Raw genomic sequence first — 57,671 nt, 5'->3', positions numbered from 1 at the left:
GGTATAGGCGATCGGCCACAGCCCACCCTGTGCGTATTTGTCGAACGGAATGCCGAGGATCTCGGCGGCTTGCTTCTCCCCCTCGCCGATTAGGTGCAGCGTGGTGTACGCCGATCCCAGACCGCGAGAGCGCAGAGCGAGCATGAAACTCCACACTGCGGGCAGCAGCGATCCCCAGTAGGAGGCCTGCAGACCGCCGGGGGCGCCATCCGGGCGGCCCTCCAAGACCGGGATGAGGAACACCGGGGCTTTCTCGAGGTTCTCGTTGAGGTACTTGGCCGAGCTCATCACGGCATCGATCTGCTGGTCGCGCATGTCGCCACGCACGGGCGCAGGCAGATCCAGGTACGGGGTGGCATTGGCCCGGTAGATGTCGGCCAGCGCCTTCTTCTTGGCGGCGTCCTCCACGAAGACCCACTGCCAGCCCTGGGCATTGGATCCGGTGGGCGCCTGCAGGGCAAGGTCCAGACACTCCATGAGCACATCGCGCGGCACCGGTCGGTCGAAGTCGAGCCGCTTGCGCACCGATCGGGTCGAGGTCAGGAGTTCATCAACGCTCAGAGGCAGTGTCATGAGCTGAGACTACATTCGGGCCTATGGCAATTGAACTGAGTCAAGAGGTGCTCGATCGGCTCACCGGTGACCACTACGGCTGGCTGACCACGGTCGCCAAATCCGGCCAGCCGGTACCCAAGTTGGTGTGGTTCTTCTTCGACGGAAGCGACGTCGTGGTCTACACCGAACCGAACTCGGCCAAGGTGCGTCACATCCGGTCGCATCCGCGTGTCAGCCTGAATCTCGATTCTGATGGCAACGGCGGCGGCATCATCGTCGTCGGCGGTCCCGCGACAGTCGACAGTGAGGCTGCCGATCCGCGCGATGACGCTCCCTACTGGGCGAAATATGCGGATGCCGCCGCACAATTCGGCCTGACCGAGGCGATGGCCGGCTACAACCTGCGGCTGCGGATCAGCCTCGACAAGGTGTGGACGACGCCGACGGAGTAGGACTTTTTTCACCGGCTCAGACCCAATTTTCCGCTTCGCTTCGCTCACCTGAAGTCGCGCGAGCGGGAACCCACCTTCAAGGTGATGCGGCCCATCCGCTCGGCCACCACCGTCACCGCCCCGGTGGCGTTTTGCACCTGCCCGCGGATCAGCAACGCCGAGGCGGTCTGGGCCAGCTTGCGATGCCGGGCCCACACTCCGGGGGTGCACAGCACGTTGACCATGCCGGTCTCGTCCTCGATGTTCATGAACGTCACACCCTGCGCGGTGGCGGGACGCTGCCGATGCGTCACCGCGCCGGCGATCAGCACCCGGCTCCCGTCGGGCACATCCAACAGACGGTCGGCTGGCAGCACCCCCATCGTGTCGAGGTCTTCCCGAAGGAACTGGGTCGGATAGCTGTCCGGCGAGACGCCGGTGGCCCACACGTCGGCAGCAGCCAATTCCACCTCGGTCATACCGGGCAAGGACGGCACCTGCGACGACGAGCCGACGCCGGGTAACCGGTCCGGGCGCTGGGTCGCCGCCGCGCCGGCCGCCCACAGCCCCTCGCGGCGGGTCACCGAAAAGCAGCCCAGCGCACCGGCGGTGGCCAACGCTTCGGTCTGCGGTACCGAAAGCTGCACCCGCCCAGTCAAATCCATAAGTGAGGTATACGGGCCGCCGGCGTCACGCGCATCGACGATGCGCTGGGCGAGCTCGCCACCGATATGGCGCACGGCCCCCAGCCCCAGCCGCACATCCAGACCGGAGTTCTCCAGCGTGGGATGCGCCAGGCTGGCGTTGACATCGGGCCCGTGCACCACGACCCCATGCCTTCGTGCGTCAGCGACCAGCGACTGCGGCGAGTAGAAACCCATCGGCTGGGCGCGTAGCAGTGCGGCGCAGAACGCTGCCGGATGGTGCAGCTTGAACCATGAGGAGTAGTACACAAGCGAAGCGAAACTCAGCGAATGACTCTCCGGGAAACCGAAATTAGCAAAGGCCTCCAACTTTTCATAGATCCGTTCGGCGATCTCGCCGGTGATGCCGTGTCGCTGGGCCATCCCTGCATAGAACCGATCCCGCAGCCGCCGCATCTTCTCGGTGGAGCGCTTGGACCCCATAGCCCGGCGCAGCTGGTCGGCTTCGGCAGCCGAGAAGCCCGCGCAGTCCACCGCCAGCTGCATGAGCTGTTCCTGGAACAGCGGCACCCCCAACGTCTTTCGCAGCGCGGGCTCCATCGACGGATGGTCGTAGGTAACGGGCTCCAGGCCGTTGCGGCGCTTGATATAGGGATGCACCGAGCCGCCCTGGATCGGTCCGGGGCGGATCAGCGCCACCTCGACCACCAAGTCGTAGAACACCCGCGGCTTGAGCCGCGGCAGGGTGGCCATCTGGGCGCGCGACTCCACCTGGAACACCCCGACGGAGTCGGCCTTCTGCAACATTTCGTAGACCGCCGGTTCGGCGAGGTCCAGGCGGGCCAGGTCGACCTCGATGCCCTTGTGCTCGGCGACCAGATCGATGACATAGTGCAGCGCCGAGAGCATGCCGAGGCCGAGCATATCGAATTTCACCAAACCGATTGCCGCACAGTCATCTTTGTCCCACTGCAGGACGCTGCGGTTCTCCATACGGGCCCACTCCACCGGGCACACGTCGGCGATCGGGCGGTCGCAGATCACCATGCCCCCGGAGTGGATGCCCATGTGCCGCGGCAGATTCTTGATCTGCGTCGCCAACTCGACGACCGGTCCCGGGATGCCCTCGACGTCCGGTGAATCGGCCCCGGAGTGCCAGTGGCTGATCTGCTTGCTCCAGGCATCCTGCTGCCCTTGGGAGAAGCCGAGTGCGCGAGCCATATCGCGTACCGCGCTTTTGCCCCGATAGGTGATGACATTCGCGACCTGCGCGGCGTAGTCGCGCCCATAGCGGTCGTAGACATACTGGATGGCCTTCTCCCGAAGGTCCGATTCGATGTCGATATCGATATCCGGCGGCCCGTCGCGGGCCGGGGACAGGAAGCGCTCGAAGAGCAATTCGTTGGCGATCGGGTCGACGGCGGTGACTCCCAATGCGTAGCAGACCGCGGAGTTGGCCGCCGATCCCCTTCCCTGACAGAGGATGTCGTTCTCTCGGCAGAACCGGGTGATGTCGTGGACCACCAGGAAATACCCCGGGAACTTCAACGCGGCGATGATGTCGAGCTCGCGCTCGATCTGGGCGTAGGCCTCCGGCGCCCCGGCCCGCGGCCCATAGCGCCGGGCGGCGCCGACCATCACCAGCTCCCGCAGCCAGCTGTCCTCGGTTTCACCGGAGGGGACATCTGGGTACGGTGGCAGCTGCGGCGCGATCAGCGCCAGTCCGAAGGCGCACTGCTCACCGAGATCGGCCGCGGCACTGACAGCTTCGGGATAGCGGGCGAACAGCCGGGCCATCTCGTCACCCGAGCGCAGATGCGAGCCGCCCAGCGGTGCCAGCCAGCCCGCCGCTTCGTCCAGTGACTGGCGTGCCCGGATCGCCCCCATGGCCATGGCCAGCCGGCCGCGACTGGGCTCGGCGAAATGAGCTGCGGTGGTGGCCACGACACCCACTCCGAACCGGGGAGCCAGCGCGGCAAGCGCGGCATTGCGTTCGTCGTCGAGCGGATCACCATGGCAACTGAGTTCGATGCTGACCCGATCGCGGCCGAAGCGGTCCACCAGGTCAGCCAGGGCCGCAGCGGCCGCCTGCGGGCCGCCCTCCGAAAGAGCTTGCCGGACATGACCTTTTCGGCACCCGGTCAGGATGTGCCAATGTCCGCCGGCGGCCTCGGTAAGCGAGTTGTAGTCGTAGCGGGGCTTGCCCTTCTCGCCACCAGCCAGGTGCGCGGCGGACAGCTGGCGAGACAGCCGACGGTAACCCTCCGGCCCGCGGGCCAGCACCAGCAGGTGCGGACCGGGCGGGTCGGGCAGCTCGGTGCGAGCGGTGTTACTCAGGGACAGTTCGGCACCGAACACAGTGCGCATGTCGAGTTCCTTGGCCGCCTCGGCGAATCGCACCACGCCGTAGAGGCCGTCGTGGTCGGTCAGCGCGATGGCCCGTAAGTCCAGCCGCGCCGCCTCCTCGACGAGCTCCTCCGGTGTGCTGGCGCCGTCGAGAAAGCTGTAGGCCGAATGCGCATGTAGTTCGGCGTAGGGCACGGCCGAACGCACCGGACGTTCACCGGGCGGCTCGTAAGGTTCCCGATGGCGCGACCAGGCCGGGCTGTCTCCGCCGTCAGTGTGCGACTCCCCCAGCGACAGGCCTGGCCGGCGAGGCTTGCCGTTGAGCACCCGCTCCATCTCCGACCAGCTCGGCGGCCCGTTGAACCAGCTCACCCCGATCAGGGTAATCGAACATATGTGCGAATGCGAGCCTCAATCTGGTCACGGCCACCTGTGTGTCCGGTATGTAAACGCCGCGTCGCGTGTAGCCGCGTGGTCGTTGGGGTAGCGAACAACGGGGCGGACGCGCACCCGCGTCCCGAAGAGAGGAGTTCCGGTGCACCTCAACATGCGCCACCAGGCCAGTGGGCTTTTTGTCGCTGGCTCAGTAGTGGCTCTGGCCATTGCTGGTTGTTCGAGCGGCACATCCGGTAGCAACTCGTCGGCGTCATCGACGTCCACGACCGGTGCCGCCGCCGTCAACACCGCCACCGCGGTCGTCGTCGACGGGCAAAATCAAAGCGTCAACGGTGCGGTCAGCTGCACCACATCCGGCGACAACATCACCATCGCCGTCGGCGATGCCACAACTGGCGTCGGTGCGATCGTCACCACCGCCAATCCACCAATCGTGCATTCCGTCGGACTGGGCAACGTCAACGGCGTGATGTTCGGCTACTCGGATGCCGCGACCGGTCAAGGCAACGTCCAAGCGACTCTCAACGGCAAGACGTACGACATCACGGGTACTGCAACCGGTGTGGACACCGCCAATCCGCAACAGCCCGTCAGTAAGTCATTCGAACTCCGCGTCACCTGCCCTTAGAGGAAGAAGCCAAACATGTACCTGAAACGAACGACCGGAGCGACGGCGGTTGCCGTCGGTATCGGCATAGCAACAGCGTTGACCGGAGTGGGATCAGCGGCCGCGGCGCCGTGCGACCAACCCAACCAGGCCAGCTGCCAACCTGGCCCTGGCGGCGGCCAGCAGGGCGGCCCCGGGCAGGGTCCGCAGAACAGTGGCCCGCAGAACAGTGGCCCGCAGAACGGCGGACAGCAGGCACCGCAGTCGAGCGCTCCTGCGCCGCAACAGAACAACCCCCACCAGCCTGACCAGAACAATTCGCCGCAGCCTCAGCAGGGCAACCCGCCCCAGAACGACCAGGACAATTCACACCAAGGTCCGCAAGGGAATCCGCCGCAGAACCCACAGGGCGGTCCCAACAACCAGCAGGGCAACCAGCCAGGCGGTCCCAATAACCAGCAGGGCAATGGACCTGGGGGACAGAACAATCAACCCGGCGGCCCCAACGACCAACACGTCAACCAGCCAGGCGGCCCCAACGACCAACACGGCAACCAGCCAGGCGGTCCCAACGACCAACACGGCAACCCGCCAGGCGGTCCCAACGATCAACACGGCAACCCGCCGGGCGGTCCTGACGACCAACACGGTGGTCCCAACGGAGGCCCGCCCCCGCAACCACCCCACCAGCCCTGGGCTCCGAGTGGACACTTCGACCGGGGCAATGCCCAAGTCGGCGGCCCCATTGACGCGCCGCACGGCTTCAGCACTCCCGACAACGGGGCCCCGCCGCCGCCGCCCGAGCACGCGCTGGGCTGGAATGACGGCCCGGCTCCCGGCGGGCCGCCGCCGAACTGGGACGGTCCGCCGCCGGCCGGCGGATGGAACGGCCCGCCGCCCCCTGGCGGCTGGAACCGTCACTATGACGCTCCGCAGCAGCGCGATATCGCCGCGGCTCGAGCAGATTTCGGTCCGTTCAACTACAACGGCTACGTCGCCACTCCGATCTTCAACCCCGTAGCCGGCGGTTGGGGCTTCTGGTTCTTCGGCGTCTGGATTCCGTTGTTCTGACGGGTACCGCATGACAACATTCCGGCGCCGGGGATTTCCCGGCGCCGGAATTGTGCGGTAGGGGCCACGGAAGCATGTCCAGAAGTGGCAAAACTCGCCAACAGCTCGGCGCAGCCTGTAAAGCTGCCCTGAGGAACACGCCCGTCGTCCGCTGCTCGCCGCAGCCACACTGACCACCGCCGCCGCGCTGGCTCTGTCGCCTGTTTCGATCGCACCTCCTCAGCTGCACGCGCCTGCCGGTCTGTGACCAGGCGGTTCACCTCGCCGACTCCTGGCCCGACTGGCTCACCGACACGGTCACGAGCGTGGTCCAACTCGGCGGATTGTTCCTCGGTGCCGATAGCACCTTCCCGCTCACCGATCCGACCATTCCGCTCGCGCCGATCGGCACGCAGCCGTGTCGAACCAATTCGTCTACCTGGCGCAACTGTTCGGCGGCCAGGGGAACCAGATTCCCGGCGAAATCGCGGCCCATCTGACGGCCGTAGTGACAATCGCTGCCAATCTCGGCAGCTAGCGCGACTCGATAGCACGACACTGGCCCTGCGCTGCCAATTGATTGTCATTTATGGCAAATATCTAGGAGATGGCTGGATGCTCCGGTATAGCTAGTATTCGATGGATTCCGAGCATGGAATTGAAGCCGACAAAGCCCGCGTCGACCCCGACCCGATGAGTGGAGAAAGTCCTTATGGAACACGCTGCCCGCCGCCCTCTATCGACCCTGGCCGCACTGACCACAGCCAGCGCACTGGCCCTGACACCTCTCGCGGTCGCACCACCCGAATTGCATTCGCCGAGTATCTCGGCAGCGCACATCTCTGATCAGACAGTTCAGCTCACTGGTGCCTGGTCTTCCTTGATTACCGGCACCGTCACGGCGGTCATCGACCTCGGCAGTACGTACATCGGGGACGACAGCACCTACCCCTTGCCCTTCCCGACCATTCCGTTCGCTCCAATTGCCACGCAGCTCGTCCTCAACCAGCTGATTTACCTCGGCCAGCTGTTAACCGGCAAAGGCGCCGAGATCCCTGGCGAAATCACTAATCACGTGGACAACGTGGTGGACACTGTTTCTCTGATATCCGGAGTGCTGCCAGGGATCATCCTCAGCCAACTGGAGACACCAGCTCGTGCCGTCAACCTGGCAGTCGAGTCGATCAGCTCCGCGTCCAACCCGCTGATCGGGCTACTCGACGCACCTGCGGTGTTCTTGGACGAAGTGCTCAACAGCCAATACGGGCTGTTCGGCAACAACGGTCCGATCGCGGTTCCGATCATCATCCGCAACCTGCTGGCCAAGGCCATCGATCCGCCATTGCCCGGCTGGCTGTCCAACGTTCTTCAGCCCGGCAAGACACAGAGCGCAGCGGTACTGACTCCGAAGGCGTCGTCAACGACGGTCACGTTGAAGGTGCCCGCGGCGTCCTCCGCTCGGTCCGGATCCACATCGTCGAGCACCGCCGGAAGTTCTCGAAAAGCCTCCGCCAAGGCGAGTACCAGCGGAACAGGAACCGGGCACAGCAAGCGCAGTTAGGCCGCCACACAGCCGATGAGGTACTGACGCGCACACGGGCCTTCCCGCGTGCGCGTCAGTCATTTCACGGGCCAGCAATTTTGACTCTGCTGACAGTGGGGCAGAACGGTAAATACGGCGCGGTTGGCTGGATGAGCGTTCGCAGCGGAGTCCCAGCTTGGGGGAATGGGCGACGAGCCTCGTCGACCCCGCCGCCCGATGACTAACGGGGGCGCGCCGAGTCAACCCTTGTGACGGAACCCGACGACAAGGAGCCTCGTATGTCCGCCCTGCCCCCGGTAGTCGACCAACAGACCTGGCGCGCCGCGCTCGACGACCTGCGCGCGCGAGAAAAGGCCGCCACCCGTGAACTCGACGCCATCGCCGCGCAACGCCGGCGACTGCCGATGGTCCGAATGCCCGACTACACCCTGATCGGCGCCGACGGGGCCGTCTCGCTGGCCGACGTGTTCGACGGGCGTTCGCAACTGATCGTCTACAACCACATGTGGACCGATGGCGAGGAGTGGCAGTGCCCGGGATGCACCGGGTTCACCTCGCAGTTCACCCGGCTGGAATTCCTGGACAGCTACGACGCCCGATTCGTCATCGTCACCAACGGACCGATCTCAGAAGCTTTGGCGTACAAGGCCAGAGTCGGCAACGCGATGGACTGGTACTCGTCATCGGACAGCACGTTCGGCGCCGACGTCGAAGCCGGGCCGGGTGAGGGATTCGGGGTGAACGTGTTCCTGCGTGACGGCGACGGCTACGTGTACAGAACCTGGCACACCAACGGCCGTGGTACCGAACAACTTAGCCACTCATTCGCCCTCATCGACGTGCTGCCGTGGGGTCGTCAGGAGGAGTGGCAAGACTCCCCCGACGGATGGCCGCAACGGCCGACATATTCGGGGTGGGCAGGCTCTGCCGACATTGCGCGCGCATACGGCGAAAGCCCTACGCTGCACACGTGACATCGACTCCAGACCCGTCCGTACATGCCGCCGAACCGCACGTCGGGGCGATCGGTAGCAAACTCAACTGGCTGCGCGCCGGGGTACTCGGCGCCAACGACGGTATCGTCTCCGTCGCCGGAATCGTCGTCGGTGTGGCCGCCGCCACCCTGGACCGCGCGCCGATCTTCACCGCGGGCACGGCGGGGCTGGCCGCCGGGGCGCTGTCGATGGCGCTCGGCGAGTACGTGTCGGTCAGCGCGCAGCGCGACACTGAGAAGGCGCTCCTGAAAAAGGAGCGCACCGAGCTGGACACCCAGCCCGCGGCCGAACTCGACGAACTCGCCGCGCTCTATGAAGCCAAAGGGCTGTCGCCGGCAACGGCGCGCACCGTCGCCGAGGAACTCACCGACCACGACGCGTTCGCCGCGCACATCGACATCGAACTGGGCATCGACCCCCAGGAACTGACCAACCCGTGGCAGGCCGCCATCTCCTCGGCGATCGCGTTTACCGTGGGTGCGTTGCTGCCGCTGCTGGCGATCCTGTTGCCGCCGCCGGCGCTGCGCATTCCGATCACCGTCGCCGCAGTTCTCATCGCCCTGGCGGTCACCGGCTTGATCAGCGCCCGCCTCGGTGGCGCCGACGCCAAACGCGCAACGGTGCGGGTGCTCATCGGCGGCGCACTGGCCATGGCGATCACGTTCGCCATCGGCCACCTAGTCGGCGGCGCCGTGGGTTAGCTGTATTCGGCTGTGCCGTCGTCGAGCACGATCCGCGTGTTTGCGCCGTCGGGGCCACTGGCCTCGGTGCGGTAGACCGCTCTTCCGGGCTCGGTGCGCCAGATCGAGGTCGTGAGGGTTTCACCGGGGAATACCGGCGCCGAGAACCGCGCACTGACGGCGGTGAGTTTCGCAGAGTCATTGCCGGCAAGCTCGGAAAGCAGTGCCCGCCCGGCGAATCCGTAGGTGCACAGCCCGTGCAGGATCGGCCTGTCGAAACCGGCCAACTCGCGGGCGAACCACGGATCGCTGTGCAGCGGGTTGCGGTCACCGGAGAGCCGGTAGATCAACGCCTGGTCGTCCCGGGTCGGCATCGAGATGCGGGCGTCGGGCTCGCGGTCAGGGAACTCCGGAGCGGCGGGTCGCTGACCGGGCTGTCCGCCGAAGCCGCCCTCGCCGCGGATGACGGCGGTCGACAGTGTCTCGGCGATCAACTTGCCGGTCGCCGGATCGGTGCCCTTGCCGCGCATCACGATGATCGCGTTTTTGCCCTCACCCTTGTCCTGGATGTCGGCGACTTCGGAGACCACCGACAGCTCACCGGAGGCGGGCAGCGGCGCATGCAAGCGGATCTCCTGTGAACCGTGCAGCAGCATGCCCCAGTTGAACGAGCCCACCTTGGTGGCGGCCCCGAATGCCGGGCAGCAGATGACGGCGAAGGTCGGCAGCACCTGCTGGGCGATGTCGTGGCTGTTGTCGGTGGTGAATGGCAGGTCGTCGGTGCCCGCGCCCACCCCGAGGGCGTAGAGCATGGTGTCGCGGTCGGTCCACTGATAGGGCTGAGCGTCGGTGACAGCTCCGATTGCCGTGGGGTCGATGGGCATTGCCGCACTCCTGGGGTCGTGGATGGAGAAACTCCATCGTCGCACTGCGCCAATTGCACCCAACACAGCGGTCGAAAGGGCAGGCTAGAACCATGCATGCTTCCCGCGCCCGGGCCGTCGTCGCGACCGTCGCCGCTTTGTTGGCAGCCGTGCTCGTCGCCTCCTGCAGTTCGTCCACGCCGAGCGAGCGCACGATCACGCTGACGTTCATCCGTCACGCGGAGTCGGAGGCCAACGCGAACGGCATCATCGACACCTCGGTGCCAGGGCCGGCGCTGACACCGACCGGGCAGCAGCAGGCCGCAGCCGCGGCCGGCCGGTTGGAAAGCAACAAGTACGACGGCATCTACGCCTCGGAGATGGTCCGCACCCAGCAGACCGCGGCACCGATGTCCACCGCGCTCAACGAACAGGTCACCGTGCTGCCCGGCCTCAATGAGATCTCCGCCGGCTGGTTCAACGGCGGCAAGGCCGACAAGGCCGCCATCACCTACATGGTGGCCCCGGCCGACTGGCTGCGCGGCGACACCAGCTTCCGCATCCCGGGATCGGTCAGCGGCACCGACTTCAACGCGAAGTTCACCGGGGCGGTGCAACGCATCTACGAGAGCGGCAACAACAAGCCGGTCGCATTCTCCAGCGCCGCCTCGATCACGTTGTGGACACTGATGAACGCGCGCAACGCCAAGGACAGCCTGGCGACCGATCACCCGTTGCCCAACACCGGCCGGGTGGTGCTGACCGGCAACCCCGCGATCGGGTGGACGCTGGTGGACTGGGACGGCATCACCCAGTTCTGAAATCGCCGCTGACGTGGGCGCATGTAGCTGCATCGGAGTGGTTTAGGGAGCGACTTGCGTCGACCCATTGACCTCGGCGCGATCGGCGATCGAAGATGACCCATGCGTTATGTCGTTACCGGCGGTACCGGGTTTCTTGGCAGCCGGATCGTGGCCGGCCTGCTCGACCACTCCGTCGACGCCGAGGTGTGGGTGACCGTCGACGATCCGCCGGCGCAGGCCCGGTTCGCACAGCAGGCCGCGGACTGGGGTGATCGGGTACATGCGCTATCGGGCGACAGCACGCCGGTGCGCCCCGACCACGTCGTGAACTGCCGATCCGCCGACACTGAGGCAGCACTCGAGCTCAGCCGCCAAGCGGCAGCCATACTGCACCAGCTGTCCTCGGTCGCGGTGGCAGGCGATTTCGCCGGGGAGTACACCGAGGACGATTTCGATGTCGGCCAGCAACTGCCCAGCCGCAGCCATCAGGCGGCGTTCGACGCCGAGCAGCTGGTCCGTTCGACGTCCGATGTGCGGTTCCGGATCTATCGCACCGGGGTGATCGTCGGCGACTCATGCACTGGCGAGACCGAGCGCATCACCGGGCCGTACCACGTCTTCGGACTGCTGGCCCGTCTTTCCGGGCTCCCGTCGGTGACGCCGGTCTTGATGCCCGACGTCGGCCGGATCAACGTCGTCCCGGTTGACTACGTCGTCGCTGCACTGATCGAGCTGATGCACTCCGAGGACCGCGACGGGCAGACCTTCCACCTGACCGCGCTCGAATCGGTCGGGCTGCGCCAGATCTACCGGGCCGTTGCCCGCTGCGCCGAATTGCCGCCCCTGCGGGGCGGGTTGCCCCGCAGGGTGATCAATCCTCTACTCGTGGCGCGCGGGCGGACAAAGGTGTTGCGGGACATGGCAGTAACACAGCTCGGCGTGCCACCTGAGGCCATCGACAGCCTCGAGACCGCTGCGGTATTTCGTTCCGAGTACACCCGAGAAGCGTTGAGCGCCGGGAGAATCGAACCTCCATCGTTCGAGTCCTACGCTCCCGCGTTGTGGCGCTACTGGGCCGAGCATCTCGATCCCGGGCTCAATCGGTCGGATGATCCGGACGGCCCGCTCGTGGGCAGGCACGTGATCATCACCGGCGCATCCAGCGGCATCGGCCGGGCCTCGGCGGTGGCGGTGGCCGCGCGGGGCGCCACGGTATTCGCCTTGGCGCGCAACGGCGCAGCGCTGGAGGAGCTCGTCGCGGAGATCACCGCTGACGGCGGCCGGGCATTCGCCTTCAGCTGCGATGTCACCGATACCGAGTCCGTCGACGCAACGATCGCCGAAATCCTCGGCCGCTTCGGCCATGTCGACTATCTGGTCAACAACGCCGGCCGCTCGATTCGGCGCTCGGTGAGTGCCTCCACCGACCGGTTGCACGACTACGAGCGAGTAATGGCCGTCAACTACTTCGGCGCGGTGCGCATGGTGCTGGCACTGCTGCCGCACTGGCAGGCGCGCCGATTCGGTCACGTGGTCAACGTGTCCAGCGCCGGGGTGCAGGCCCGCAATCCCAAGTACAGCGCGTATCTGCCGACCAAGGCCGCACTTGATGCGTTCACCGATGTGGTCGCCTCGGAGACCCTGTCGGACAACATCACGTTCACCACGATCCATATGCCGTTGGTGAAGACACCGATGATCGCGCCGTCTGGGCGCCTCAACCCGGTGCCTCCGATCAGTGCCGAACATGCGGCGGCGATGGTGGTGCGCGGGCTGGTGGACAAACCAGTGCGGATCGATACGCCGCTGGGGACCTTGGCCGACGCCGGCCAGTACTTCACGCCGAAGTTGGCTCGCCGGGTGCTGCACCAGCTCTACCTGGGCTACCCGGACTCGGCGGCCGCACGCGGTGAGGTCCCGCGGGCTTCGGCTCCGGGCCCGCGCCGGCCGGCGGTGCGGCTTCGCACACCGCGCCCGGTCAAACGAGTCGTGCGGCTGGTGCCCGGCGTGAACTGGTGAGCTGAGCTAAATTCCGCGCGAGACTCAGCGGCAGGCGGGGCAGCCACTTATCCTGACCGCATGACGACGGGTTGGCAGCTACTATGGCGGCCCGCCAAGCACGAGGTCATCGCATCCGCGCTGTCCGACAGCGAAACCTCTGGCGTGGTGATCACCGGCGCTGCCGGAGTCGGCAAGACCACCCTGGCCCGCTCAGTCACCGCGTCGCTACCGGGCCGCACCCGCTGGGCCGCGTGCACCACCTCGTCGAGCAGCATCCCGCTCGGAGTGTTCGCCCAGTGGGTCAAACCCACCGACGCGCGGGATCCGATCGAACTGCTGGTCTCGGCACGCGAGTCCCTGCTGGCCGACGGGCCCGCGGTGATCGGCGTCGACGACGCTCACCTGCTCGACCAGTTATCGGCCACCCTGCTGCACCAGATCGCGGTGGAACGCACCGGGTCGATCGTTGCGACGGTACGCAGCGGCGAAGCCGTGCCCGATTCGGTGATGACGCTGTGGAAGGACGGCTATCTGCGTCGCATCGACTTGGAGCCGTTCAGCAGGGGTGAATGCGTCTCCTTGGTGGAGTCGGTGCTGGGCGGCACCCTGGAGGAGTTGAGCGCCAACGTCATCTGGACACAGTCCGGAGGCAACCCGCTGTTCCTGCGGCACATGGTCGAGGCGGCGTTGGAAGCCGGCACCCTGAGCGAGGTCAACGGCGTCTGGCAGTTGCGCGGGGCGACGACGGTGTCGTCGGGACTGGCCACCCTGCTCGAGAACCGGTTCGACAGCACCGACCCCGAAGCTGTCACGGTGCTGCGCCTGCTGGCGCTGTGTGAACCGCTGGACATCAACGCGCTGGTGGAGCTCGCCGGCGAGCAGGCCATCGATGCGGCCGAGAAGGCGCATCTGATCCGGATCGACCGTGCCGGACCAGACCTGCACGCGCGGATCAGCCATCCGCTCTACGGTGACGTGGTACGGCGGCAGATCGGCACGGCGTCAGCCCGCATGCTGCGCGGTCAGATCGTCACGGTCCTCAACCGGCACACGCCGACGTCGGCAGCCGGCCGGATCCGGGTCGCCCAGCTGTATCTGGACAGCGATCAGACCGCCGACACCGGCCTGCTGGTCACGGCGGCCAAAGACGCAGTGTCGCTTGCGAATGCACCGCTGGGTGAACGGCTGGCGCGCACCGCATTCGAACGTGAGCACGGAATGCAAGCAGCACACCTATTGTCCAGGGCGCTGATGTGGCAGGGCCGTCCCGATGAGGCCGACGAGGTCCTGGCCGAGTTCGACCCTGACGATCTCGACGAGGGTCAGCTGGTGCTGTGGGGTATCCCCCGGGCGTCGATCGTGTTCTGGTCGCTCGGCGAGGCCGCCCGTGCTCGAGAGGTGATGGAGTTGCTGCGGCGTCGGGTGAGCAACCCGATACTGCGGCCGATGGTCGACGCTGCCGACGCTGCGTTCACGATTTTCGAGAACCGGCTGTCCGAAGGTATGGCAATGGCCGAGGCGGTGTTGGCCAATCCCGGCGCACCGAAACAAGCGGTGGAGACGGCTGCGTTCGCGGCCGGTCTGGCGATGCCGTTGGCCGGCCGCGGCGGCGACTTCATCGACATCGCCGAGCGCTCCTTCGACGCGCAGAAGTCCACCGACGGCCTGATTCGGATGCTCGCCCGATACGGCGAGGTACTGGCCTTGGTGTACACCGGCGAACTGGACGAGGCCGAAAAGCACGCGGTGGCATATGGCGAGTTCTCGTCGTCCGGCGAGTTTCTGGGATGGGCGGTCGCCAAGATGATGACCGCACTCGTGGCGACGTCTCGCGGCAGGTTCGCCGAGGCGATCCCGACCACCAAGCAGGCACTGGCCGCGCTCAACGCCGAGACCTCACTGCCGTGGCGGCTGCCCGGCCGGCTTCTGCTGGCCCGCGCCTATGCCGGCTCGGGCCGGCCCGACGAGGCCGACCGGCTGTTGACGGAGGCCGCCGAACATTCCGGACCCACGGTGGCGTTATTCGACCCGCAAGTGTTGGCCGTCAAGGCCTGGATCGCCGCGGCGCGGGGCTCTGCGCGCCGGGGCGTCGAGCTGTCCCGCGCGGCCGCCGACGCGGCTCACCGCAGCGGCCAGTTCGCCGTGGAGGCCGAGGCGTTGCACGACGCGGCGCGGTTCGGCGACCGCAAGGTGTCCCACCGCCTGCAATCTCTGGCGGCGGTCGTCGACGGGCCGCTGCCGCAGTTGTATGCCCGGCACGCCGCCGCCGTGGCCGACTCCGACGCCGGTGCGCTCGACGCGGTCAGCATCGATTTCGAAGAGGCCGGGGTGTTGTTGTCGGCCGCCGACGCCGCCGCACAGGCAGCCGGGATCCATGAGCAACGCAATGCGCGGCGTCGGGAGATCGAATCAGTCACCCGCGCAATGCGTCTGGCGGCATTGTGTGGAGGTGCCTCCTCCCCCGCGATTCGGGCTGCGGCGCGACCCCTGCCGGTGACCGCGCGTGAGCTCGAGGTCGCCGAGCTGGTCGCCGCCGGTTCGTCGAACCGCGAGATCGCCGAGCGGCTATCGGTTTCGGTCCGCACCGTCGAGGGCCACGTATATCGGGCCTGCCTGAAACTCGGTGTGTCCGATCGCGATGGCCTGGCCGCGATCATCCGAGAAGGTGGCCCGCGCCGTCACCTGGGTTGAAAGCCAGACGGGTATCGTTACCACGGTGAGCGTCGGGGAAGACCAGGCTTCTGCGCTGCCCGTTTTCGCCGATGTGGACACCGGCGTCGACGACGCGATGGCACTGGTGTATTTGCTGGCCAGCTCCGACGCGAACCTGGTCGGAATCGCCTCCACCGGTGGCAATGTCGACGTGGATCAGGTGTGCCGCAACAACCTCGGGCTACTCGAACTGTGCGGGGCCACCGCCATTCCGGTATCCCGGGGCGCCGACCAACCATTGAGCGCCGCGATGCGCACCGCCGAAGACACCCACGGCCCGGCCGGGCTGGGCTATGCCGAACTTCCGCTACACCAACGCGAACTCACCGGTTACGACTCGGCCGAGGCGTGGGTGCGCGCCGCCCACGCCATGCCCGGCGAACTGATCGGCCTGGTCACCGGTCCGCTGACCAATCTGGCACTGGCCGTGCGTGATGAGCCCAACCTGCCGTCGCTGTTGCGGCGACTGGTCATCATGGGTGGCTCCTTCGACTATCGCGGTAACACCACCCCGGTGTCAGAGTGGAACATCAGCGTCGACCCGGAGGCCGCAGCCGAGGTCTTCGATGCGTGGGGGCGGGCCGCGGATGCCAAAGTGATTCAGCAGCATCAGCTTCCGATCGTGTGCGGGCTGAACCTGACCGAGAACATCATGTTGACGCCGACGCTGCTGAGCCGGCTGGCCGCCGCATCGGGGGCGACCACGACGGCTATGAGCGTGCTCGATTCCCGGGGCACGCGCTCGACCGCCGACAACACGTTGATCCGCACGCTCGAGGATGCGATGCGGTTTTACTTCGAGTTTCATTTCGATCAGGGCGAAGGTTTCCTGGCTCACCTGCACGACCCCCTGGCAGCCGCGGTGGCTCTGGATCCCAGCCTGGTCCAGACCCGGGCCGCCACGGTCGACGTCGAGCTCACCGGGACCCTGACCCGCGGCATGACCATCGCGGACTGGAGCCATCGGTGGGGCCGGGAATCGAACGCGCACGTCGGTGTCGGGGTCGATCCGGCGGCGTTCTTCGACCGGTTCATCGAACGGGTCGGCCCGTTTGCACGTCGGCTGCAAGCCGACAGATAACCAGCGTGGCTGCAAGCCGACAGATAACCAGCGTGGCTGCAAGCCGACAGATAACCAGCGTGGCTGCAAGCCGACATGTAGGCGGTGTCGCCGGCTCATTCGTAGACGCCTTCCAGATACCACCGGCGCTGCCGGTAGCACAGCAGCAGCGCGGCTCCCGGCTCACCGGGCCGGGTGTCCACCAGCACCTGTGCGCGTGCCGTCCGGCCGGCCCTGGACTGTTCGCCCTGATCCCACCAGCGTTCGTCCACCGGCCACGGCCCGGCCCACCAGCTCAGCGCGCCCCGATAGTGGGGGCCCGCACCGTCCAAACTCGCCGGTTCGGCAGTGAACATCCCGCGCCCAGTCACCCGCACCGGGTTTCCTTGGGCATCAAGCAATTCCACTGGATCGTCGAGGATCACCGCCGGGGCGGGCTCGGGCAGCTGGCCGGGCCAGGGCCGGTACGGGTCGGCCCGCGGTACCAACTCGTCGCCGAGCGGTGTCAAGGTGATGCGCTCGGCTGGACCGCGACCGCCGGACAACACCGGCAGCTGGACAGCTTCCTGGCCCAGCAACCCCTGCACCCGGACAAGCGCCCGGCGGGCCCGCAAGCGATCCTGCTCCCCGACACCGCCCCACAGCGGAAGCTGAAGCGCTTCTGCGGAAACAACTTCCACCGGCTGCAGCCGCAACACCGTCACCGGCGAGTTCGGCCGGTCGTCCGGGTTGCGCCGATTGAGCCAGCCGTCGAGCTGCCAGCGCACCCGGTCGGCGGTGGCGTCCTCGGTCAGCGGTTCGGCACACCGCCAAACCCGGGTCAGCTCACCGCCTCCCGCAGTGAGGGCGTGGATGGCCAATCGGGTGCATCCCACACCCGCCGCCTCCAGGCTGCGATGCAGGGCGCCGGCCAGTGACCGGCCGGCGAATGCGGCCGCGTCGACCCGGTCGACCGGCGGCTCGCAGTGCAGGACCGCATCGAGGTCGGCCGCCGGCTCACGACCGGACGGCCCGCGCGCCGGTTCACCGCGGGCGAAGCGGTGCGCTGCCACCGCGTCGGCCCCGAACCGGGAAGCCACATCGCTACGGGACAAAGCCGCGAACTGACCAAGATTACGGATACCCATGCGCCACAACAGATCCGCCAATTCTTCCCGGCCTGGGCCGGACAGGCTGGGCTCGGCGGACAGCTGGCGGATGGACAACGCCGACAGAAACGCCGCGTCCCCCCCGGTTTCGATCATCCGGCCGGCGCGCGCGGCGAAGACAGCCGTCGGCAACTGGTCGGCAATCCCCACCTGGCATTCGGCACCCGCGGCGGCGACAGCGTCGACCAGCCGCTCGGCGGCGGCCGGTTCGGAACCGAAGTAGCGCGCCGCGCCGCGAACCGACAACACCAGCAGTCCTGGCCGCAGCACCTCGGCGCGGGGCACCACCTCGTCGACCGCCGCCGTCACCCCCTCGAAGTAGCGGGCGTCGCGGGCCGGGTCAGCGGTGACCACATGCAACTGCGGGCATCGCGCCTGCGCCTCGCGCCGGCGCAGAGTACGGCGTACCCCAGCCGCGCGGGCCGCCGCCGAGCAGGCGATCACCCGGTTGGCCAGGGTGACCGCGACCGGGGCTGTCGCCGGCAGACCGGCCGCCGCGGCGGCGGCGACCGCCGGCCAGTCCATGCACCAGATCGCCAGCGCGCGGCCGGTCATTCAGCCCACCCGGGACCGGGTCACGCGGCCATGCGCCCGGACGGACAACCGCACTCGGCTGATCCGTCCGGAACCCGGCACTGCCGCACCGCCGCGACCAGCGGTGGTCTCATAGCCGCTCACTCGCGCATCCAGGCGCATCGTCGCGCCCTGCCAATCCCCCCGCGCAACCAGCAGAGTGCAACCTTTCTGCCTGGCCCGGGCCACCACCGCTCTGGCGCGGGTGGCGGTCACCGTCCCGCCGGCCAGGCCGAGTACCACCAGATCCATCCCGTCCATCAGCACCGCGGCCACCTCGACGGGATCGGTGCCGGGGTCGGGGATCACCGCCAGCCGACTCAGGTCCGCGCCCATCTCCGCGGCGGCCAGCAGGCCGAAGTCCGGCAGCCCGACAACGGCCACATGCCCACCGCCGGCGGTTACCGCCGCGGCCATGCTCACCGGCAGCGAGCGGGCCCCCGACACCACTGCGACCACACCGCGCGGCAACCCTTTCGGCAGCGGCCCAGCCAGCGATTCGGGAATCTCTAGCAAACTCTCCGAGGCCGGAATCGCCTCATTTGCCACATCCGCAACAGGCCCGGCGACACCGACTTTCCCGGACACCGCCGCCATCTGGCGCCTAAGCTGTTGTAGCTGTTCAGCACGGTCAAGTTGTCGTTTTTCCAGGGCAATCGCCGCCGTCATCGCCCACCTCCAGCTGCGATCCGCGTTCACTGTGTTCGAATGTATGTTCGATACCCGAGTAAACACCCCCCCGCCGACAGCGTCAAGCGGGAGTCGCTCCCCCGAACGGGGCCGAAAACGCACCTGGCACGATGCAGGCATGACGAACATCGAACAGGCTGAGAAGGTCGCCCACGGCGCCGGCTTTGTTGCCGCGCTCGATCAGAGTGGCGGTAGCACCCCCAAGGCACTGAAGCTCTACGGCATCGCCGAGGACGCCTACTCCGGCGACGAGCAGATGTTCGATCTGGTGCACGAGATGCGCACCCGGATCATCACCAGCCCGAGCTTCAACGGGGATCGGATCATCGCCGCGATCCTGTTCGAGATGACCATGGACCGCGAGATCGAGGGCCGCCCGACCGCCGACTATCTGTGGAACGTCAAGAAGGTCGTGCCGATCCTCAAGGTCGACAAGGGTCTTGAGGCCGAGAACGACGGCGCTGCGTTGATGAAGCCCATCAGCGGCCTGAACGAGCTGCTGGCCCGCGCGGTCGACAAGGGCATCTTCGGCACCAAGATGCGCTCGGTCATCACGCTGCCCGGCGCCGGACTGGACGCGGTGGTCGACCAGCAATTCGAGGTGGCCCGCCAGATCCTGGGCGCCGGACTCGTGCCGATCATCGAGCCGGAGGTCGACATCCACAGCCCCAAGAAGGGCGAGGCCGAAGAACAGCTCAAGGCCGCAATCCTGAGTCGCCTCAACGCCCTCGGCCCCGAAGAGCAGGTGATGCTCAAGCTCACCCTGCCCGACACCGACGACCTCTATCGCGAGTTTGTCGAGCATCCCAAGGTGATGCGGGTGCTGGCCCTGTCCGGCGGCTACTCCCGCACCGAGGCCTGCGAGCGGCTGGCCCGCAACCACGGCGTCATCGCCAGCTTCTCAAGGGCGCTGACCGAGGGGCTGACCGCGCAGCAGAGCGACGACGCGTTCGACAAGACCCTCGACGAAGCGATCGCCGAAATCGCTGCCGCCTCAGGGACTTAGTCCCTCCCACGTCCTACTCCCACTCGATGGTGCCGGGGGGCTTGCTCGTGACATCGAGCACCACCCGGTTCACCTCGGGCACCTCGTTGGTGATACGCGTGGAGATGCGCTCCAGCACCTCATAGGGCACCCGCGTCCAGTCGGCCGTCATGGCGTCCTCACTGGACACCGGCCGCAGCACGATCGGATGGCCGTAGGTGCGTCCGTCGCCCTGCACACCGACCGAACGGACGTCGGCCAGCAGCACCACCGGGCACTGCCAGATCTGGCCGTCCAGACCGGCTGAGGTCAGCTCCTCGCGGGCGATCAGGTCGGCACGGCGCAGCGTGTCCAGCCGCGACGCCGTCACCTCGCCGACGATCCGGATACCCAGCCCGGGCCCCGGGAAGGGCTGGCGGGCAACGATTTCCTCCGGCAAGCCGAGCTCCCGGCCCACCGCTCGGACCTCATCCTTGAACAGCAGCCGCAGGGGTTCGACGAGCTTGAACTTCAGATCTGCCGGCAGACCGCCAACATTGTGGTGGCTCTTGATGTTTGCCGTCCCCGTACCACCGCCGGACTCGACGACGTCGGGATACAGGGTGCCCTGAACCAGGAATTCGACCTCTCCAGTCGGCTTCTCGGGCGAGCGCTCGTCGGCAGGGCCGCCGTCGGCCACGATGTCACGCACCGCCCCCTCGAATGCGCGGATGAACTCGCGGCCGATGATCTTGCGTTTACCTTCGGGATCGTGAACACCCGTAAGTGCTTGCAGGAAACGCTCTTCGGCGTCGATCGTGACCAGCTTGGCACCTGTCGCGGCGACGAAATCCCTTTGTACCTGTTCACGCTCCCCAGCGCGTAACAGTCCGTGGTCGACGAACACACAGGTCAGCCGGTCTCCGATAGCCCGCTGGACCAGCGCAGCGGCCACCGCAGAGTCGACGCCGCCGGACAATCCGCAGATCGCATGAGCGTCGCCGATCTGTTCGCGCACCTGCTCAATCAGGCTCTCGGCGATGTTGGCCGGCGTCCACGCGGCGTCGATCCCGGCGAAGTCGTGCAGGAATCTGGTCAAAATCTGCTGGCCGTGGGGGGTGTGCATGACCTCGGGGTGGTACTGCACCCCGGCCAGCCGCCGGGCCCGGTCCTCGAACGCAGCGACCGGTGCTCCGGAGCTGACGGCCACCACCTCGAACCCGTCCGGTGCGGAGGTGACCGCGTCGCCGTGGCTCATCCAGACCGGCTGCTTGCCGGGCAGGCCTGAATGCAGTTCGCCGCCAAGCACTTCCAGTTCGGTGCGTCCGTATTCGCTGGTGCCCGTGCGCGCGACGGTCCCGCCGAGCACCTGAGCCATGGCCTGAAAGCCGTAGCAGATGCCGAACACCGGCACGTCGAGGTCGAATACGGCCGGGTCCAGCTGAGGGGCGCCGTCGGCGTACACACTGGCCGGCCCACCGGATAGGACGATGGCCTGCGGATCCTTGGCCTTGATCTCCTCGACGGTCGTGGTGTGCGGGATGACCTCGGAGAACACCCGGGCTTCCCGGACTCGCCGGGCGATCAGCTGGGCGTACTGGGCACCGAAGTCGACCACCAAGACGGGACGAGGCGATGAGGATGTCACGGATCGAGTCTAGTGCGGCGGATCGGCCGACCCGCCGCACCGCCGCAGGTAGCCTTTCGCTGATGAAAGCCCTGCCCGCCGCGGTGACCGTCGCCGTGGCCGCACTGGCGCTGCGCCGCTACTTGTCGGGCCGCGACGGCCTCTCCGCCGTACCCGCCGAGCTGCGCAGCCCGCTGCTGCCGATGTTGGCCGTCGACACCACCACGCGGTCGTTGAAGGTCACCAGACTGGCCGGCCGCATCCCGATCCCGCCAGGCGCTGGGGTCACCCTGGCCAAGCGCGTGGTAGCCGGGCGACTAGTGCTCGTGCTGACGCCCACAAACAGAAGTTCGGCGGCGGTGCTCTACATCCACGGCGGCGGCATGGTGGTGGGTTCCCCTCAGTCGGAGATCAGGGGCAGCGCCGCCCTCGCCCGTGCACTGGGCGCCGTCGTCGTCTCCCCCGACTACCGCCTGGCCCCCGAGGATCCCTTCCCGGCCGGCTTGGACGACTGCATGGCCACCCTGTACTGGATCCGGGACAACGCCGCCGAACTGGGCATCGATCCGGATCGCATCGCGGTCACCGGGTCGAGCGCCGGTGGCGGCCTGACCGCCGCCGTCGCACAGCGCGCCCACGACGAGGGAATCCGGTTGCGGGCCCAGGCAATGGCCTACCCGATGATCGACGACCGCACCGTGTTGCGCGGCGACCACGACGGACGTGGCCGGTTCCTGTGGACTCCGGCCTCCAATCGGCTCGGCTGGACGGCGTATCTCGGCCGGCCACCACGCGAAGCGGATGCACCCGAGTATGCGGCCCCGGCGCGGCGAGAAAACCTGTCCGGCCTGGCGCCGGCGTGGATCGGTGTGGGCGACCTCGACCTGTTCTACGACGAATCCGTCGACTACGCCGAGCGGCTGACGGCCGCCGGTGTCGAATGCGAGCTGGTGACCGTACCGGGGATGTACCACGGTGCCGATGGCGTGGCCGCCAAAGTACCTGCGATGCAGGCATTTCGCAGCAGCCTGATGGAACACCTGCGCAGCCACCTCTGAGTTTGCCCGCAGCAGGCATGTTCTCCAGCGAGAACGGGAATGGAGAGCAGGGGATTAAGCAAAGGAGCTCAGTGTGCTGGGACTGCCCGACGGGGTGACGGCCTGTTTGTTCGATCTCGACGGCGTCCTCACCGACACCGCGCGAGTGCACACCCAGGCCTGGAAGGCCATGTTCGACGATTATCTCGAGCGGCGGGCCCAGCGGGCCCACACCGCGTTCGTGCCATTCGATCCGGACAAGGACTACCGCACCTACATCGACGGCAAACCGCGCCAGGACGGTGTCCGATCGTTTCTGGCCAGTCGCAACATCGAGCTGCCCGAGGGCGACCCGTCCGACCCGTCCACCGCCGAAACAGTCGAAGGTCTGGGCAACCGCAAGAATGCCTTGTTCCAGCAGCTTGTGAAGAAGAACGGTGTCGACGTGTTCGACGGATCGCGGCGCTACCTGGAAGCCGCGCACGAAGCGGGCATACCGGCGGGGGTGGTGTCTTCCAGCGCCAACACCCGCCAAGTCCTGCAGATCACCGGGCTGGATGACCTGGTGCAGCAACGAGTCGACGGCAACACCATTCGTGACGAGCACCTGCGTGGCAAGCCGGCACCCGATTCGTTCCTGCGGGGCGCGCAGCTGCTCGACGTCGATCCGGCACATACGGCGGTGTTCGAGGACGCCCTCGCCGGAGTCGCGGCGGGCCGAGCCGGGAAATTCGGGTTCGTGGTGGGGGTGGATCGCCTGCAGCATGCGGATGCGTTGCTGCGCAACGGCGCCGACGTCGTGGTCACCGACCTCGCACAATTACTCGAGCCGCAGTGATCAACGGCGACGCGTTCCCGATCGAGCCGTGGCAGGTCCGGGAGACTCACCTGAACCTCGACCAGCTGGCCCAGTCGGAGTCGCTGTTCGCATTGTCCAACGGGCACATCGGATTACGCGGCAACCTCGACGAGGGCGAGCCCTTCGGTATCCCCGGAACCTACCTGAACTCGTTTTACGAAACCCGGCCGCTGCCCTACGCCGAGTCCGGTTTCGGTTATCCCGAGGACGGTCAGACGATCGTCGACGTGACCAACGGGAAGATCCTGCGATTGCTGGTCGATGACGAGCCGTTCGACGTGCGCTACGGCGACCTCGACGAGCACGAGCGGATCCTCGACCTGCGCGCCGGAACCCTGACCCGGCAAGTCCTCTGGCGTTCACCGGCGGGCAAAAAGATCAGGCTGGTGTCGACGCGACTGGTGTCGCTGGTGCATCGATCAGTGGCGGCCATCGAGTACCTGGTGGAAGCGGTCGACGAATTCACCCGTGTCACTGTGCAATCCGAGCTGGTAGCCAACGAAGATCAGCCCGAGCAATCCAACGATCCGAGGGTGTCGGCGGCGCTCAAGCATCCGCTGGAGCCGGTCCACCACGAAACCACCGAGGACGGCTCACTGCTGGTGCACCGCACCAAGGCGAGCCGTCTGATGATGGCTGCCGCGATGGACCACCTGGTGGAGGTTGCCGGCCGGGTGGAAGTCGACGCGATGGCCGCAGAAAACCTGGCCCGCACCACCATCATCTGCGGTCTGCGACCCGGGCAGCAGCTGCGCATCGTGAAGTTCCTGTCCTACGGCTGGTCGAGCCTGCGGTCCCGGCCCGCACTGCACGACCAGGTGGCCGGCGCGCTGGCCGGGGCGCGATACACCGGTTGGCAGGGCCTCCTGGACGCACAGCGCACGTATCTCGACGAGTACTGGGACTGCGCCGATGTCGAAGTCGACGGCGACCCGGGCTGCCAGCAGGCGGTGCGGTTCGGACTGTTCCATGTGATGCAGGCCAGCGCCCGCGCCGAGCGCCGGGCGATCGCGGGCAAGGGGCTCACCGGGCCGGGCTATGACGGCCATGCCTTTTGGGACACTGAGGGCTTCGTGTTGCCGGTGCTGACCTACACCAAACCCGAGGCGGCCGCCGACGCATTGCGCTGGCGCGCCTCGATTCTCGATCTGGCCAAGAGCCGGGCCGAGCAGCTGGACCTCAAGGGTGCAGCATTCCCGTGGCGGACGATCCGCGGGGAGGAGTGCTCGGCCTACTGGCCGGCAGGCACCGCGGCTTGGCACGTCAACGCCGATATCGCGATGGCCTTCGAACGGTATCGAACAGTCACCGGCGATCATTCGTTGGAATCCGACTGCGGGCTGGCGGTTCTCGTGGAGACCGCACGACTGTGGATCTCACTCGGCCACCACGACCGCGACGGCGTGTGGCATCTCGACGGTGTCACCGGACCCGACGAATACACCGCGGTGGTGCGCGACAACGTGTTCACCAATTTGATGGCCGCACACAACCTCCGCACGGCCGTCGAGGCGTGTGACCGCAATCCGGATTCGGCCCGCGAGATGGAGGTGACCACCGAGGAGACGGCGGCCTGGCGCGAGGCCGCCGCCAAGGCGCACATTCCCTACGACGAGGTCCTGGGTGTGCACCCGCAATGTGACGGCTTCACCAGGCTGCAGGAGTGGGACTTTGACGCCAACACCACCTATCCGCTGCTGCTGCATCAGCCTTACGTGCGGCTCTACCCCGCCCAGGTGATCAAGCAACCCGATCTGGTGCTGGCGATGCAGTGGTGCAGTCATGCGTTCACCGATGATCAGAAGGCCCGCAACGTCGACTATTACGAGCGCCGCACGGTGCGTGACTCGTCGCTGTCGGCCTGCACTCAGGCGGTGATGTGCGCCGAGGTCGGTCACCTGGAGCTGGCGCACGCCTACACCAAGGAGGCGGCCTTGATCGACCTTCGGGATCTGCACAACAACACCCGCGACGGCCTGCACATGGCGTCGCTGGCCGGAACGTGGACCGCACTGGTTGCCGGCTTCGGCGGACTGCGGGACGACGAACATATTCTGTCGCTGGATCCTCAACTGCCTCAGGAGATCTCACGTCTGAAGTTCGGTGTGCGCTGGCGTAACTACCGAGTCGCCGCCGAGATCGAACACCGTGAGGTGACGTATACGCTGCGCGACGGGCCCCACGGCCAGCTCACGATCCGGCACGCCGGTGAAGAGCTCACGTTGACCACCCAGAGTACGACGACGGTGGCATTGCGGACCCGCCAGCCATTGCTGCCCGCACCCGAACAGCCGGCCGGGCGCGCGCCGCGCCGGCACATCGAGCAGGACTAACTGCCGATCGGCTCGATCGGCAGGCGACGCAGCCCGCCCGGCGCATCGACGGGTACCACAGGATTCTTCGGTTCGACCGCTGCCAGCCGGCGATAAGGCTGTCCTTGAACGGGACGCTGGTCGTCCTCATCTTTGTTCGGCCACAACGATGTTGCCCGCTCGGCCTGCGCGGTGATCGACAGCGACGGGTTGACGCCGAGATTGGCCGAGATCGCTGCGCCGTCCATCACGTGCAGCGTCGGGTAGCCGTAGACGCGCTGGTAGGGATCGATGACGCCGTGCTCGGCGGTATCGCCGATGGCGGCACCACCGAGGAAGTGTGCGGTCAGTGGAATGTTGAACAACTCACCCCAGGTGCCGCCGGCAACCCCGTCGATCTTCTCGGCGATCCGGCGAGTGACCTTGTTGCCGGCCGGAATCCAGGTCGGGTTGGGTTGGCCGTGGCCCTGCTTGCTCGTCATTCGACGCAGCCCGAACACCCCGCGTTTGGTATAGGTGGTGATCGAGTTGTCCAGATGCTGCATGACCAACGAGATCATGGTGCGCTCACTCCAGCGGCGCGGGCTCAGCATTCGCAGCATGGCCTTCGGGTCCTCGGATGCGTTGGTGAACAACTGCTTCCAGCGCGGCACATCGCTGCCTTCCGGGCCGGGGCCGTCGGTCATGAGCGTCTGGAGCAGGCCCATCGCATTGGAGCCCTTACCGTAGCGGCAGGGTTCGACATGGGTGTCCGGAGTGGGGTGAATGGACGACGTGATGGCCACCCCGTGGGTGAGGTCCAGATCGGGACGAGCCTCCAGGCGTCCAGCTCCCACAATGGATTCCGAGTTGGTGCGGGTCAGCACCCCGAGCTTGTCGGAGAGCTTGGGCAGCTTGCCGCCGTCGCGCATCTTGAACAGCAATTGCTGGGTGCCCCAGGTCCCTGCGGCCAGGATGAGATGGCGGGCGGTGAACGTGCGACGGTCCTTGCGGACCCACCGACCGGTCCGCGCCGTGTGGATCTCCCAGGTGCCGTCGGGCCGTTGCGTGAATCCGGTGACGGTGGTCATCGGAAAGACTTGTGCGCCAGCGCGTTCTGCCAGACCGAGATAGTTCTTGACCAGAGTGTTCTTCGCGCCGTGCCGGCAGCCCGTCATGCACTCCCCGCACTCGATGCAGCCGGTGCGGGCAGGTCCGGCACCGCCGAAGTAGGGGTCGGGCACCGTCTTGCCCGGCGTCTTCTCACCGTTGACGCCGAAGAACACCCCTACCGGGGTAGGCGTGAAGGTATCGCCAACGCCCATCTCGTCGGCCACTTCCTTCATGATGCGGTCGGCGTCGGTGAACGTCGGGTTGGCGACCACACCCAGCATTCGCTGGGCTTGGTCGTAATGCGGCATCAGTTCGGCACGCCAGTCGGTGATGTTCTTCCACTGCGGATCGTTGAAGAAGGGATCCGGGGGTACGTAGAGAGTGTTCGCGTAGTTCAGCGAACCGCCGCCGACACCGGCGCCGGCCAGGATCATCACGTTTCGCAGGAGGTGGATCCGCTGAATGCCGTAGCAGCCCAGACGGGGCGCCCAGAGGAATTCACGCAGTCGCCAGGACGTCTTGGCGAACTGATGGTCGGCGTAACGGCGACCGGCCTCCAGAACGCCGACCTTGTAGCCCTTTTCGGTCAGCCGCAGCGCGCTGACGCTGCCGCCGAAACCCGAACCGATGATCAGCACGTCGAAATTCGGCTCCATCGATCCAGTATGAACTTACCCGCCGGTAACAAGCTAGGGAGGCACGCCTAACTAGTGGGCTGCCGCCAGACGGGTGGCGCGAATCTCAGTCATTCATTAAATTAATCATTAAATAAGTGAATTAGGCTGGCCATCGCTAGGACACCATCGTGCTGAGTGTGCAGCCAGTGTCTCGGCGAAGGGTTGCATAGGTGAATCAACGGCATCGCGAGTCGCCGCCGAGCCGTCGTCTCGAGGGAGTGTTGGTGGGCAACGTGCGCGAATTTCCGCAGATGACGGTGGCCGATCCCACACGATCCAGCACGCCTCGCCTGCCAGAATTCGACCAATTCGACTCCTGGCGAGCGGATTTGAGGCAAGCAGTCCTGTCGCAGATCACAGAGTTCATCGCTGCCCGGTGCGCTGACACGTTGGGTGATTGCGGCGTGGACGCGGCCGGGGAGTTGCTCCTGGAGTTCGTGAACGGCGGCAAGTGCTTGCGATCAACGTTCATGTACCTGGGCTGGCTGTGCGGAGCGCCGCCCGACGACGCCGCCCTTTCAGCGACCGGAAGTCTCGAGTTGATTCACGCGTTCGCGTTGTTGCAGGACGATGTGATGGACAATTCGCCGTCTCGGCGCGGACGTCCAGCCGCACATATCCAGCTCGCCGCGTGGCATGAGCGCAGTGGCCATTCCGGATCGTCTCGCCGGTTTGGCGAATCCGCGGCGGTGCTGCTGGGTGATTTGTGCCTGATCTGGGCAGACCGGGTGCTGCGGGAAAGTGGGTTGGGAGCCGAACAGCTCGAACGCGCATGGCCCCGCTATGACGCCATGCGTACCGAGCTCGCGGCGGGCCAGTTCGCCGATCTGGTGCTGGATATACGTACATCTCCAACCCTGGAGTCCGTGCTGCGCGTAGCGCGCATGAAATCGGGCAATTACACCGTGCGCCGGCCCTTGGAGCTCGGCGCGGCAATGGCAGGGTGCCACGAGCAAACCCTGGCCCGGCTCGGAGAGTATGGCCTAGCGGTCGGCGAGGCATTCCAGCTGCGCGACGACCTCCTGGGCATCTTTGGCTCGCCCGCGACGACGGGCAAACCGAATGGCGGAGATCTCCTCGAACGTAAGGCCACCAGCGTCATGGTTGCGGCGCAGCAGATGGCTGACCCGTCGACACGTGCGCAATTCGGCGAACTGATCAACACCCAGCACCTCGATGACACCGATCTGGAGCGCTGGCGGAGCCTGATCCTCGCAACGGGCGCCGTGCAACACATCGAAGGGCTCATCGCCGACCGCGTCCAGGCCGCGCAAGAGGCACTAGACGGCAGCGGGATCAACGGATTGATAAGGGCTGCGTTGCTGGAGATGGCCAGCATTTGCACGCGCCGGGCCGCATGAGTACTGAGAGGTTGGACTGATGCGAACAATGTCGGGGCCGACCGAGCGGGTGATTGTCGTCGGTGCGGGCTTCGCGGGGCTCTCGGCAGCGCTTCACCTAGCTGGCCGTGGCCGGGATGTGACGGTTGTGGAGCGCGAGCCATGGCCCGGCGGGCGCGCCGGCCGGCGCGATGTCGGCGGGTACTCGATCGACACCGGGCCGACGGTGATCACAATGCCGGAACTCATTGATGAGGCGTTCGCCGCAGTCGGCGAAAGCGCTTCCCAACGGGTGGAACTGCTCCCCGTCGACCCCGCTTACCGAGCCATGTTCGCCGACGGCGCCGCCATTGACGTCCACACCGACGCAGACCGGATGGCCATGGCAGTGCGGGACTTCTCCGGTGCGCGGGACGCCGCCGGATATGCCGCGTTGCGCGACTGGCTCGAGAAGTTGTACCGGACCGAATTTGCGGGCTTCATCGCCGCCAACTTCGACTCCCCACTGTCCATGCTGACCCCGCAGCTGGCACGACTGGCGGGCCTGGGCGGATTCCGCAAATGGGAGACGATGGTCAAGCGTCACATCGCCGACCCTCGATTGCGACGAATCTTCACCTTCCAGTCCCTCTATGCCGGAGTTGCTCCACAACAGGCGCTCGCGGTCTACGCGGTGATCGCATACATGGACACCGTTTCGGGCGTCTTCTTCCCGCAGGGAGGTGTCCGAGCCCTGTCCGACGCGCTCGCCGCGGCAGCTCAGAACGCGGGAGTCACCTTCCGTTATGGGTCGACGGTCACCGAGCTCGAGCGCACGTCGGACCGGGTCAGCGCGGTGATTACGGGCGCGGGCGAACGGATCGCCTGCGACGCGGTGGTGTTGACCACCGAACTGCCCCTCACCTACCAATTGCTGAGCCGTCGGCCCAGGAGATTGTTACCGCTGCGCGCGGCGCCCTCGGCGGTGGTCCTGCACTTGGGCTGCCCCGCGACCACGGCGAGCGGGTCTGACCTGCCACACCACACCATTCTTTTCGGCGATGCGTGGGAGCAGACGTTCACCGACATCATCCGCGACGGCCAACTCATGCAGGACCCGTCGCTACTCGTGACCTGCCCGACGGCCACTGATAGCAGCCTTGCTCCGCGGGACCGTGAATTGCTTTACGTACTCGCGCCCACGCCGAACCTGACCCACGGTCGCATCGACTGGGCCAACGCCGCCGCGCCATACGCACAATCCATGATCGACACCGTGGAGCAACGACTGCTTCCGAATCTGCGCGATGACGTCGAACTGCTGCACCTCGATACGCCCGCCGAGTGGGCCCGTCAGGGCATGACCGCCGGCACGCCATTCGCGCTCGCGCACACGTTCGCCCAAACCGGACCGTTCCGGCCGGCCAACCTGGTTCGCGGGATCGACAACGCGGTGCTGGCCGGATCGTCGACCACCCCCGGTGTGGGCGTACCGACCACCCTGATATCCGGGCGCCTGGCCGCGGACCGCATCACCGGCGTCCCCGCCCGGTCAACGACCACCCTCGACCTGAAAGCCCGGTCCTGATGATCCACACCGAACTGGCAGCAGCCGGAATCGACGATCCGCGGTTGCGCGCCGCATACCGCAGCTGCCGGCGGATCGCGGCCAAGAACGGGCGGACGTATTTCCTGGCCACCCGGCTGCTGGCGCCCGATCAGCGTCCCGCCGTTCACGCTCTATATGCCTTCGCGCGCTACGCCGACGATATCCTCGACGAGTTCAACCCTCAGTTGGACGCGGCGGCGCGCGGCGAACGCTTGCAGCTCTTCTCCGACCGATTCTTCGGCGGCGGCGAGCACCTGGACGAGGCGGTGCTGGTTGCCGTCAATCACACCGTGGCCCGCTACCGGATTCCCAGAGCGCTATTCGAGGATTTCCTGACCTCGATGCGCATGGACCTCACCGTCACCGACTATCCGCATCGAGCTGCACTCAACCACTACATGCGCGGCTCGGCGGAAGTGATTGGCTTGCAGATGCTTCCGGTGCTGGGAACCGTCAATGATCCCACCGAAGCCGAACCGTATGCGGCGGCACTTGGTCAAGCCTTCCAGCTGACCAACTTTCTGCGCGACGTCGACGAGGATCTGATGCGGAATCGCGTGTACCTGCCCACCGACGAACTCGCGGTGCATGGTGTGGACCGAGAGCTGTTGCAATGGTGCCACGATCACCGCCGCACCGACCCGCGCGTGCGAAGCGCCTTGGCTGAGCAGCACGAACTGACGAGGAAGATCTACCGATTTGCCACTCCAGGGATCGCGGCCCTGGCCCCCCGTTCCCGGCCCTGCGTCGCAACCGCATTGACGCTGTACTCGGAGATCCTGGACCGCATCGAGGAATCCGGATTCGACATATTCAATCACCGGGCCACCGTCGGAACGACGCGACGGTTGCAGGTCGCGGGCGGCGCATTGTTCCGATCGTGGCGGGCCCGAAGGTCTTTCCCCGGCACACCTCCCGATAACCGGACCGCACGCCAGGATCACGGTGCAGCATGACGGACCGTTGGCAGTACCTGATTCTGCTCATCCTCTGCCTGCTCATCACCGCACCCCTGGAGTTCTTCGGATCCGGCGTCTACCGCCGGGGCCGGCGCACGGTGTGGGCGATCCTGCCGGTGGCAGTCGTATTTCTGGTGTGGGACTCGATCGCGATCGCGACCGGGATGTGGACGTACAACCCGGAATACGTCACCGGCATAGTCGTTCCGCCAAACATTCCCATCGAGGAGGTGTTGTTCTTTGTGGTGATCCCTCTGTGCGGCTTGCTGACCTACAACGCTGTCAGCGCGATCCTCGACAGAAGCACGCGGCGGTGACCGGAGTCGGCTATACGGTGCCAGCGCTTCTCGTAACGCTGGCCGTGTGCGTGGCGGAGCTGAAGCTGTTGCGCACCGGCCTTTTTCGCAGTCAGGCCTATTGGCTGACGATGGCGATCGTCGTCGGCTTCCAAGTTCTCGTCGACGGCTGGCTGACCAAGCTCAGCGCCCCGGTGGTCATCTATAACGAGCGGCAGACCAGCGGATTGCGATTCCCCTGGGATATCCCTGTCGAGGACTTCCTGTTCGGCTTCGCCCTCGTCACCGCAGTGTTGTTGATGTGGGAGAAGCGATGACCGACCGCCGTCGCCAGAGACATCCCGCGCCACAGGGCGTGGCGGACGCGCACGCACTGTCAACGCAGCCCCGCGCAGTGGTAGTGGGCGCCGGAATCGCCGGGCTCACTGCCGCCACCGCGCTGGCTGAGCGGGGCGTCGCTGTCGACGTCGTGGAGAAGGAGAACTACCTCGGCGGGCGGGTCGGCGGGTGGACCGAGCTCCACGCAGGAGCTGAGTTCGCGATGAATCGCGGATTCCACGCATTCTTTCGCCAGTACTACAACCTTCGTGATCTGCTGCGTCGCGTCGATCCGCAGTTGCGGATGCTGATGCCGGTCGATGACTACCCATTGATCGACGGCGCCGGGCGGCGGGACACCTTCCGCGGTCTGCCTCGGACACCGCCCTGGAATGCGCTGGCGTTCGCGTTACGCAGCCCCACGTTCCAGTTGCGTGACTTGGTTCATATGGATGCCCGCGCCGCCGCGCCCCTGGCCGCCGTATCGGTGCCCGACATTTATCACCAGCTCGATCACCTTGATGCCGAAACATTTTTGAAGAACATCAATTTTCCGGAGTCGGCACGGCACCTGGCCTTCGAGGTGTTCTCCCGTAGCTTCTTCGCCGAGCCCTCACAGCTGTCGGCCGGCGAATTGGCGACGATGTTCCACATCTACTTCCTTGGCTCCAACGAGGGCCTCATTTTCGATGTCGCCAACGCCAACTTCGATGTGAGTCTGTGGAATCCGCTGCGGGACTATCTCAGTGATCGCGGTGTGCGATTCAGGATGGGCGCACGGGTGCGCCGCGTGGACACTACCGGCGCCTCCGGATTCATCGTGCACACCGATGCGGGGGATCCGATCAGTGCGGATGCAGTGGTCGTGGCCACCGACGTGGAAGGCCTGCAAACCATCGCCGCGGGGTCACCGGATGTGGGAAACACGCTGTGGCACGATCAAATTCGACAGCTTCGCAGCGCTCCGCCATTCGCCGTGCATCGGCTGTGGCTTGACCGGCCCGTCGCATCCGACCGGCCGCCGTTTCTCGGCACCTCAGGCCACGAGCCGCTCGACAACATCAGCGTGTTGAACCGCTACGAGAGCCAAGCCACCGAATGGGCGAACCGAAACCATGGCTCGGTCGTCGAATTGCATTCGTACGCACTGAATACTGCGACGCCCAGCGAGGAAGCCACCCGGCAGCTGCACAAACTCTATCCGGAGACCGCTTCGGCCAACGTGGTCTACGAACGCATACTGGAACGAAGCGACTGTCCGCTGTTCACGCCGGGCACTTACACCAGCCGGCCCACGATCCTGACCCCGCAGCCAAATTTGGTGTTGGCCGGCGACGGGATTCGCGTCGACCTGCCGGTGGCACTGATGGAACGTGCGGCTACCACCGGTTGGGCGGCCGCCAATCACTTGCTATCGCGTTGGGGGATCGCCGGACATGACCTCCATACCGTTCCCACGCGGGGCAGGTCAGCACTGCTGCGCTCGCTGGCACTGCGGCAGGGAAACACGGGATGCTGAACGTTGCCGACCAACTAAGTCTTCGGTGGCCCAAACATTGGCCGCTGCAGCTGGTTCCACACGTCTCGTGGACAGGGCAACGACCTACGTACCTCGAGGCACAGCCGGGGATCATCAACGCGGCTCTGAATCGCGCTCTGCACCGATCGACGGGAAACTGGTACGCGTTCGCCTCAAGCGAGGACATCCGCGATGGCCGCCCATTTGGCACCCGCGTCGCCGGAGTCGAACTCGTGGCCTGGCGTGGCAGCAACGGCGAATTGATCGTGGGACCCGCAGGATGCCCGCATTTGGGGGCGAACCTCGCGACGGGCACCGTATCCGGCGGCACACTGTTCTGTGCCTGGCACGGCCTGGCCATGGACGGCAAGACATGCGCCCTGAAATGGGTTCCGCTGCCGAGCCACGACGACGGAATTCTGGCATGGGTCCGACTTGACTCCATCGGAGGCGAAGAGCCGCTGGCTCATCCGGTAATTCCCACCCGCCCCGAAGGCGGCCCGCTGGCAGCGGTCACCCGAATCGTCGGGGCGTGTGAACCGAGTGACATCATCGCCAACCGCCTCGACCCCTGGCATGGGGCTTGGTTCCATCCGCACTCCTTCGCCTGGCTCGAGGTGTTGTCCACACCGACCGAAAGCGACGACCGCTTCGTCGTCGCGGTGACATTCCGAGTCGGACGATTGGGCGTGCCCACTATCGCCGAATTCACCTGCCCGGACGCACGTACCATCGTGATGCGAATAGTCGAGGGAGAGGGCATCGGCAGCGTCGTCGAAACCCACGCGACTCCAATCGGTCCCGGACCAGATGGACGGCAGAACGTCGCGGTGCTCGAAGCCGTCATTGCGCACTCGCCGCGACCGGGTTTCAGGGCGGCGCGCGCCATCGCGCCAGTGATCAAGCCGCTGGTCCGTCGCGCCGGGCACCGGTTGTGGCGCGACGACATCGAGTACGCCGAACGCAGATACCGGCTGCGCGAAGGTGGATCGGGATAGCCTGACTTCGTCATGAAGAAAGTCCACTTCGCCACCGTCATCGCCTCTGTCGTCGCACATTTCGCCTACCTGCTCTACCTGCCCAGCGGTGGGTTCATGGCGCTCCGCTGGCGACGGACATTCTGGTTGCACCTACCTGCCGTGTGCTGGGGTCTCGGCGTGGTAATGATGCAATTACCCTGCCCCCTGACGGCACTCGAACAGCGGGCACGGACCCTGGCCGGAATGGACCCCCTTCCGACAACGGGATTCGTCGGGCGGTACGTCGCGGGCGTCGTCTTCCCGGCCAATCGGACTGGAGTGGCCCAATCGCTCGCGTTCGTAGCAGTCATGGTGTCGTGGGTCGCGCTTGCGGTGCAAAGGCGCCCACACGAATCGCTGGGTGGCCGTCCATCCGACGGATAGGGCGGCATTAAGTCGCCATCGGGCGAGCGGTTCGGCGACTTTCGCACCGAGGAACAGCCGTTGCGGACATTCCGGCCCGAGACACCGTACCCTTGGAAATCTGATGAAAGATGCGGGTAGGTGAGCAGCAAGGGCCGCTCAGGTGATCCTCAGCCCGAACGGGCTGAGCTGGAACGGCAGCTTTCCGCCGACGTCCGAGCAATGACCGCCCGATCCGACCGCGTGGGCCGGTACTTCGCCCGCTCCAATGACGTCAACAACAGCGATTTTCACGCCTTGCTGCACATCATGGTCGCCGAGACCGCGGGCACGCCGCTGACGCCTGCGCAGCTGCGGCAGCGCATGGATCTCTCTCCTCCGGCGATCACCTACCTCGTCGACCGGATGATCGAGTCTGGCCACATTCGGCGTGAACCAGACCCCGGGGACAGGCGCAAGTGGCTGCTGCGCTACGAGCCTCGGGGCATGGCAATGGCCCACGATTTCTTCAGACCCCTCGGATCCCGGATCAGCGCGGCGCTGACCGATCTCGACGACAGCGATCTGGTCGCCGCTCACCGGGTCTTCATGGCGATGATCGATGCAATGGCAAATTTCGAGGATCATCTTGTCGCGGTCGATTCTCACGCGTCAACCGACGTTGGGCGAGGCACCGCCGCCGTGCGACGGACGCGAGGAAAGGCCCGTTCCACCGCACGTACCGATTGAGAGCAATCGCTGCTCGATCAGATCCGCCCCGCGCTCAACACCGCCGGTCGCCGCGAATCCTTTCGCCACACGCCGCGCGCCCACCGCCATCGTCGCCGCGCGCAACACCCCACTGCGAAGTCGTCGCGGTGTGAGGCGTTTCGGAGGTAACCGCGTGCCGCAGCCGGCCATCTGCACTCTGCGCGCGACTTCGGCTTGATCTCGAGCGAACGGCACGACGCAGACCGGCACGCCACGGTCGAGCGCCTTCACGGTCGTTCCCATCCCCCCGTGTGTGACCACACAGACCGCGCGCTCGAGCACCAGATCATGCGGCACAAACCGGCACACCGTCGAGTTGGGTGTGCGGGGCAGCCCGGGGGGTATGCCGGCCGGGAACGTGGCGACGACGTGCACCGGCTGATCGGCCAGCGCTTGCAGCGCAATGTGTCCGAGCCTCTCGTCGCCCTGCGCGATCGACGACGTGCCGACCAGCACGATCGGGCGGTCGATCGCTGACAGCCATGGCGGGACGGGTCTGCGGTTCTGCTCAGGGACGCAGGCACCGATGAAATGAACTGTATCCGGCCAATCAGGGTGCGGATACTCGAAGGGTTCGCCGCCCACCGCGAGTAGTAGTGGCGCCCTGCGCATCAGTCCATCCACCGAGTCGATCGGGGGTGCGTGCAGAGCCGCGCGGATGGCGTTGATTCGTGGACGTATCGGGCGATCGAAGAGGCGCCCGACAATCGGGCGCATGACCATATCGCGGATGCCGCCAACAATTCCGGGTAGCGGCCGTAAGCCTGGTCCGAACGGCGGCGTATGCCGGGAATGCAGATACGGCGTGAACGGTGAGAACACCGACCAGGGAACGTCTCCCACGTCCGCCGCCGAGATCGCACCCCAGCAGTTGGCATCCACGATGGCAGCGTCGGGACGTACCTGTTCGACCGCTCCGAGATAATCCCCCACCTCGATCGCGGCTCGGCGGCAGAGCACGTCCGTCGATCTCTTGAGGACGCCCAAGGCGTTGCGCGCCAACCAATCTTGCCCCTCGATCTGCTCAATTCGCGCGTCGACCGCGTCGGCGTGCAAGCCCGCTGCCCGCATGGCGGCGACTTGGCCGGCCATGGTGCGCACATGGACCCGGTGACCCCGCCGAGCCAGCTCGACCAGCAGTGCGGCCAGCGGGTAGACATGTCCCAGGGCCGGCGAGCCGTAGGCAAGAATTACTGCCATCGATTCGCCTAGCCGACAGGTACCGCGCCGAGGCCGCGTAGCGCGAGCAGATCGGTTGCGCCGCAGCCGTGCAGACACACACGCAGCTCATCGATAAACCTCTGGAGCCACTCCACCACTGCGGCAGCCGACTCGATGGCGGCGGACAAGAGCGGGCGGGCGACGGCTACCACGTCGGCACCCAATGCCAGCGCTTTGGCCGCGTCGGAACCGGTTCGGATTCCCCCAGAGGCCACGAGGGGAATGCGCGGTAGGGCTGCACGTACCTCCAAAAGCGCTTGGGCGGTGGGTATGCCCCAATCGGCCAGATCCGGATAACGCAATTCGCCGTAGTGCACGAATTGCTCGACACGCGACCACGATGTGCCGCCCGCGCCCGCGACATCGATCGCCGCCACCGGTGACTCACCGGTCAGTCGCAGCAACTCCGCGACAGCGCTCCTGCCGATACCGTGGCCCACTTCCTTGAGAAGCACCGGGTAGTCCAGCATGGGTACCACCTCATGCAATCGCTCGAGCGAGCCGGCGCAGTCGGTGTCGCCATTGGCCTGCATCGCCTCCTGTAGTGGATTCGTATGTACCGCAAGGGCGTTGGCTCCGACTCTGTCGAGTGCGGCGGCGATGTCAGGTACGGCCTCGCTGGTCAGCTGCGCGAGGCCGATGTTGCCGACCAGCAGCACATCCGGTGCCACATCGCGCACGGTGAAGCTCGCCGCAGCGGCCTCGCCCAGCGCGTTGTTGAACATCACTCGCTGCGACCCGAGCATCATCCCGATCCCCAGCTGCTGGGCGGCGATCGCCAGATTGCGGTTTATGAGTCCCGAAAGTTCCGCGCCGCCGGTCATGGCGCCCACCAGCACCGGCGCACGCAATCGCACACCGAGGAATTCAGTGCCCAGGCCGACGTCGTCCAGACGTGTCTGGGTGAGCGCGTTGTAGGGCAGCCGGTAGCGTTCCAGACCCGTTGTCACTCCGTGATAGCCGACGTCGCCATCGAGGCACACCTCGATATGCCGACGTTTGCGACGTTCGAGCAACACCATGTCACCCATCACCTCGCCTCACTGTGTGCCGATCGATGTTGGCGTCAGCCGAAACCCTGGAGCCCAAGGACGCTGACACCGGTCCGCGAAGGCCTAAACAGCCCCGGGATCGGTTTCAGCGTACCCTCAGACGACCAGTTCATTCATGTATTGAATAGTTAAGCAAATGAATATATCTTCGGTAAGGGACTGGCCGCCAGTCGGATTGGCCATGCTCCGGCCCGAGGGATTATTAAATCTGTGAACTTTTCACATTCTTAAGCATCTCCCAATCTCGCGCCGGCCGGAATCACCAGCCGAGAGGACGGTAGATGCTCGCCGGAATGGCAAGGTTGGCCATCACGGCGCCGAGGCGGATCGTCGCGGGCGCCCTACTCCTGCTGATCGGCGCCGCAATCTACGCAATTCCGGCAGCCTCAAGCCTGTCCAACGGAGGATTCCTCGATCCCGATTCCGAATCCGCACGCGCCTCGCTGATGCTCGCCAACACCTTTCGCCAGGGCGACATGGAGCTGGTTGTGGTGGTCGATTCGCACAGCGGCGCAGTCGTCGACACCGCGCGTGCCGTCGGTGCAGATATCACCCGAGAACTGGCCGCTTCACCGTTCGTGTCGCAGGTCATCTCCCCATGGAACGGCCAACCGGCACCGGGAACACTCACACGCGACGGCAAGTCGGCAATGATCATCGCCGCGATCCAAGGCGATGAGGACACCGCCCCGAAACGGGCACAAACACTGGCTGATCGGCTGCCGACAAGTGCTGGTGGGGTGGAGGTTCACGCCGGCGGGTCCGCAATCGTGTACTCGGCCATCAGCCGACAGACCGAAAAAGACTTGATCCGAATGGAATCCATCGCGATACCGCTGAGCTTCATCGCGCTGGTCTGGGTCTTCGGCGGACTCCTCGCCGCCGCACTGCCAGTGGCTGTCGGCGGATTTGCAATCCTGGGCTCACTTGCGGCACTGCGCGCGATCGCGTCGTTCACCGATGTGTCGATCTTCGCACTCAATGTCGCGGCAGCCTTGGGGTTGGCCTTGGCCATCGACTACACCCTGCTGATCATCAGCAGATACCGAGACGAATTGTCCGACGGCGGCTCCCGCGAGCAAGCCCTGGTGCGCGCTATGACCACAGCTGGCCGGACCGTTCTGTTCTCGGCGATGACTGTGGCGCTGGCGATGGTGGGGCTGGCGATCTTTCCGATGTATTTCCTTAAGTCCTTCGCGTACGCCGGCGTGGCCGTGGTGACGTTCGCCGCCCTCGCGGCGGTGGTCGTAACCCCGGCCGTGATCGTGCTGGCCGGCGATCGACTCGACGCGCTGAACATCAGGCGGCTCCTGCGGCGACTCCGCGGCCGTGCCGAACCGCCAACTCCGGCCACGGGTCACACGGGTTGGTATCGAATGGCGAAATTCGTTATGCGCCATGCGATTCCCATCGGCTTCATTGCCACTGTGGCACTGCTGGTACTCGGCACACCGTTCCTCCGTGTCAGCTGGGGGTATCCGGACGATCGAGTGTTACCGCCCACATCGTCGGCGCGCGCAGTCAACGACCGAATCCGAACCGATTTCGCATTGAACTCCAACAACGCGGTGAAGATCGTGTTGCCCGAAGCCACCGCGCTGACCGATAAGGAACTGGACAACTACGCCGCCGATTTGTCACGGGTACCCGACGTGACCGCCGTGTCGGCGCCGAGCGGCACGTTTGTCGCCGGTCAGCGCACGGGGCCACCCTCGGCTCCGGCAGGCAGGAACGGCACCAGCGCCTTCCTGACCGTCGAGAGCACGGCACCCCTGTACACGCAGGCGTCGGAAAATCAGTTGGACCGATTGCATGCGGTGGCACTGCCGAGCCACGCCTCCGCGCAATTCACCGGGACGGCGCAGACGAACCGCGATTCCGTGCAGGGAATTACGTCGCGCCTTCCGGTCGTACTCGGATTCATCGCCGTCGTCATGTTGACGTTGCTCTTCCTGCTCACCGGAAGCGTCGTGCTTCCGATCAAAGCGGTGTTGCTCAATATGCTTTCGCTGACCGCCGCATTCGGCGCGCTCGTGTGGATATTTCAGGAAGGTCATCTCTGGGCGGCCGGCACGACGCCGACAGGCACGCTCGTCGTCAACATACCGGTGCTCATGTTCTGCGTCGCATTCGGATTGTCGATGGACTACGAAGTCTTCCTGCTCTCGCGTATCCGCGAGTACTGGCTCGCCTCTCCCCGAACAAGTTCGGACAACGACGAGAGCATCGCGCTCGGCATCGAGCGCACCGGGCGCGTCGTCACGGCCGCCGCGTTACTCATGACGATCTCTTTTTCCGCACTGATGTTCGCAGGCGTGTCGTTCATGCGCATGTTCGCCGTCGGACTGACGATCGCCGTCCTGGCCGACGCGACGGTGGTACGCATGCTTCTGCTGCCCGCATTGATGCACGTACTCGGCCGGCTGAACTGGTGGGCGCCCGCGCCGTTGGCGCGCTGGCACAACCGCACCATCTCCTCCGGCCGTGGCGCCCATCGCGCCCAGAGATGTCAGCTCAGCGGCCGACAGTCAGGCCGACCTTCTGGAATTCCTTGAGGTCGCAGTATCCGGCCTTGGCCATCGAGCGGCGTAGGCCGCCGACCAGGTTGAGTGAGCCGAACGGGTCATCAGAAGGCCCGTTGAGCACCCGGTCCAGCGACGGCCGCTCCCCCGCGGCGATCTGCAGCAGCGCCCCGCGCGGCAGCGACGGGTGCGCGGCGGCCACCGGCCAGAACCAGCCGTCACCGAGCGCCTCAGCGGACTCGGCCAGCGGAGTGCCCAGCACCACCGCGTCGGCACCGCACGCGATGGCCTTGGCGAGGTCACCGGAGCTGTGGATGTCACCGTCGGCGAGCACGTGCACGTAGCGGCCGCCGGTCTCGTCGAGGTATTCGCGCCGCGCCGCGGCCGCGTCGGCGATCGCCGTGGCCATCGGCACGCTAATGCCCAGCACCTCGTCGCTGGTGGTCACCCCGAGTGTGGAGCCGTAACCGACGATCACGCCGGCCGCGCCGGTGCGCATCAGGTGCAGCGCGGTGCGGTGATCCAGCACCCCGCCGGCCACCACCGGCACATCGAGCTCGGAGATGAACGTCTTCAGGTTCAGCGGCTCCCCGTGGGAGTCCACCCGCTCGGCCGAGATGATCGTGCCCTGGATGACCAGCAGGTCGATACCCGCCGCGACCAGTGCCGGTGTCAGCGCCTGAGCGTTCTGCGGGCTCACCCGCACCGCTGTGGTGACGCCTGCGTCGCGGATGCGGGCGACCGCCGCGCCCAGCAGCTCGGGGTCCAGCGGCGCGGCGTGCAGCTGTTGCAGCAGTCGGATCGCGGCCGTCGGTTCGGGCTCCTTGTCGGCGGCCTCGATGACCTCGGTGATCTTGGCCTGCACATCGGCGTGCCGGCCGATCAGGCCCTCACCGTTGAGCACGCCCAGTCCGCCGAGGCGGCCCAGTTCGATGGCGAACTCCGGTGACACCAGCGCGTCGGTCGGATGCGCGACGACGGGGATCTCGAAGCGATAGGCGTCCAGCTGCCACGCCGTCGAGACGTCCTGGGACGAGCGGGTCCGCCGGGACGGGACGATGTTGATATCGCTGAGTTCGTATGTACGGCGGGCGGTTCTGCCCATGCCGATTTCAACCATGTCGCGCACGGCGGTGCTGTCTCCTGTTCGCGCAAGCGCTCATCGGGTCCCTAGCGGGCGTAGTAGTTGGGGGCTTCGACAGTCATGGTGATGTCGTGCGGGTGGCTCTCCTTGAGCCCCGACGCGGTGATCCGCACGAACTGCGCGTGTTGCAGTGTCTCGATGGTGGCCGCGCCGGTGTATCCCATCGCGGCGCGCAGACCGCCGGTGAGCTGGTGGATGACCGTCGACAGCGGCCCGCGGAACGGTACCCGGCCCTCGATGCCCTCGGGCACCAGCTTGTCCTCCGACAGCACGTCGTCCTGGAAGTACCGGTCTTTGGAGTAGCTACGCCCCGTAGATCCAGCCGCGCCACGGCCCTGCATGGCGCCCAGCGAGCCCATGCCCCGGTAGCTCTTGAACTGCTTGCCGTTGACGAATATCAGGTCGCCAGGTGCCTCGGCGGTGCCGGCCAGCAGCGAGCCGAGCATCGCGGTCGACGCGCCGGCCGCCAATGCCTTGGCGATGTCGCCGGAGTACTGCAGCCCGCCGTCGGCGATCACCGGCACACCGGCCGGCGCGCACACCGCGGTGGCTTCCAGAATCGCCGTGATTTGTGGTGCGCCCACCCCGGCCACCACACGGGTGGTGCAGATCGATCCGGGTCCCACGCCGACCTTGACCGCGTCCGCGCCGGCCTCGACCAGGGCGGCGGCCGCGCTGCGGGTGGCGACGTTGCCGCCGACGACCTCGACCCGGTGCCCCACCTCGGCCTTGAGCTTGCCGACCGTGTCGAGCACCCGGCGGTTGTGGGCGTGCGCGGTATCGACGATCAGCACGTCCACGCCGGCGTCGACCAGGGCCATGGCGCGGTCCCACGCGTCGTCGCCGACGCCCACGGCCGCGCCGACCAGCAGTCGGCCGTCGCTGTCCTTGGTGGCCAGCGGGTGCTGCTCAGTTTTGACGAAGTCCTTCACGGTGATCAGACCAGTCAGCCGACCGTGCCCGTCGACAATAGGCAGCTTCTCGATCTTGTTGCGTCGCAACAGACCCAGCGCGGCGTCGGCCGTCACGCCCTCTTGGGCGGTGATCAGCGGCGACTTGGTCATCACCTCGGCAACCGGCTTGTTCATGTCGACTTCGAACCGCATGTCGCGGTTGGTGATGATGCCGACCAGCGAGCCCTGCGCGTCGACCACCGGCAGCCCCGAGATACGGAACCGGGCGCACATCGCGTCGACCTCGGCCAGCGTGTTCTCCGGCGAACACGTCACCGGGTCGGTGACCATGCCGGCCTCGGATCGCTTGACCATCTCCACTTGGCCGGCCTGCTCAGCGATCGACAGGTTGCGGTGCAGCACGCCCATTCCACCCTGGCGTGCCATCGCGATGGCCATCCTGGCCTCGGTGACGGTGTCCATCGCGGAGCTGACCAGTGGCACTTTGAGCCTGATCTTCTTGGTCAGCTGGCTGGACGTGTCAGCGGTCGCGGGCACCACGTCGGAGGCCGCGGGCAGCAGCAGTACGTCGTCGAATGTCAGCCCCAACATCGCGATCTTGTTGGGGTCGTCGCCGCCGGTGGGAACCGAATCCCCCAGCAGGCCATTCAGGTGCGCGGTCAGGCCGTCGATGCGGCCGGCGCGGCCTTCGGCAATGGTCATCGGTGGGCCCCCATCAGCTGGCGGAATGTGGACACCATCCTATCGGCTCGCCGATGCGTTCCCTGGCGCGATACCCGGGGCGCTGCGTAGTGTGGACTCGTGCGAGACCACCTCCCACCAGGCCTGCCACCCGATCCGTTCGCCGACGACCCCGCCGATCCGTCGGCCGCGTTGGATGCACTCGAGCCAGGACAACCCCTGGATCCGCAGGAGCGTGCCGCAGTCGAGGCCGACCTGGCCGACTTGGCGGTGTACGAGGCACTGTTGGCCCACCGGGGCATCCGCGGACTCGTGGTGTGCTGTGACGAGTGCCAACAGGACCATTACCACGACTGGGATATGTTGCGCGCCAACCTTCTTCAACTTTTGGTCGACGGCACGGTGCGTCCACACGAACCCGCCTACGACCCCGAGCCCGACGCTTACGTCACGTGGGACTACTGCCGTGGCTATGCCGATGCCTCGCTGAACGAAGCAACCTCGGACTACGACGGTTTTCGCTGAGCGCGTAGTCGCTTAGTTCCCGCCGCTGTGCCCGCCGCCGAATATCGGTAGTCCCGGCATCGGCACCAGCGTGGTGGTCATCACACTCGGCACCCGGGTCCTGGGCGTCTGAACCGCTGTCTGGAGCGCCGTCGACGGTATCGACGCGACGGTGGTCGGCTCGATCACCGACGGCGCCGAGGATGTCGCCTGTTGTTGCGGCGCAGTCGACGTGGTCGCGGCCGCGGACGGAGATTCAGCGGCCGCCGCCGACGGGCTGGACGTCGCCGCCGCAGCCGGCGACTGGACCGCCGCGGACTGGCTCGTGGTGCCACCTCCGCCCACTGTGGTCGTGGTGGTGGTCGTCGGCAACACCGTCGTCGTGGTCGTCGTCGGAACCACCGTCGTGGTCGTCGTGGGCAACACCGTCGTCGTGGTGGTCGTCGGCACGGCGGACGTCGTGGTCGGAAGCGCCGTGGTGGTCTGCTCGACGGTGGTCGTCGGGTCGACGGTCGTGGCGCTCGTCGACCCGGTCTGCTCCACCTGCGTCGTCGGAGCCTGCGGCGGCGGTGAAAGGAACGTGCCGGTTCCGTCGGGGCCCGTCGAGAACGTGATCGACGGCTCGCAACCGGCGGATCGGCAAGCGATGCTGGGCGGTACCTCGGGTGCGTTGGTCGGGGTGACCACCGCCGGCACGAGTTCGGTGGCCGACGCCGGCACCGTATAGGTGATACCGGGCGGCACCGTGGCGTCGGGGTCCTTCTGAACGACCTTGGCCGACAGCTGGTTCCACTGGTCGAGCAGCTGCTGCTTCTGCGACTCGTCCCCCACGCTTGCCACCTGGGTGCTGACCGCGACCAGCTTGTCCTGCGCCCCCTGCCAGTCGCCCTGGGAAATGAGCTGCTGAACCTGGGCGAGTTCGGTCTTGGCAGCCAGGGTGACCTGGTCGTCGCGGACCTGTTTGGGCGCCCCGAACAGCATCGTGCGCAGTCCGTAGAGGGCGTCGCCAGGTCCGGCACCGGCGACCACCGCGCCGAAGCCGCCGAGGAGAAGGACACCCGCGGCCGCCGCGCCGACGATGCTCAGGCCGCGCCGACTGCGCCCGCTGCTGTGTTTCTCGGCGACGCCGGTGCGCAGGGCAGTGATGGCTTCACGCTCGGTGATCAGTCCGGTTGCCGGGGGCCAGCGCATCTCGTCGCGCCATTCGCCGAGCAATTCGGCGAGCACGGCGTCGGCCTGGTCCTGCGGGGCTGCCTGATGGCCGTTGGCCAAGGCGTCGATGAAGCGATCGCTGGCGATGATGGCGTCGAGCGACGGTTCGTCGTTGCGAGAGTTGCGTCCGAGGTCAGGCATAGCCGTGACCTGCCGCGGTGATCTCGGTCTTGAGTTTGGCCAGCGCGCGATGCTGGGCGACGCGCACCGCCCCGGGAGTACTGCCGACGGCATCGGCGGTCTCTTCGGCGGACAGCCCGACGACGATCCGCAAGATCAGGATTTCGCGCTGTTTTTCGGGCAGGACCTGCAACAACTTGTTCATTCGGGCTGCAGAATCAGACTGCAGCGCCATCTGCTCGGGGCCCGCCTCCAGCGAGTACCGCTCCGGCACCACATCAGTGGGGTCGGAACGGTTACGGCCGGCGGCGCGGTGTGCGTCGGCGACCTTATGGGCAGCGATGCCGTACACGAAGGCCAGGAAGGGGCGACCCTGATCCTGATATCGCGGCAGCGCCTGGATGGCGGCCAAGCAAACCTCCTGTGCGACGTCGTCGGCAGAGAGGCCAACCCGCTCCGTGGACCCGAGGCGAGCCCGGATATAACGGACCACAATGGGGCGGATGGTCTCCACAACTTCCCGGAGGGCATCGCGACTGCCGGCCACAGCTTCAGCAACGGCCGCGTCGAGACGATCTCCTGGAATTGTCATCGACGGCGATATCTCCAACGTTACGAACGGGGTGCTACCCGGCAGCCACTGAGCTAGACAATATCGGCCCACCATGCCGATCGGGCGTTAGCGGTGGCTCCACCGCCCGCCGCGCCGCGTGATAACCGCAGCACAATCGTCTCGGATCGCCGAGACCTGCTGTGACGTAAGTGTTGCACTATTGATATCGGCCAGCAGACACGCCAGCGCCCATCGCAGTGGCAGCAGACCGTAGGCCTCGGTGTCGGTCAGCGCGGCATCGGCGACTCCCCGGGACAGGTCTATCGATCCCGCGCAACACAGCGCGGCGGCGAGCACCACTTCACTTTTGACTCGGTGGCGCCGCAGCGCGGGCAGCGCCTCCTCGGCAAAATCCACCCCGCGGCGCGCATGGGCGACCGCGTCGTCGCCGCGGCCGGAAGCCATCGCGAGTTCGGCACTGACCCACGCCAGCCGGATGGCCAATCGCGGCGGCATCCCCTCGGCGCCGTCCATCATCTCCTCGGCGCGTTCGAGCAATCGGGCCGACGCCGCGAGCCGGCCCACCCCAAGCGCGTCGGCCGCCAACCCGACGACGGCGTCGACGCCGGCTTCGAGCGCCAGTGGGCCGTCGCCGGCGGACCGCGCGAGAGCAAGGGCGCGGCCATCCCACCCGGCGGCCAGCCGATGACCGCCGAGCTGGCGAAGCAACGACGCCTCGGTGCTCAGCGACAGAGACGCCAGGGCAGCGGCAGGTTGCCGGCGACGCAAGACGGCGAGGTCGGCGCGGGCGCAGCTGTAGTGGCCAAGGCCTGCAGCGGCGACGGCCCTGCACCATAATTGCGCGGGCGTGTTCGCGGCGGGCAGCGGCCAGCAGCCCGGAGTATCGCCGAACGCGGCCTCGGCAAGTGCGGTGGAGTTCATCTGATCCGGCACGTTATCAACCGCGGGTGGCGCGGATGTCAGTTAACAGTTTGTGGTCGCAGTGTTACGGCAGTGTCAACTACCTATTGAGCGCTAGGAAATCGGAAGTGGAGCTGCCTGCGCAAATCACGAAAGCATCACGGTCCAGGCTCTTCCGATAGCACCTCAGCCGGTGACGATGGGTCGCAATGATGAACGTGATGTAAATTCTCGAGCTGCGCTTATGTGATTGCGCACATTGTGTGGGTATTGACTCCCTTTACACGCCGCCCCTAATTTTGTGAGCACGAGTAGTCATCGGCGACAGTGCTCGGATCGGTTCCACAGCTCACGCACGCGAAAGATGTGCGGAGAGAGGGGTTTTCCAATGCCACAGCCGCAGCAGCTACCCGGCCCGAACGCCGACATCTGGGATTGGCAGATGCAAGGCCTTTGCCGAGGTGTCGATTCTTCGATGTTCTTCCATCCCGATGGAGAGCGTGGCCGCGCCCGCGCCCAGCGTGAGATGCGCGCCAAGGAAATGTGCCGGAGTTGCCCAGTGATCGCTCAATGCCGCTCGCATGCTTTGGCGGTTGGCGAGCCCTACGGCATCTGGGGCGGACTGAGCGAATCGGAGCGCGAGTTGTTGCTCAAGCGCGGAATTCGCCGCACCGCCTGATTTTCAGCAAACAAGCGAGAAGGCCCATCCCATCGCCGGGGTGGGCCTCCTTGTCTCGTCAGACTCCGATTGCCTCACTTGGCCCCGGCCGCCAGCCATTGTTCGAACGTCGTCGGCGCGATTCGGGCGCCGTCGCTGGGAAGCAGGACGTTGCCGGCCAACTCCTGCCCCAGCGGGCCCGACCACGTCGGAATCAGCGTTACCGAGCGGTGCAGAACCACATGGGTGCGCCGGGCCATATCGACCAGGTCCTGGGTCTCTGGGCCGGCCACGTCGACGTAACGACCCCGCGGCGCGCCAAGGGCGACCTCGGCCAGCACGTGGGCGATATCGTCAGGCGCGATCGGTTGCACAAGCAGCGGGGCGATGAGCGCGACGCCGTCCTGTTCGGTCCAGCTGGCCGCCATCGCCGCGAAGTCGTGGAACTGGGTGGCCGGCACGATGGTCCACGGCACCGGCCCCGCCTCCACCAGGCGTTCCTGCTCCCGCTTGCCCACATAGTGGGCGGTACCGCCGTGGATGCGATGGATTCCGACGATCGAGAGCAGCACGTGGTGGTTGACGCCGGCGCGTTGTTCACTGTCGAGGAGGTTTGTCGTCGTTGTTGCGAAATACTCACGGGTCTCGTCGGGGCCTACAGGTGGTGAGCTGATCGCGTCGATCACCGCGTCGACGCCGTGCAGCGCCGCGTCCAATCCCTCGCCGGTGAGGAGGTCGACGCCTAACGAGCGGCTGATCGGTACTACGTCATGGCCCTCATCCCCAAGTGCGGCAGCAGTACGGGCACCGATGTTGCCGGTCGCGCCGGCTATCGCGATTCGCATGGGGACCTCCAAGGGGCGTCGTGACTGTCTGACTGAGCCAACACCGACGCGCGGGTGTTCTCATCCGGAATGACCGGGATCTTCAGAGTCGATGCTCCCGGTCCCCAATGCACGACCGCTCGGCCAATCCGGCTCGGCACATACCGGTCAGGCAGGCGCCCGAACAACGGGTCGAACGGTTCGAGGTAGCGCCCCGCGATGAGAAGCCGCAGTTCGTCGCCTGCGCGAAACAGCGTCGACGAGGCGCTGAGCTCGATATCGCAGGCTGAGTAATGATCCGCAACTGGAAACTCAAGCGCCATCCCCGACGGGTGCGCCGCGGCAGCGCGTCCTTGCCGTAGGGGTGCGCCGACAGAATCACCGGAAACTGGCCGTCACCCGGCGGCCGATAGACGTTGACGCGCGACGTGACACCGTCGCGCATGCGAACCGCGACGTCGTGGTCCCTCAACAAATCGGCCGGTGCGGCGACGACGGTCGGGTATTCACCGCCGTCGGTGGCGATGTGCACGTGGTCGTAGTGGTTCGCGGTCTCGTTGTCGTAGTCGGCGGTCCAACTCGGTGCGCCGATACCCGGGTAGAAACCTGCCGCCAGATCACGAGCAGCACTCGTACGGCGGTCGGCGACACGATGTGGCAAACTTCCCGCGCCCGCTTACTGACGCATATCGGATGCCCCGCCGATGTATCAGGTTTGTCCGTTGATCCATTCGGCCTCATCAGAACTGAATTGCTTCCGCGCATACCTAACATTTGTTCCCATCGGCAAGATAAGCTCGTGCCCGTGAAGGCCCGATTTCGTCACGGCCTGAGCTCCGCGCGAGTTACGACGAAGGGTTGCAGTAAGACCATGACCGCCATCGTCGAAGGCGAATCGCAGCTTCCCGTCATTCCCCGGCCGCGCTCGGCGGTTTGCCCTCTGGCACCTCCCCCGGAATTCAGCGAGTGGCGGGAATCCGGCCTGCGGCAAGCACTCTGGCAAGGGCGGCCGACCTGGATCGTCAGTCGCTACGAAGACATCCGGTCATCACTGGTCGACCCGCGCCTCAGTGCCGACACGATCAACCCACGCTTGCGGGCGGCGGGCGCCACCGGCGAGCTGCCGGTGATCTTCGCGCGAATCGACGACCCCGAACATAATCGTCTGCGCCGCATGATGACTCGGGATTTCACCTTCCGGCGCGCAGAAGCGATGCGGCCCCAGATCAAAGAGTTGGTGGACCGCTTCCTCGACACGATGATCGAGAACGGGCCCCCTGCGGACCTCGTCAGGGACTTCGCTCTGCCGGTGCCGTCGTCGGTGATCTCGCTGCTCCTGGGCGTGCCGTACAGCGATGCCGAATTCTTCCAGCACCACAGCACTGTCGGGCTCGACTCCCGGTCGTCCGAAGACGAGAAGGCAGCGGCGATCGGGGCGATGTTCGGGTACATGGTCCAACTCGTCGAACGTAAAGAGCGCGAACCGGGCGACGATCTCATCACGCGGCTCCTTACCGATTACGTCGCGCCGGGCCAACTGAGCCGCGAGACAGCGGCGATGAACGCCATGATCCTGTTGCAGGCCGGGCACGAGACAACGGCCAGCATGATCGCGCTGGGAACCATTGCGCTCCTGGAGAACCCGGACACGTTCACACTGCTCGGCAAGACCGACGACACCGCCGTCAGCGGCGACATCGTCGAAGAACTGATGCGCTACCTGACCATCGTGCACAGTCAGGTGGACCGAGTCGCGACCCAGGACGTCTACGTGGGCGGTCAGCTGGTGCGCGAAGGCGACTTCCTGTTGATGAACCTCCCGGCCGGGAATTGGGACCCGGAGTTCGTCGAACAACCCGAGAGATTTGACGCGACCCGAAATCCACGCGGCCACTTGGGCTTCGGCTATGGCGTGCACCAATGCATCGGACAGAACCTGGCCCGGGTCGAAATGCAGGTGGCATTCTCGACGTTGGCGCGGCGGCTGCCGGGGCTCGCCCTGGCAGTTGACCCGGACCAACTGCGCTTTGCGGGAAACAAGGAGATCTACAACATCGAGGAACTACCCGTCACCTGGTGAGCACTGTTCGGCGAGCGCCCGACGACTGATCAGCGGCCGATCATCTGCATCTGCGCTTCGTTGTGGTGCTCACCCGAAGCCGGCGTGAGGTTGTCGAGCTTCGCGATCTGGTCGGCGGTGAGCACGACGCTGTCGGCGCCCACGTTCTCCTCCAGCCGGGAGACGCGTTTGGTCCCCGGGATGGGCGCGATGTCGTCGCCCTTGGTGAGCAGCCACGCGATGGCGACCTGCGCCGGTGTGGCACCCACCTCGCCGGCGATCGCGGCCACCTCATCCGCGATGGCCAGGTTGCGCCGGAAGTTCTCTCCGGTGAAGCGCGGATTGCTGGCCCGGAAGTCGCTCTTGTCGAACTGGTCGGTCGAACGGATCGCGCCGGTCAGGAAGCCCTTGCCCAGCGGCGAGTACGGCACGAACCCGATACCGAGTTCGCGCAGCAGCGGCAGCGTCTCGGGTTCGGGATCACGAGTCCACAGCGAGTACTCCGACTGCAGCGCGGTGATGGGATGGACAGCGTTGGCGCGCCTGATCGTTGCGGTGCCGGCTTCGGAGAGCCCGATGTGCCGAATCTTGCCCTCAGACACCAGATCGGCCAGAGCGCCGATGGTGTCTTCGATCGGTGTTTCCGGATCGACCCGATGCTGGTAATAGAGGTCGATGCGGTCGGTACCGAGTCGTGTCAAGGAGCCTTCGACGGCGGTGCGGATGTTGGCCGGGCTGCTGTCCAGGTGGCCCTGGCCTCCCCCGGCGTGAGAGATCATGCCGAACTTGGTTGCCAGCACGACGTCGTCGCGCCGGTCTTTGAGCGCACGTCCGACGAGCTCTTCGTTGATGTACGGACCATAGATTTCGGCGGTGTCGATGAACGTCACACCGAGGTCGAGAGCCCGGTGAATCGTGCGGATCGATTCCGCGTCGTCACTTCCGGCGCCGGTGAACGCGAACGACATACCCATGGCGCCCAAGCCGATGCGAGATACGTCAAGGTCGCGAAGGTGAACATGCTTCATGCGAGGTACTCCTAAATCTAAGGTTGGATAAGGACTTTCAGTGCTTTGCGGTCGGCCATGGCGCGATAGCCGTCTGGTGTCTGGTCAAGGCCGATCACGCGGTCGAAAACCCGGCCCGGTTCGATGGTGCCCTCGAGGATGTCAGGCATGAGTTCCTCGATGTAGGCCCGGGCGGGCGCAGCTCCGCCGGTGATGGTGACGTTACGCATCATTACGTCGAATCCCAGTGGAGCCTCACGGTATTGAGCGACACCGAGTCGGCTGACAACGCCCCCGGCGCGGACCGCACCGATGGCGGTGACCAATGACTGCTCGGTGCCCACGCATTCGATGACCGCATGCGTGCCGTCGCCGGCGGTGAGTTCTCTGATCCGCTCTACGGCTTCGTCGCCGCGTTCGGCCACCACGTCCGTGGCGCCGAAGTCGCGGCCCAGATCGGTTCGGTCGGTGTGGCGGCCGTTGAGGATGATCTGTTCGGCGACGAGCCGCTTGGCGGCCAGGACCGCGCACAGCCCCACCGCTCCGTCACCGATGACGGTCACCGACACTCCTGGCCGCACGCGGGAAGTCATCGCACCGTGATGACCGGTACAGAACACGTCGGACAATGTCAGCAGCGACGGCATCAGTGCCGAGTCCTCCGCGACGGGAAGCTTCACCAGCGTGCCCTGCGCCTGCGGTACCCGTACAGCCTCGCCTTGGCCCGCGTCGACGCCGCGTGCACCCCACCCGCCGCCGTGGCGACAGGAGGTCTGCAGGCCCTCCCGGCAGAAGTCGCACGTGTTGTCCGCCCAGACGAAGGGAGCCACGACCAGATCGCCGCGCTGCAGGCCGGCGACATCGGCGCCGACATCCTCGACGATGCCAATGAACTCGTGGCCCATGCGGCGGCCACCGTCTTTGTGCGGCATGGACTGGTAAGGCCACAGGTCGCTGCCGCAGATGCAGGCACGGGTGACCCGCACGATGGCGTCGGTCGGATTCTTCAGGACGGGGTCGGGCACGTTCTCGACCCGCACGTCACCGGCTTCGTACATCACGGTTGCTCGCATGCTTCGACAGTAGGACGCCGACCTGTCACCCGGACAGTGATGGCTGTTCGGGGTATCAGCAGTACCCCCCGGGCGGGTACGCGCACATCTACCGTGAAGAGATGGGCACGATCGACATGCGCCACGAAGTCCGCGAGTTCCTGAGTTCGCGCCGCGCCCGCATCAGCCCTGAACAGGCCGGGCTGCCAGCTTATGGCGGCAACCGCCGGGTCAAAGGCCTGCGGCGCGAGGAGGTGGCACTACTCGCGGGTGTCTCGGTCGATTATTACGTCCGCATGGAACGGGGCAACCTGTCCGGCGCCTCGGAGAGTGTTCTCGATTCGCTGGCCTCGGCGCTGCAGCTGGATGAGGCCGAACGCGAGCACCTGTTCGCACTTGCCCGGGAGTCCGGCCCGCCCGGCAGCCGACCGAAGCCCAAAGCCGTGGGGGCCGTGCGCCCCGTGCTACAGCAGGTTCTCGACGCCATCACCGACGCGCCGGCCTGGATCCGCAACGGACGCCACGACATCCTTGCGATGAATCAGCTGGCTCGAGCGCTGTACGCCCCGGTGCTGGCAGATCCTCGCCGACCTGCCAACACCACACGCTTTGTCTATCTCGACCCCGGGGCCAGGGACTTCTTTGTCGATTACGACCAGATCGTCCGCGACGCCGCAGCGATGCTCCGTATGGAAGCCGGCCGCAACCCGCATGACGAGGAGCTCATCGCCCTGGTCGGCGAACTGTCAACGCGCAGTGAGCTGTTCCGCCAACGTTGGGCGTCGCACGATGTCCGTTTCCATCGGTCGGGCCGCAAGCGGCTGCGCCACCCGGTGGTCGGACAGCTGGATCTGGATTTCGAAGCGATGGAAGTGCCCTCCGAGCCCGGCCTGCAACTCAACATCTACACCGCGGCAGCCGGCACACCGACCGCCGACGGGCTCAAACTGCTGGCCTCCTGGGCGGTCAGCCAAGACGGTCTCCCCTCGGAGCGGGCAGCGCCAAGACGTTGACGCTCGATATGCCATCACCCTATCGAGCCAAAGATATTGATGCGGAATGTTTTCCGCTGATCCCGCGCGGTCCCGGACGGGTAGTCACTCGCCACGTAGCGCGGTCGACCCGACTGTGCGCCCGCCTCACTGACTGTCGCGAGTCCCCTGCGGAGGCTGGGAATCTTCCCCTCCAAAATCCGGTTCCACGCCCGGTGGCCCGGGAAGGTTGAGGCCGAAACGGACGCCGAGCATGCGGATTACGAAGCATGCTGCGACGGCGCCCAGCGCGGCCGGCACACCGTAGACGTGAAAGTGGATGGCAGCGACGGTGATCGCGGCGGCTACCAAAGCGGGTATCGCGTACAGCTCGCTGCGCAGCACCGTGGGGATCTGGCGGATGAGGACGTCGCGAAGTGTCCCCCCTCCGACCGCGGTGACTACCCCGAGCAGGATTGAGGGCGCGATCCCGAGGCTGTGACGCATCGCGGTACTCGCGCCGAGGACCGCAAACACGCTCAGGCCGATCGCATCGAACACCGTGATCGGGATCTCCAGGCGGGCGAGTCCCCTGCTGAGGGCAAACGCAATCAGCGCGCCGGCGAACGCAAGCGCGAAGTACCGCCAATCACGAAAGGTGGCCGGCGGGATGAAACCGATCAGAACATCACGGATGATGCCCCCACCCAGTGCCGTCGTCATACCCAACGTCACGACGCCGACCACGTCGAGACGCGCTGCACGCACCGCGGTCAACGCCCCGTTGAGCCCGAAAACGAAGGTGCCGATCAAGTCCAGCACGAGCAATAGCGGTGGTTCCCCGATCACATCCCATGCCTACCACGGCCGAGGTCTCACAATCGCGCCGCGATCATCGCCGAAGACGTGCCATCAATGTGCTCGACGATGATCGGAACGACGTTCGGAAACCGAACTCCACCGTTACCGTGGGGTGCACGACGACAATAACGGCATCTCCCCCGGCCACCCTCGTCGGACGAGCAAGCGAGGCCACATGACTACGACGTCGAACCCCCTCAGCGCCGTTTTGAGTGGGCTGCCCGGGATCCGGTCCTGGCAAGAGGCGCTCTACCGCGATATCCACCAGCACCCGGAACTGTCCCATCAAGAACATCGCACCGCCGGGATTGCCGCTGACCGGCTCCGCGAATGGGGATACGAGGTCCGCGACGGAATCGGGGGCACCGGCGTGGTCGGGGTCATCCGGAACGGCAGTGGCCCGTCGGTGCTGATCCGCGCCGATATGGATGCACTACCCGTCCGGGAGGCGACGGGACTCCCCTACGCCAGTACCGAGTCGGCTACCGACTCGGCTGGCAACGAAGTGCCGGTCATGCATGCGTGCGGCCACGATGTTCATGTCACCTGCTTACTCGGCGCGGCAGCATTACTGGCCGGCGCAACCGAGCATTGGAGCGGCACGGCCATTGCGTTGTTCCAACCGGCCGAGGAGGTCGGTGGCGGAGCGCGGGGGATGGTCGATGACGGCCTTGCCCAGGCAATCCCGCCCGTCGACGTCGCCCTCGCCCAGCATGTGCTTCCGATGCCCGCCGGATATGTGGCCACCCATCGCGGACCGGTACTTTCGGCCGCCGACAGCATGCGAATCACCGTCTACGGGCGCGGCGGCCACGGCTCGATGCCGCAGGTCGCCGTCGACCCCATCGTGCTCGCAGCGATGATCGTGGTGCGGTTGCAGACAATCGTCTCGCGGGAGGTGGCACCCAGCGATATGGCCGTACTGACCATCGGGAGCATTCAAGCAGGCACCAAAAGCAACATCATCGGCGACCACGCCGTGCTGGAGTTGAACATTCGTACCTATGACGAATCTGTCAGGACCGCGATGCTTGATGCGATCCGACGCGTCGTCATCGCCGAGTGCCAAGCGTCGAACTCACCGCGAGAGCCCGAATTCGAGCTCTACGATCGTTTTCCGCTCACGGTCAACGATGACGAGGTCACCGATCGGGTCACTGATGCGTTCGCCGCACACTTCGGCGAACGCAGCCAAACAATGCCCGCAGCGGCAGCCAGTGAGGACTTCAGTGATATCCCCAACGCGCTGGGTATCGCCTATACCTATTGGGGCGTAGGCGGAATCGACGAACAGCAGTATCTAGAGGCAGTGAACGCCGGGCGGGTGGCAGAAGACATCCCGGTCAACCACTCGCCGAGGTTTGCCCCGGTGATCCAACCCACCCTCGACACCGGAACCCAAGCGCTGGTGGTCGCAGCACTCGCCTGGTTAGGAGACTCCGGTGTCTCATGAGGTCACACCCGCAGTTCACCCCGCGACGATGCGCGCTTGCCGCAGTTCGTCTTCCTGATCTGAGCGGCCCAGCTGCCCCAGCACCTGCGTCGTGTGTTCACCCAATGCTGGTGCAGGCCCAGCCAATTGAGCGGGTGTGGCATCGAACAACGCCGGGTGCCTCGGGATGCGGGTGCGGCCGACGACCGCGTCCTCGGCCTCCACGAACAACCCCATCTCGATGGCGTGCGGGTCGTTGGGCAGTTCGCTGGGCGGCACGATCATGGCGAACGGCACGTCCTCAGCCTCGAAACGCGCCGTCGCTTGTTCTACAGTGAGTTTCTCCGCGCCCGCATAACAGGCCTTCATCACCTGGCCCATCAACGGCCGATGCTGATTGCGCAGGTCAGCGGTCGCCAGCAGCGGATCGTCCGCCCCTGGCGCGTCAAGCGCGCGACACATGCCGGTGAAGTCGGAGTCCGAGATCGGTGTCACCACGCCCCAGCCATCGATGAACCGGAAGGGCTTGAAGCCCTGGGTGAAACTCGACGGCTGCGAGCCGTCTGAATCGAGCAGCACCTCGTTGCCGGTCGCATCCGCCCACAGGAACGAGACCACCGCGTCGACCATCGAGACGTGCACGTGCTGGCCGCCGCGTCCGTTCGCGCGCGCCAACAGTGCAGCGGTGACAGCCTGGCTGGCATAGAGCGCGGTGACTTTATCGGCGACCACCTGCTGCAGGAAGATCGGCTCGCCGCCGGATCCGGCCTGGCTCGACGCGAGCCCACCGTAGGCCTGGATCACGGTGTCATAGGCGCTGCGATCACGGTAGGGCCCGACCTCGCCGAATCCGGTCAGCGACAGATAGACGACGTCGGGGTTGATCGCCACGACGTTCTCGTATCCGACGCCGAGCCGTTCGGCTACGCCGGGGCGGAAGTTCTGGATGACGACGTCGGCCTGCGCGGCCAGTTCGAGTGCGATCTCCCGACCGGCGTCGGTCCGGATGTCCACGGCAATGGATTGCTTGCCGCGGTTGCAGACCCGGAAGACCGCGCTTAACCCGTTGACGCTCGGGCCAATCCACCGCATGATGTCGCCAATGTCGGGCCGTTCGACCTTTACGACGTCGGCGCCCTGATCGGCGAACAGGGCGCCGATGTAGGGGCCGGTGAGCGCGATCGACAACTCCAGTACGCGAATACCGCTCAGTGGTCCAGCGTGTTCCATCCCAATCCTCCCGGTCATCGTCCGGTATATCGTGGCGCACGCTTCTCGCTGAAGGCCGCCAGCCCCTCCTTTGCGTCGGCCGAGCGCATCACCTCCACGACGAACCGCTGCTCGATCTGACGGGCGGCGTCCTCGTCGAGCCAACCGCTGGCGACGATAGATGCCTTCGCATTGCGCACGGCGAGTGGCCCGTTGGCGCTGACCTTCGCCGCGATCTCGCGCGCCTTCTCCAGCGAGCCGCCGCTCGGAACAACGTGCCCGACCAGTCCGAAGTGATAGGCCTCCGCGGCAGTCAGCGGTTCGCCGGTCAGGATCATCTCCATGGCCTTGGTGTAGGGAATCTGACGTTTCAGGCGAACCGTCGACCCGGCACCGGCGATCAGGCCCCACCTCGCCTCCGGCAGGCCGAACACCGCATGCTCCTCGGCAATCCGAATATCGGTCTGTTGCAACATTTCACAGCCGCCGCCCAGGCAGGCTCCGTTGACGGCAGCAATCAGCGGCGTGGCTAGCGAACGCGTCAGCAGCAGCCCGTCGGTGATGACGCTGCCAGCAGATTTCCGTTCCGGTTGCGGCGTTGCGCCGGACGATCCCCGCACCATCCAGCCGTCGGCCAGGTCGCCGCCGACGCAGTACGACGAACCCTCCCCGGTGAGGATCGCGGCGCGGATGTCCGGGTTCGCGTCGATCTCATCCCACGCCTGTGCCATCAGCGCGATCATCGAGGGCGTCAGTGCATTTCGCCGCCGCGGATTGTTCATCGTGAGCACGACGACGTTTCCGTCACGTTCGAATTTCAGGTGCGGCTCAGCCGAAGTCATAGCGACTTTCTATATCAGGGCGGATTCAATCGGTTGTCGCAACACCGGCTTGTTGGAGCAAGAGTAACTGGTCGTTGAAGGCCTCAGCCGGGGTC

At 66.1% G+C, this 57,671-nt stretch carries 50 protein-coding genes and 1 pseudogene (1 of these 51 running past the window's edge); 29 read left to right on the top strand and 22 right to left on the bottom strand.

Translation table 11 applies throughout. The annotated features are described in order from the left end of the window. Positions 1–573, bottom strand: the 5' portion of a protein-coding gene (locus tag CG716_RS10275; protein WP_094479095.1) for a nitroreductase family protein. It extends 69 nt beyond the left edge of the window; 573 of the gene's 642 nt are visible here — the first part of the coding sequence; its start codon is at positions 571–573; its stop codon lies off the left edge, out of view. 23 nt (positions 574–596) lie between these two features. Here CG716_RS10275 and CG716_RS10270 point away from each other — a divergent pair, with 23 nt between their 5' ends. Continuing rightward, on the top strand, positions 597–1,007 hold the full coding sequence (locus CG716_RS10270; RefSeq protein WP_094479093.1) for a TIGR03667 family PPOX class F420-dependent oxidoreductase: 411 nt from the start codon (positions 597–599) through the stop codon (positions 1,005–1,007). Positions 1,008–1,051: 44 nt separating this feature from the next. Here CG716_RS10270 and CG716_RS10265 read toward each other — a convergent pair whose 3' ends face one another. Next, complete coding sequence (locus CG716_RS10265) at positions 1,052–4,348, bottom strand: error-prone DNA polymerase (RefSeq protein ID WP_094479091.1); 3,297 nt, start codon at positions 4,346–4,348, stop codon at positions 1,052–1,054. 175 nt (positions 4,349–4,523) lie between these two features. On the opposite strand from CG716_RS10265, the gene CG716_RS10260 reads away from it, so the two are divergent. Together CG716_RS10260 and CG716_RS30505 are read left to right on the top strand one after the other, a co-directional pair. Next, the gene (locus CG716_RS10260; protein ID WP_094479089.1) at positions 4,524–5,000 is read left to right on the top strand and encodes a lipoprotein LpqH; all 477 of its coding nucleotides are present in this window, start codon (positions 4,524–4,526) and stop codon (positions 4,998–5,000) included. A gap of 15 nt (positions 5,001–5,015) precedes the next feature. Further along, positions 5,016–6,050 (top strand): MAP_0585 family protein, encoded by a 1,035-nt coding sequence (locus CG716_RS30505; RefSeq protein ID WP_207760632.1) that lies wholly within the window; start codon positions 5,016–5,018, stop codon positions 6,048–6,050. Positions 6,051–6,306: 256 nt separating this feature from the next. Here CG716_RS30505 and CG716_RS29865 read toward each other — a convergent pair whose 3' ends face one another. Further along, positions 6,307–6,525 carry a hypothetical protein gene (locus tag CG716_RS29865; protein WP_133066912.1) on the bottom strand — a complete coding sequence of 73 codons (219 nt, stop codon included), beginning with the start codon at positions 6,523–6,525 and terminating at the stop codon, positions 6,307–6,309. Positions 6,526–6,741: 216 nt separating this feature from the next. On the opposite strand from CG716_RS29865, the gene CG716_RS10250 reads away from it, so the two are divergent. From CG716_RS10250 to CG716_RS10240, 3 genes are all read left to right on the top strand, one after another. After that, positions 6,742–7,590, top strand: a complete 849-nt coding sequence (locus tag CG716_RS10250; RefSeq protein WP_094479087.1) for a hypothetical protein — start codon at positions 6,742–6,744, stop codon at positions 7,588–7,590. Positions 7,591–7,850: 260 nt separating this feature from the next. Further along, positions 7,851–8,546, top strand: a complete 696-nt coding sequence (locus tag CG716_RS10245; protein WP_094479410.1) for a DUF899 domain-containing protein — start codon at positions 7,851–7,853, stop codon at positions 8,544–8,546. Then, a complete protein-coding gene (locus CG716_RS10240; protein ID WP_207760631.1) occupies positions 8,543–9,268 on the top strand; it encodes a VIT1/CCC1 transporter family protein in 726 nt (241 codons plus the stop codon). The genes CG716_RS10245 and CG716_RS10240 overlap by 4 nt, the downstream gene beginning before the upstream one ends. Here CG716_RS10240 and CG716_RS10235 read toward each other — a convergent pair. Beyond that, positions 9,265–10,131, bottom strand: a complete 867-nt coding sequence (locus CG716_RS10235; RefSeq protein WP_094479083.1) for a MaoC family dehydratase — start codon at positions 10,129–10,131, stop codon at positions 9,265–9,267. The two genes, CG716_RS10240 and CG716_RS10235, sit on opposite strands and share 4 nt — an antisense overlap. A gap of 92 nt (positions 10,132–10,223) precedes the next feature. Between CG716_RS10235 and CG716_RS10230 the strand changes: the two genes are divergently transcribed. The 4 genes from CG716_RS10230 (at position 10,224) to CG716_RS10215 (ending at position 16,707) form a co-directional block, all read left to right on the top strand. Then, complete coding sequence (locus CG716_RS10230) at positions 10,224–10,931, top strand: histidine phosphatase family protein (RefSeq protein WP_094479081.1); 708 nt, start codon at positions 10,224–10,226, stop codon at positions 10,929–10,931. Between the two features lie 102 nt (positions 10,932–11,033). Further along, positions 11,034–12,932 carry an SDR family oxidoreductase gene (locus tag CG716_RS10225; protein ID WP_094479079.1) on the top strand — a complete coding sequence of 633 codons (1,899 nt, stop codon included), beginning with the start codon at positions 11,034–11,036 and terminating at the stop codon, positions 12,930–12,932. A 60-nt stretch (positions 12,933–12,992) separates the two neighbouring features. Beyond that, the gene (locus CG716_RS10220; RefSeq protein ID WP_094479077.1) at positions 12,993–15,605 is read left to right on the top strand and encodes a LuxR C-terminal-related transcriptional regulator; all 2,613 of its coding nucleotides are present in this window, start codon (positions 12,993–12,995) and stop codon (positions 15,603–15,605) included. A 55-nt stretch (positions 15,606–15,660) separates the two neighbouring features. Beyond that, entirely contained in the window at positions 15,661–16,707 is a 1,047-nt protein-coding gene (locus tag CG716_RS10215) for a nucleoside hydrolase (RefSeq protein ID WP_094479409.1), read from the top strand. Between the two features lie 95 nt (positions 16,708–16,802). Here CG716_RS10215 and CG716_RS10210 read toward each other — a convergent pair whose 3' ends face one another. Both CG716_RS10210 and CG716_RS10205 read right to left on the bottom strand, forming a co-directional pair. After that, complete coding sequence (locus tag CG716_RS10210; protein ID WP_094479075.1) at positions 16,803–18,389, bottom strand: DNA polymerase Y family protein; 1,587 nt, start codon at positions 18,387–18,389, stop codon at positions 16,803–16,805. Then, positions 18,390–19,076, bottom strand: a complete 687-nt coding sequence (locus CG716_RS10205; RefSeq protein WP_094479073.1) for a DnaE2-dependent mutagenesis accessory factor ImuA' — start codon at positions 19,074–19,076, stop codon at positions 18,390–18,392. A gap of 139 nt (positions 19,077–19,215) precedes the next feature. Here CG716_RS10205 and CG716_RS10200 point away from each other — a divergent pair, with 139 nt between their 5' ends. Further along, complete coding sequence (locus tag CG716_RS10200; protein ID WP_094479071.1) at positions 19,216–20,103, top strand: fructose bisphosphate aldolase; 888 nt, start codon at positions 19,216–19,218, stop codon at positions 20,101–20,103. Positions 20,104–20,116: 13 nt separating this feature from the next. On the opposite strand, the gene guaA is transcribed toward CG716_RS10200, so the two are convergent. After that, complete coding sequence (gene guaA / locus CG716_RS10195) at positions 20,117–21,709, bottom strand: glutamine-hydrolyzing GMP synthase (RefSeq protein WP_094479069.1); 1,593 nt, start codon at positions 21,707–21,709, stop codon at positions 20,117–20,119. 62 nt (positions 21,710–21,771) lie between these two features. Between guaA and CG716_RS10190 the strand changes: the two genes are divergently transcribed. The 3 genes from CG716_RS10190 to CG716_RS10180 all read left to right on the top strand — a co-directional run bounded on the left by CG716_RS10190 (position 21,772) and on the right by CG716_RS10180 (position 25,917). Then, positions 21,772–22,746, top strand: coding sequence for an alpha/beta hydrolase (locus CG716_RS10190; protein ID WP_094479067.1), 975 nt, complete (start codon positions 21,772–21,774; stop codon positions 22,744–22,746). A gap of 73 nt (positions 22,747–22,819) precedes the next feature. After that, complete coding sequence (locus CG716_RS10185) at positions 22,820–23,563, top strand: beta-phosphoglucomutase family hydrolase (RefSeq protein ID WP_094479065.1); 744 nt, start codon at positions 22,820–22,822, stop codon at positions 23,561–23,563. Continuing rightward, complete coding sequence (locus tag CG716_RS10180) at positions 23,560–25,917, top strand: glycoside hydrolase family 65 protein (RefSeq protein WP_094479063.1); 2,358 nt, start codon at positions 23,560–23,562, stop codon at positions 25,915–25,917. Before CG716_RS10185 ends, CG716_RS10180 begins: the two co-directional genes overlap by 4 nt. On the opposite strand, the gene CG716_RS10175 is transcribed toward CG716_RS10180, so the two are convergent. Further along, the gene (locus CG716_RS10175; RefSeq protein WP_094479061.1) at positions 25,914–27,644 is read right to left on the bottom strand and encodes a GMC oxidoreductase; all 1,731 of its coding nucleotides are present in this window, start codon (positions 27,642–27,644) and stop codon (positions 25,914–25,916) included. The genes CG716_RS10180 and CG716_RS10175 overlap by 4 nt on opposite strands. 272 nt (positions 27,645–27,916) lie before the next feature. Here CG716_RS10175 and CG716_RS10170 point away from each other — a divergent pair, with 272 nt between their 5' ends. From CG716_RS10170 to CG716_RS10130, 9 genes are all read left to right on the top strand, one after another. Next, positions 27,917–29,026 carry a polyprenyl synthetase family protein gene (locus tag CG716_RS10170; RefSeq protein ID WP_094479408.1) on the top strand — a complete coding sequence of 370 codons (1,110 nt, stop codon included), beginning with the start codon at positions 27,917–27,919 and terminating at the stop codon, positions 29,024–29,026. Between the two features lie 19 nt (positions 29,027–29,045). Next, positions 29,046–30,572, top strand: a complete 1,527-nt coding sequence (gene crtI, locus CG716_RS10165; RefSeq protein WP_094479059.1) for a phytoene desaturase family protein — start codon at positions 29,046–29,048, stop codon at positions 30,570–30,572. Then, entirely contained in the window at positions 30,572–31,549 is a 978-nt protein-coding gene (locus CG716_RS10160) for a phytoene/squalene synthase family protein (RefSeq protein WP_094479057.1), read from the top strand. The genes crtI and CG716_RS10160 overlap by 1 nt, the downstream gene beginning before the upstream one ends. Next, positions 31,546–31,869 carry a lycopene cyclase domain-containing protein gene (locus CG716_RS10155; RefSeq protein WP_094479055.1) on the top strand — a complete coding sequence of 108 codons (324 nt, stop codon included), beginning with the start codon at positions 31,546–31,548 and terminating at the stop codon, positions 31,867–31,869. The genes CG716_RS10160 and CG716_RS10155 overlap by 4 nt, the downstream gene beginning before the upstream one ends. Beyond that, on the top strand, positions 31,866–32,165 hold the full coding sequence (locus CG716_RS10150) for a lycopene cyclase domain-containing protein (RefSeq protein WP_094479053.1): 300 nt from the start codon (positions 31,866–31,868) through the stop codon (positions 32,163–32,165). The genes CG716_RS10155 and CG716_RS10150 overlap by 4 nt, the downstream gene beginning before the upstream one ends. Then, positions 32,162–33,685 (top strand): FAD-dependent oxidoreductase, encoded by a 1,524-nt coding sequence (locus CG716_RS10145; protein WP_094479051.1) that lies wholly within the window; start codon positions 32,162–32,164, stop codon positions 33,683–33,685. Before CG716_RS10150 ends, CG716_RS10145 begins: the two co-directional genes overlap by 4 nt. Further along, positions 33,679–34,683: a Rieske (2Fe-2S) protein gene (locus CG716_RS10140; RefSeq protein ID WP_094479049.1), complete on the top strand. Its 1,005-nt coding sequence runs from the start codon at positions 33,679–33,681 to the stop codon at positions 34,681–34,683. Before CG716_RS10145 ends, CG716_RS10140 begins: the two co-directional genes overlap by 7 nt. Before the next feature lie 12 nt (positions 34,684–34,695). After that, complete coding sequence (locus tag CG716_RS10135; protein ID WP_094479047.1) at positions 34,696–35,088, top strand: DUF2784 domain-containing protein; 393 nt, start codon at positions 34,696–34,698, stop codon at positions 35,086–35,088. A gap of 201 nt (positions 35,089–35,289) precedes the next feature. Further along, complete coding sequence (locus CG716_RS10130) at positions 35,290–35,796, top strand: MarR family winged helix-turn-helix transcriptional regulator (protein ID WP_094479407.1); 507 nt, start codon at positions 35,290–35,292, stop codon at positions 35,794–35,796. Here CG716_RS10130 and CG716_RS10125 read toward each other — a convergent pair. After that, positions 35,719–37,017, bottom strand: coding sequence for a glycosyltransferase (locus CG716_RS10125; protein ID WP_094479045.1), 1,299 nt, complete (start codon positions 37,015–37,017; stop codon positions 35,719–35,721). The two genes, CG716_RS10130 and CG716_RS10125, sit on opposite strands and share 78 nt — an antisense overlap. An 8-nt stretch (positions 37,018–37,025) precedes the next feature. Continuing rightward, positions 37,026–38,069: a type 2 isopentenyl-diphosphate Delta-isomerase gene (gene fni, locus CG716_RS10120; protein WP_094479043.1), complete on the bottom strand. Its 1,044-nt coding sequence runs from the start codon at positions 38,067–38,069 to the stop codon at positions 37,026–37,028. A gap of 302 nt (positions 38,070–38,371) precedes the next feature. Between fni and CG716_RS10115 the strand changes: the two genes are divergently transcribed. Beyond that, entirely contained in the window at positions 38,372–40,645 is a 2,274-nt protein-coding gene (locus CG716_RS10115; protein WP_094479041.1) for an MMPL family transporter, read from the top strand. On the opposite strand, the gene CG716_RS10110 is transcribed toward CG716_RS10115, so the two are convergent. Next, complete coding sequence (locus CG716_RS10110; RefSeq protein WP_094479406.1) at positions 40,605–41,732, bottom strand: GuaB3 family IMP dehydrogenase-related protein; 1,128 nt, start codon at positions 41,730–41,732, stop codon at positions 40,605–40,607. The two genes, CG716_RS10115 and CG716_RS10110, sit on opposite strands and share 41 nt — an antisense overlap. Positions 41,733–41,782: 50 nt before the next feature. Next, complete coding sequence (gene guaB, locus CG716_RS10105) at positions 41,783–43,372, bottom strand: IMP dehydrogenase (protein ID WP_272938272.1); 1,590 nt, start codon at positions 43,370–43,372, stop codon at positions 41,783–41,785. A gap of 99 nt (positions 43,373–43,471) precedes the next feature. On the opposite strand from guaB, the gene CG716_RS10100 reads away from it, so the two are divergent. Beyond that, the gene (locus CG716_RS10100) at positions 43,472–43,876 is read left to right on the top strand and encodes a DUF5319 domain-containing protein (RefSeq protein ID WP_036340680.1); all 405 of its coding nucleotides are present in this window, start codon (positions 43,472–43,474) and stop codon (positions 43,874–43,876) included. A 12-nt stretch (positions 43,877–43,888) separates the two neighbouring features. Here CG716_RS10100 and CG716_RS10095 read toward each other — a convergent pair whose 3' ends face one another. The 3 genes from CG716_RS10095 to CG716_RS10085 form a co-directional block, all read right to left on the bottom strand. Next, on the bottom strand, positions 43,889–45,208 hold the full coding sequence (locus CG716_RS10095; RefSeq protein ID WP_165774094.1) for an anti-sigma-D factor RsdA: 1,320 nt from the start codon (positions 45,206–45,208) through the stop codon (positions 43,889–43,891). Further along, on the bottom strand, positions 45,201–45,779 hold the full coding sequence (locus CG716_RS10090) for a sigma-70 family RNA polymerase sigma factor (RefSeq protein WP_207760630.1): 579 nt from the start codon (positions 45,777–45,779) through the stop codon (positions 45,201–45,203). The genes CG716_RS10095 and CG716_RS10090 overlap by 8 nt, the downstream gene beginning before the upstream one ends. Positions 45,780–45,866: 87 nt before the next feature. Continuing rightward, on the bottom strand, positions 45,867–46,682 hold the full coding sequence (locus tag CG716_RS10085; protein WP_094479035.1) for a hypothetical protein: 816 nt from the start codon (positions 46,680–46,682) through the stop codon (positions 45,867–45,869). A gap of 367 nt (positions 46,683–47,049) precedes the next feature. On the opposite strand from CG716_RS10085, the gene CG716_RS10080 reads away from it, so the two are divergent. Continuing rightward, positions 47,050–47,340, top strand: a complete 291-nt coding sequence (locus CG716_RS10080) for a WhiB family transcriptional regulator (RefSeq protein ID WP_005140150.1) — start codon at positions 47,050–47,052, stop codon at positions 47,338–47,340. A gap of 74 nt (positions 47,341–47,414) precedes the next feature. Here CG716_RS10080 and CG716_RS10075 read toward each other — a convergent pair whose 3' ends face one another. Together CG716_RS10075 and CG716_RS10065 are read right to left on the bottom strand one after the other, a co-directional pair. Then, positions 47,415–48,164 (bottom strand): SDR family oxidoreductase, encoded by a 750-nt coding sequence (locus tag CG716_RS10075; protein WP_094479403.1) that lies wholly within the window; start codon positions 48,162–48,164, stop codon positions 47,415–47,417. A 475-nt stretch (positions 48,165–48,639) separates the two neighbouring features. After that, a pseudogene (locus CG716_RS10065) lies at positions 48,640–48,773 on the bottom strand (glycoside hydrolase); the annotation flags it as partial. Positions 48,774–49,014: 241 nt separating this feature from the next. Between CG716_RS10065 and CG716_RS10060 the strand changes: the two are divergent. Then, positions 49,015–50,223, top strand: a complete 1,209-nt coding sequence (locus tag CG716_RS10060) for a cytochrome P450 (RefSeq protein ID WP_094479033.1) — start codon at positions 49,015–49,017, stop codon at positions 50,221–50,223. A gap of 29 nt (positions 50,224–50,252) precedes the next feature. Here the strand turns inward: CG716_RS10060 and CG716_RS10055 are convergent, their stop codons facing one another. Together CG716_RS10055 and CG716_RS10050 are read right to left on the bottom strand one after the other, a co-directional pair. Further along, positions 50,253–51,230: an aldo/keto reductase gene (locus CG716_RS10055; RefSeq protein ID WP_094479031.1), complete on the bottom strand. Its 978-nt coding sequence runs from the start codon at positions 51,228–51,230 to the stop codon at positions 50,253–50,255. Between the two features lie 17 nt (positions 51,231–51,247). Then, complete coding sequence (locus CG716_RS10050; protein ID WP_094479029.1) at positions 51,248–52,282, bottom strand: zinc-binding dehydrogenase; 1,035 nt, start codon at positions 52,280–52,282, stop codon at positions 51,248–51,250. A 101-nt stretch (positions 52,283–52,383) separates the two neighbouring features. On the opposite strand from CG716_RS10050, the gene CG716_RS10045 reads away from it, so the two are divergent. Continuing rightward, positions 52,384–53,274 carry a helix-turn-helix transcriptional regulator gene (locus tag CG716_RS10045; RefSeq protein WP_094479027.1) on the top strand — a complete coding sequence of 297 codons (891 nt, stop codon included), beginning with the start codon at positions 52,384–52,386 and terminating at the stop codon, positions 53,272–53,274. A 126-nt stretch (positions 53,275–53,400) separates the two neighbouring features. Here the strand turns inward: CG716_RS10045 and CG716_RS10040 are convergent, their stop codons facing one another. Further along, positions 53,401–54,081, bottom strand: a complete 681-nt coding sequence (locus tag CG716_RS10040) for a trimeric intracellular cation channel family protein (RefSeq protein WP_094479025.1) — start codon at positions 54,079–54,081, stop codon at positions 53,401–53,403. Positions 54,082–54,268: 187 nt separating this feature from the next. Here CG716_RS10040 and CG716_RS10035 point away from each other — a divergent pair, with 187 nt between their 5' ends. Further along, entirely contained in the window at positions 54,269–55,546 is a 1,278-nt protein-coding gene (locus CG716_RS10035; RefSeq protein WP_094479023.1) for an amidohydrolase, read from the top strand. 15 nt (positions 55,547–55,561) lie between these two features. Here CG716_RS10035 and CG716_RS10030 read toward each other — a convergent pair whose 3' ends face one another. Together CG716_RS10030 and CG716_RS10025 are read right to left on the bottom strand one after the other, a co-directional pair. Then, positions 55,562–56,755 carry a CaiB/BaiF CoA transferase family protein gene (locus CG716_RS10030; protein ID WP_094479021.1) on the bottom strand — a complete coding sequence of 398 codons (1,194 nt, stop codon included), beginning with the start codon at positions 56,753–56,755 and terminating at the stop codon, positions 55,562–55,564. Positions 56,756–56,769: 14 nt separating this feature from the next. Continuing rightward, positions 56,770–57,576 carry an enoyl-CoA hydratase-related protein gene (locus CG716_RS10025; RefSeq protein ID WP_094479019.1) on the bottom strand — a complete coding sequence of 269 codons (807 nt, stop codon included), beginning with the start codon at positions 57,574–57,576 and terminating at the stop codon, positions 56,770–56,772. Positions 57,577–57,671: the final 95 nt, after the last annotated feature.

This window comes from Mycolicibacterium sphagni, from assembly GCF_002250655.1.
GTDB classification, from domain to species: domain Bacteria; phylum Actinomycetota; class Actinomycetes; order Mycobacteriales; family Mycobacteriaceae; genus Mycobacterium; species Mycobacterium sphagni.
This window is presented reverse-complemented; position numbering and strand designations above follow the sequence as displayed.

Coding starts and splice junctions, on each gene's coding strand:
- CG716_RS10270 (WP_094479093.1), top strand. CDS start 597: ATGGCAATTGAACTGAGTCAAGAGGTGCTCGATCGGCTCACCGGTGAC.
- CG716_RS10260 (WP_094479089.1), top strand. CDS start 4,524: ATGCGCCACCAGGCCAGTGGGCTTTTTGTCGCTGGCTCAGTAGTGGCT.
- CG716_RS30505 (WP_207760632.1), top strand. CDS start 5,016: ATGTACCTGAAACGAACGACCGGAGCGACGGCGGTTGCCGTCGGTATC.
- CG716_RS29865 (WP_133066912.1), bottom strand. CDS start 6,525: ATGGGCCGCGATTTCGCCGGGAATCTGGTTCCCCTGGCCGCCGAACAG.
- CG716_RS10250 (WP_094479087.1), top strand. CDS start 6,742: ATGGAACACGCTGCCCGCCGCCCTCTATCGACCCTGGCCGCACTGACC.
- CG716_RS10245 (WP_094479410.1), top strand. CDS start 7,851: ATGTCCGCCCTGCCCCCGGTAGTCGACCAACAGACCTGGCGCGCCGCG.
- CG716_RS10235 (WP_094479083.1), bottom strand. CDS start 10,131: ATGCCCATCGACCCCACGGCAATCGGAGCTGTCACCGACGCTCAGCCC.
- CG716_RS10230 (WP_094479081.1), top strand. CDS start 10,224: ATGCATGCTTCCCGCGCCCGGGCCGTCGTCGCGACCGTCGCCGCTTTG.
- CG716_RS10225 (WP_094479079.1), top strand. CDS start 11,034: ATGCGTTATGTCGTTACCGGCGGTACCGGGTTTCTTGGCAGCCGGATC.
- CG716_RS10220 (WP_094479077.1), top strand. CDS start 12,993: ATGACGACGGGTTGGCAGCTACTATGGCGGCCCGCCAAGCACGAGGTC.
- CG716_RS10210 (WP_094479075.1), bottom strand. CDS start 18,389: ATGACCGGCCGCGCGCTGGCGATCTGGTGCATGGACTGGCCGGCGGTC.
- CG716_RS10205 (WP_094479073.1), bottom strand. CDS start 19,076: ATGACGGCGGCGATTGCCCTGGAAAAACGACAACTTGACCGTGCTGAA.
- CG716_RS10200 (WP_094479071.1), top strand. CDS start 19,216: ATGACGAACATCGAACAGGCTGAGAAGGTCGCCCACGGCGCCGGCTTT.
- CG716_RS10190 (WP_094479067.1), top strand. CDS start 21,772: ATGAAAGCCCTGCCCGCCGCGGTGACCGTCGCCGTGGCCGCACTGGCG.
- CG716_RS10175 (WP_094479061.1), bottom strand. CDS start 27,644: ATGGAGCCGAATTTCGACGTGCTGATCATCGGTTCGGGTTTCGGCGGC.
- CG716_RS10170 (WP_094479408.1), top strand. CDS start 27,917: ATGACGGTGGCCGATCCCACACGATCCAGCACGCCTCGCCTGCCAGAA.
- crtI (WP_094479059.1), top strand. CDS start 29,046: ATGCGAACAATGTCGGGGCCGACCGAGCGGGTGATTGTCGTCGGTGCG.
- CG716_RS10160 (WP_094479057.1), top strand. CDS start 30,572: ATGATCCACACCGAACTGGCAGCAGCCGGAATCGACGATCCGCGGTTG.
- CG716_RS10155 (WP_094479055.1), top strand. CDS start 31,546: ATGACGGACCGTTGGCAGTACCTGATTCTGCTCATCCTCTGCCTGCTC.
- CG716_RS10145 (WP_094479051.1), top strand. CDS start 32,162: ATGACCGACCGCCGTCGCCAGAGACATCCCGCGCCACAGGGCGTGGCG.
- CG716_RS10140 (WP_094479049.1), top strand. CDS start 33,679: ATGCTGAACGTTGCCGACCAACTAAGTCTTCGGTGGCCCAAACATTGG.
- CG716_RS10135 (WP_094479047.1), top strand. CDS start 34,696: ATGAAGAAAGTCCACTTCGCCACCGTCATCGCCTCTGTCGTCGCACAT.
- CG716_RS10130 (WP_094479407.1), top strand. CDS start 35,290: ATGACCGCCCGATCCGACCGCGTGGGCCGGTACTTCGCCCGCTCCAAT.
- CG716_RS10125 (WP_094479045.1), bottom strand. CDS start 37,017: ATGGCAGTAATTCTTGCCTACGGCTCGCCGGCCCTGGGACATGTCTAC.
- fni (WP_094479043.1), bottom strand. CDS start 38,069: ATGGGTGACATGGTGTTGCTCGAACGTCGCAAACGTCGGCATATCGAG.
- CG716_RS10115 (WP_094479041.1), top strand. CDS start 38,372: ATGCTCGCCGGAATGGCAAGGTTGGCCATCACGGCGCCGAGGCGGATC.
- CG716_RS10110 (WP_094479406.1), bottom strand. CDS start 41,732: ATGGTTGAAATCGGCATGGGCAGAACCGCCCGCCGTACATACGAACTC.
- guaB (WP_272938272.1), bottom strand. CDS start 43,372: ATGACCATTGCCGAAGGCCGCGCCGGCCGCATCGACGGCCTGACCGCG.
- CG716_RS10095 (WP_165774094.1), bottom strand. CDS start 45,208: ATGCCTGACCTCGGACGCAACTCTCGCAACGACGAACCGTCGCTCGAC.
- CG716_RS10090 (WP_207760630.1), bottom strand. CDS start 45,779: ATGACAATTCCAGGAGATCGTCTCGACGCGGCCGTTGCTGAAGCTGTG.
- CG716_RS10085 (WP_094479035.1), bottom strand. CDS start 46,682: ATGAACTCCACCGCACTTGCCGAGGCCGCGTTCGGCGATACTCCGGGC.
- CG716_RS10080 (WP_005140150.1), top strand. CDS start 47,050: ATGCCACAGCCGCAGCAGCTACCCGGCCCGAACGCCGACATCTGGGAT.
- CG716_RS10075 (WP_094479403.1), bottom strand. CDS start 48,164: ATGCGAATCGCGATAGCCGGCGCGACCGGCAACATCGGTGCCCGTACT.
- CG716_RS10060 (WP_094479033.1), top strand. CDS start 49,015: ATGACCGCCATCGTCGAAGGCGAATCGCAGCTTCCCGTCATTCCCCGG.
- CG716_RS10055 (WP_094479031.1), bottom strand. CDS start 51,230: ATGAAGCATGTTCACCTTCGCGACCTTGACGTATCTCGCATCGGCTTG.
- CG716_RS10050 (WP_094479029.1), bottom strand. CDS start 52,282: ATGCGAGCAACCGTGATGTACGAAGCCGGTGACGTGCGGGTCGAGAAC.
- CG716_RS10045 (WP_094479027.1), top strand. CDS start 52,384: ATGGGCACGATCGACATGCGCCACGAAGTCCGCGAGTTCCTGAGTTCG.
- CG716_RS10035 (WP_094479023.1), top strand. CDS start 54,269: ATGACTACGACGTCGAACCCCCTCAGCGCCGTTTTGAGTGGGCTGCCC.
- CG716_RS10030 (WP_094479021.1), bottom strand. CDS start 56,755: ATGGAACACGCTGGACCACTGAGCGGTATTCGCGTACTGGAGTTGTCG.
- CG716_RS10025 (WP_094479019.1), bottom strand. CDS start 57,576: ATGACTTCGGCTGAGCCGCACCTGAAATTCGAACGTGACGGAAACGTC.